This is a genomic window from Rhodanobacter sp. B2A1Ga4, from assembly GCF_018101315.1.
Classification (GTDB): domain Bacteria; phylum Pseudomonadota; class Gammaproteobacteria; order Xanthomonadales; family Rhodanobacteraceae; genus Rhodanobacter; species Rhodanobacter thiooxydans_A.
In genome coordinates this window covers 1,812,372-1,858,420 of record NZ_JADBJR010000001.1, presented here as the reverse complement: position 1 = coordinate 1,858,420, position 46,049 = coordinate 1,812,372, and the positions used below count along the sequence as shown (strand labels likewise).

Below are 46,049 nucleotides of genomic sequence, written 5' to 3'. Positions count from 1 at the left end.
CGCACGAGCTGGAGGCCAGGCTGGCGAAGGCCGAGGCGTCTTCCATCGCCGCACAAGCAGGGTTGGCCGAGCAGCTGGAGACGCAGCATCAGGATCTGCTGAAGCTGGATGCAGCGCTGCAGGAAGCGCAGGCCAGCCAGTCCGTGGTGATGGCGGATCGTGACGAGGTGACGCGCTGGGCGCACGAGCTGGAGGCGAGACTGGCGAAGGCCGAGGCGTCTTCCATGCCCACGCAGGCTGGGTTGGCCGAGCAGTTGGAGGCGCGGCAACAGGATCTGCTGATGCTGGATGCAGCGCTGCAGGAAGCGCAGGCCAGCCAATCGGTGGTGATGGCGGATCGTGACGAGCTGACGCGCTGGGCGCATGAGTTGGAGGCGAAGCTGGCACAGGCCGAGGCCTCCATGTACCGGAGCAATCTGCAGCTGGCAGATGCGTTCGAGCAACTTGGACAGATGAAGGACGAGCGTCGAGTGGTGGATACAGAACTTCTTGGATTGCATGCGCAAGTGGGTGATCTGTTGGCGCAGCTGGGTGATGCCAGTCATGCCAGTGCACAGGATGCAAAGACCATCGCCAGCTTGAACGACGAGATTGTTCGATGGAAGGAACAACAGACAGGTTTGCGGAAACAGTCGAAGAATCTGCAGTCAAGCTACGAGCAGGCCATGAGCGACAATGATCATTTGCGTCGCGCCAGACAGGATCTCACGGAAGAAGTCAGCCGGAAGGCGCAGGAAATAGCGCTGGCGGAGCGAGACGCTGCCGTTGTCGCGCAGTTACTTGCGGCTAGGATTGCGGAGGTCGAGCGGTTGCACCGGAGCAGAAGTTGGCGCCTGACAAGCCCGTTGCGGTGGGTGTCTGGTCTGCTGGGCGCATTTCGGCGTCGCGGTGTTTCGGGTACGATCAAGAGGATTGCGTTGCGTCATTCGAGCAGTGCAGGCCGTGAAAAGATGGATTCCTGCGCAGATGGCAAGAGCTCGCTTCCGAAGACCGCTCCAACGATCCAGGACGTGCTGTTGAGCAAGCATATCGAGGCACTGGATGGGGTGCGCCGGAAAATCCGGCAGCGCCTTGATGACGAAGATAAAGGACGCTAGTCGCAGGGGCGGCCAATCATGGAAAGTGGGGCAAAGGTGAAGCGAGTTGCAGTACTTGGTGTACAGGTTCCGTTCGTGCGTGGCGGAGCCGAATATTTGAACGAGGAACTCGTTCGGCAAATAAATCTGTGGGGGAGCAAGAAAGGGGTGCAGGCTGAATTGATCCAGCTGCCCTACAAGTGGTACCCCGAAACCCAGATTCTGCAGGATCAGCTGGCCTGGCGTCTGCTGGATATATCCGAATCCAATGGCGTGAAAATTGATCTGGCGATAGCCACCAAATTTCCCAGTTATGCTTCGTCACATCCGAATATGGCCCTGTGGCTGGTTCATCAGCACAGGGTGCTTTATGACCTCCAGGGAACCTCCTACGATTTTCCTGAACTGACTGCCGAGCAGCACTCGGTTCGGGATGCGTTGCGTGGGATCGACCGGAGAATGCTTGCCGACATTGATCCGCGATTTACCATTTCGCATACCGTGTCGGAGCGGCTGGAAAAGTTCTGCGGTCTCACCTCCGAGGTGCTTTACCCGCCGTCACGGCTTGCTCCGCTGATCTACCCGGGTGAGTACGGGGATTACATCCTCTATTTCGGGAGGCTTGAAACCATCAAGCGGCCGGATCTCCTGATCGACGCCATTGCCCGCTGCTCGTCGGGGCGTGCTGTCATCGTGGGTACCGGAGGACAGGCAAACGCGTTACGGGCGAAAGTGACTCAACTTGGGCTGGGTGCCCGGGTTGATCTCAGGGGTTTCGTCAGCGACGACGAGCTGCTTTCGCTGATTGCAGGGGCCAGAGCTGTCTTTTATGCGCCGGTGGATGAAGATTTCGGCTTTGCCACCATCGAGGCATTCCGTGCGCACAAGCCTGTCATCACCTGCCGGGATAGCGGCGAGGTCGAAAGAATCGTGACCATTACCGGCAGCGGTTGGGTAGCCGAACCGGAAGTGCAATCAGTCGCCGATGCGCTGGAGACATGTTTTGGTACCTCCACGGAGCAACTGGAGCACATGGCAGACGCAGGGTGCGAGCTGGAACGCCGGATCACCTGGGACAGCGTGATCGGGAATCTTGTCGAGCCAAGATTGTAATGGGCGTGCGCATTGCCATGGTTGGCCCCTGGCCGCCCGAAACCAGTGGAATTGCCGACTACGCGGCCGATCTTGCGGGCCAGCTCGAAATGCGGGGCGTCAGGGTGACGCGTGTAAACAAAGCCGACGGCATGTCGGCAGACTCCGCGCTGTTGGAGTCGCACGATTTAGTGGTCTACCAGATGGGTAACCACGCGTCCCATCATGCGTGGATGCTGCCGCTGATGGCACAGGTTCCAGGCGTCATACATCTGCACGACATGGTACTGCATCATCTCGTGGCGATTGCATTGGATCGTCAAGGGTGCCTGACGCCAGAGAAATACGCGCAGACCCTGCGCGGGTGGTATCCACCGCGGGCACGGAACCTTGCAGTTGCGGCCCTCGAGAGTGGTTTGCCGGTGTGGGCGCAGGAATCGGTGGTCTCGATGCCGCTGTTCGAGCCGGTCGTGCGCGCGGCTACGGGTGTCATCGTGCATTCCGAGTTCGCGGCCAAGGCACTGCGTGCAAGCTTTCCATATATACCCGTTCATGTCGTGCCTCAGCGCTACACAATAAGCGGCGAGAGACGGCAGCGGAGTCTGCTAGGCACCATCTGCATCATGGGCAGTGGCGAGAAGAACCGGCGGTTCGACTGGATCGCCGATGCACTCGAACAGGTCAATGATGAACTGCAACACCCGTTGACGGTGGAAGTTGCCGGGCAGTTGAACCCGGCCGTCGAGCAGGACATCGAGCGAGTCGCGAAACTCGGAAATATCCGACTCAACCTGCTTGGGCGGGTGGATGACAGATTGTTTGACTCTGTATTTTCACGAGCAGATGTGTTGATCGCGTTCCGGCATCCCACCATGGGAGAAACTTCGGCGATCGTTTCCAAGGCACTGCAGTACGGACTTCCGGCCGTGGTGTCGGATCAAGGCTGGTATGCAGAGCTGCCGTCCTGCGTGCACAAGATCAAGGCCAGTGGCGATGCGCCGATGGCACTGTCGAAATTCCTCCTGGGCCATCTCGATCGTCCCGATGTATTCGCTGCATGGGCTGCCGAGTGTCATGCCATGGCGGAGTATCTGGTGTCAGGTGCCAGGCAGGCGGCCCGGACGTATGCAGGAATTCTTGCGGAAGCAGCGGCTGTTGCCCGGTTACGCTCACGGGTGGCCGATCATCTGGCCGCATGGAAATTCGACCCTGACGGCATCCTAGCGGGATGTGTGGCTGGCATTGACGTGCAGTGCGGCTTTCCAGCACGCACCGAACTGGGATTGGCCATATCTGCGGCGAGTCGCGATGCCCACAAGACCCTGGATGAGGATGAAACCCTTGCTCCGAGTGAGCCACTGCCCGATGGCGGCTTCCGGTGTCGCCTCGAAGTGGATCTGCAGGGTCGGTCGAAAGTGCAAAAGGAAGTGCTGGAACTCCAGGTTCGTATCGATAATCTGTCCGATGTGCCTTACACCAGCCCGAGACCTTCACAGCCGCCGGACTTCGGGATTTTCATCGGTTACCATTGGCATAAAAAGGGCGAAAGTACCGCGCCTGACGAGAATCCACGGACTCGTCTCGTGGAACAGGTCGCACCGCAAGGTTCATCAAGCCAGACGATGCGGGTCAAGGTTCCGAAAGAGGCAGGTGATTACGATCTCATCATCGACCTGGTTCAGGAACAGGTCGCCTGGTTTCGCCACAAGGAAGGCATTCCGGCTGTTCTGGCAGTGAGCGTTGATGCCGACCAGATTTTCATCTGCCCGGCCTGATCACCATCAATGTTCCGGCCAGCAAGACTTTCCGCAAGACAATCGACGATGCAAACAATAAAAGGGTATCGGATACTGTGAAGACTGCACTCATTACGGGAATCACCGGGCAGGATGGCGCCTATCTCGCGCAGCTGCTGCTTGGGAAAGGCTACCGCGTGTACGGCACCTATCGCCGCACCAGCTCAGTCAACTTCTGGCGTATCGAGGAATTGGGTATCGATCAGCATCCCAATCTCTCGCTGGTCGAATACGATCTTACCGATCTGGGTTCGAGCATCCGGCTTCTGGAAGGCACTGAAGTCTCCGAGGTATACAACCTTGCCGCGCAGAGCTTCGTGGGCGTCTCGTTTGATCAGCCGATTACCACGGGCCATATCACCGGTATTGGCGCCGTACACATGCTCGAGGCGATTCGCACGGTGAACCGCAACATCCGCTTTTACCAGGCATCGACATCGGAGATGTTTGGCAAGGTGCAGGCCGTGCCGCAGAGCGAAACCACACCGTTCTACCCGCGCAGCCCCTATGGCGTGGCCAAGCTCTATGCGCACTGGATGACCGTCAATTACCGCGAGTCGTACGACATCTTCGGCAGCAGCGGCATCCTGTTCAATCACGAATCGCCGTTGCGCGGCCGCGAGTTCGTCACCCGCAAGATCACCGACGCCGTGGCCAAGATCAAGCTGGGCAAGCTCAGCGTGCTGGAACTGGGCAACCTCGATGCCAAGCGTGACTGGGGTTTCGCCAAGGAATACGTCGAAGGCATGTGGCGCATGTTGCAGGTGGATGAGCCGGATACCTACGTGTTGGCGACCAACCGGACCGAGACGGTGCGCGATTTCGTCAGCATGGCATTCAAGGCGGCGGGTACCGCGATCGAATGGCGCGGCAGCGGTGAGGATGAGCGCGGTATCGATGCTGGCAACGGCCGCGAGCTGGTACGCATCAATCCGCGCTTCTATCGACCCGCCGAGGTGGAGCTTTTGATCGGCGATGCTTCCAAGGCGCGTGAAAAGCTTGGCTGGGAGGCGAAGACCACACTGGAGGACCTGTGCCGCATGATGGTGGAGGCGGATCTCGTTCGTAACGAGCGTGGCGCCTCGTTCTGACATGACCAGGCCGCGTGCGTTACTGACTGGCCGCAGCGGATTCACGGGTCACTATGTGGCTCGCGAACTGGAACAGGCCGGGTACGAGGTGGTTGGCCTTTCGAACGGCGAGCATGACGAGTCTGGCTCGATCCAGGCCGACCTGCTTGATCGGGAGGCGCTGCACCAGGCTGTGGCCTCCGTGAAACCTGACGTGGTGTTGCATCTGGCAGCCATCGCATTTGTCGCACACGGCGATGTCGACGAAATGTATCGAGTCAACGTGGTGGGCACACGCAACCTGCTGGATGCCCTGGCTGCCGCGGAACACAAGCCTGGCTTGGTGGTACTTGCCAGCAGTGCCAATGTCTACGGCAATGCTGGCGTCGAGCCGATCACCGAAGATACGCCGCCGGCACCGGCCAACGACTACGCGGTCAGCAAGCTCGCCATGGAGTACATGGCACAGCTGTGGATGGACAAGCTCCCCATCGTCATCACCCGCCCTTTCAATTACACCGGCGTCGGGCAGTCCGGGCAATTCCTGATTCCCAAGATCGTTGACCACTTTCGGCGTGGCGCGCGGGTGATCGAACTCGGCAACGTACAGGTGGCACGGGACTTCAGCGATGTGCGTGACGTGGCCAAGGCCTATGCGGCGATCGTGAAAGCCGCGCCGGCGGGCGAAATACTGAATATCTGTTCCGGTGTCGGCCACTCGCTGGGGGACGTGCTCGACATGATGGCCGAGATTGCCGGTTATCGGATCGAGGTGCGCGTCAACCCGGCTTTCGTACGCAGCAACGATGTGGCGCGGCTGGTCGGGTCTCATTCCAGACTGACCGAGCGAACGGGTTGGCGAGGGCAATACGGCTTGCCGCAGACGCTGGCCTGGCAGTACCAGGCGGGGTCTGCGTCAGCACAGTAAGGGGGAAAACATGAGCAATACGCCGTTGAACGATGGCATGCCAGCAGTGTGGCAGGGCCTTGATGCAGATCGTGTGCTTGAGTTGGTCCTGATCGGGACTCTCACGACAGGTGCGCTGGGGCTGCTGGCCGCGTTGTTTGGCATGTTTGCCGCTCCGCAGATCTGGTTGCTGGGGTTGTTGCTCACGGTCGTATACGCTGCACGCACCCGCAACCGACCTTTGCATCAGAACCTCAACATGCGCTGGGCGCATGTGGGGTTGTTGATCATCATTGCGCTCTTTTTCCGTTTGCCGGCATTCAACTATGTGCTTGGCGGGCAGGATGAAGGGGTGTACGTCAACATCGCCAATCACATCGAGCAAACGGGTGGCATTGCGGTATCAGATGACATTGCCGCCAAATTGGCGGGTGGGCCAGCATTGCAGCAGTACCTTGCATCCAACCGTGAGTCCCAGGGTGGCTACGTGGCAGGTGTCTATGCGCCGGATGCGGCATCACCCACTCTGGAATTTCAGTTTTACCACCTGTTTCCGGTATGGATGGCGCTGGTCAGCGGAGTTCTCGGGACTTCGGCAGGGGTCTACGCGCTGACGCTGTTTTCACTGCTGTCCATCCTGTTTGCCTATCGCCTGGTTCTGACTTTGACGGCGCAGCCGCGTGCGGCGTTGATAGCGGGGATGTTGCTTGCGCTGAATCCGCTGCATGTCTTCTTCTCGAAGTTCCCGGTGACCGAGGTTCCAACCCTGGCTCTCTCGTTGGCGGGTTTCAGCTATCTCGCGGGCTATTGGCTGGCTGCACCGGATGCTCGTCGAACGCGCGTGCTTGCCTTGTCTTTCGCTGCATTCGCAACGTTGTTCCTTGTCCGGATCAGCGGCTTCATGTACATCCCATTCTTCATTGCGTTGGCCTGCCTGAGCGCAATATGCGATGGGGACCAGCGTCGTCGCTGGGCAATTCAGGGGTTCGTGCTGGCTGTAACACTGGCTTACGCCTTGTCGGTGGTCTATGGGCTCGTCTGGTCGCACAGCTATGCCAGCGACATCTATGAATTGGCGTTGGGTGGCGTGTTGGGTGACGCATGGGGTCGCAGCGTAGCCATCGCCGGTGTGCTGGCCGCCCTGCTCTGGACGGGGTGCTTGTGGCTTCTCCGTCGACCAGTTTGGCGTGAACGGGTGAACAGCGCGCTGCTTTCCCCGCTTCGCAGTCTGCTCGGGCTGGTCGTGATCGCCGGTGTTGCCATTGCTGTCCTGAAGATTCATTGGCTGGGGTGGACGCAGCACTATTCGACAGATGCGATGCTTAGCGGGTGGGGATTGGCAGGCAGCGGATGGCGTGCCGCAAAGGCTTCCAGCTTTGCTCAACTCGGTGTCTACCTGGGACCGTTGCTGCTGTTCTGTGGCCTGGTTCTGCTATGCGGCAAGCGCCGTGATCCGGCTGTTGAATTCCTCCGCCTGTTCACGGCCGGATTCGTTGTCTATGCCCTGGCCCTGCAATGGGTGGTGCCATATGGGCCTTATTACGCACGCTATCTGCTCAGCGAGGCGCTGCCTTATCTGACGTTGTTCGTCGTTTGTGCCTGGGCAGCCATGAGTGCCGGTCATGTTCGACGCTTGCTCGGCGCAATACTCGCGCTGAGCATCGGATACGCGGGCGTTCTTTCGGCCGGGCAACTGGGCAAGCAGGAGAACGGCGGGCTCTATGCGGCGCTGAGCGAGCTGGTATCGCACGTTGACAAGGGTGATGTGATCCTGCTCGATTCGATGGATGCTGGTGTTCCTGATACGAGCGAACTCAAGACCCCCTTGTTGTATACCTTCGGCAAGCAGGTGATAACGGTCAGCAATGCGGACCTTGCTGACGCGGCCTATCTGGCGGCCCTGGGCCAGCAGTTCGATGACATGTATCTGATCTCGCCAACCTCGCATCCACCGCAAGGGTTCAAGCAGACGGACAGCGTGCGGATGAATGTGTGGTCATTCCGATGGGGACATGGTCCACCCCTCAAGATGGATCTGCGAGAATCCGTGCGACTGCATCTCTTCCAGCGTGGCCGCCCGCAGCTGCCTGTAGGGGTCGTGCAGAACTTCAATTCGGGGGCGACCTGGAACGACTGGCTGCATGCGGGCTGGAGCGATCCGGAGCCATGGGGCGTGTGGGCCGCCGGAAAGGAAGCTACCCTCATCATCAGCATTGACGATCTGCCGAAGAGCGACGGTGGATTGCGTCTGCGGTTCCAGATGCGGGCTTATGTTTTGCCAAAGCACCCCAGTCAGCATGCCGAAATAGATGTCGACGGAATACCTGCATTGAAAGTTGCCGCGAATTACCCGGATCCGCAGTTGGCGTTCGATCTTCCCGTGTCGGAAGATCGGTTGCGAGCCGGCGGCAAGCTCAAAGTGCACTTCGTTCTTCCCGATGCTGTTTCTCCGCAGTCGCTGGGCGCGGGAACCGATGCGAGGCTGTTGTCACTTGCACTTCTCAGTGTGCGGGCCGATCCGCTGCCAATTGCGCCGGTCAGCAAGCCGCCCGCAGCCATTGATCCTGCGATCCAGCGCAGGGGTTCCCGTGATGTGAAGGAACATGCAATCCCATGAAGTGTTTCAAAGCCTACGATATCCGCGGCCGCGTGCCTGACGAATTGAATGAAGACGTCGCTTACCGCATCGGACGCGCGTTTGCGCAAGTCATTCATCCCGGTGAAGTGGTACTTGGGCGCGATGTGCGACGTGACAGTCCGGTCCTGGCAGCCGCGGTGGCCCGAGGTCTGAACGATGCCGGTGTCTCGGTCATCGACATTGGTTTATGTGGCACCGAGGAAGTCTATTTCCAGACCGCACACCGCGGTTCGGGTGGCGGAATCATGGTCACGGCCAGCCACAACCCGATGGATTACAACGGCATGAAGTTGGTGCGCGAAGGTTCGCGGCCCGTCAGTGGCGATACGGGTTTGAAGGACATCGAGTCACTGGTGGAGTCAGCTGCATTTGCGCCGGCGGTCGTTGCCCGAGACGCAATTCATTCCGACGCCGATAAATCAGCCTATGTGGATCACCTGCTGAGCTACGTCGACCGCACCGTGCTCCGCCCGTTGAAGATCGTTGTCAATGCCGGCAATGGTGGCGCAGGCTTGGTCATTGACGAACTGGCTGCACATCTCCCGTTCGAGTTCATACGCATTCACCATGAGCCGGATGGCACATTTCCGCATGGCATACCCAACCCGCTGCTGCCGGAAAACCGCGCTGCTACAGCCGAAGCCGTTCGCACGCATGGTGCCGATTTCGGCATTGCATGGGATGGCGATTTCGACCGCTGTTTCTTTTTCGACGCCGAAGGTCAGTTCATCGAAGGCTATTACCTAGTTGGCCTGCTGGCGGCACAACTGCTGGAGAAAAACCCGGGTGGCAAGATCATTCATGATCCGCGCCTTTCATGGAACACCATCGACATGGTGAAGGCCGCCGGCGGCGTGCCGGTGATGAGCAAGACCGGCCATGCCTTCATCAAGGAACGGATGCGTGCCGAGGACGCCATCTACGGCGGCGAGATGAGCGCGCATCACTACTTCCGCGACTTCGCCTATTGCGATACCGGCATGGTTCCGTGGTTGTTGATCGCCGAACGTATCAGCATTACCGGCGTGCCGCTGGCCCGGATGGTGGAACAGCGCGTTGCGGCTTACCCATGCAGTGGCGAGATCAACTTCAAGGTGGCGGATGCGAGCGCCGTGGTCCAACGCCTGCATGATCGCTATGCTCCGGCGGCGCTGGTGGAGGATCGCACGGACGGCCTCAGTCTGGAGTTTGCCCAGTGGCGCTTCAACGTGAGGTCGTCAAACACCGAGCCGCTGCTGCGGCTGAATATAGAAGCCCGGGGTGACGAGGAGTTGCTGGCGATGAAGACCGCAGAACTCCGAAAGGCGATTATTGCCTGATGTTGCGGTGGTGGGGGTGCTATCCATCCTCACCACCATCGTAATGTCAGTGCGTTGCGGTGAGCGTGTCCAATGGCTTGCCGGTGGCATCGCAGACCTTGCCTGCGGCCGCATCGCTGCAATTGCTGAATGGGCCGACCGTCAGTGGCTTGGTGCCCCAGGCATCAAACCAGGCAATGCCTTCCTGCACCGGCAGGATCTGTGCGCTCTTGTTCAATACCTGGGCGATCGGCAGAAGAATGGTGACGGTCGCCTGGGCTCCGGGAGCAATGTCCGGAATCGATGCGCGCGCCAGGTCCGTGATGACGACCTTTCCGTCCGGGCCCACGCCATGCGCACCGAGATGCACGACATTGGCGCTGCCCTGGGAACTGAGTGTGACCTTGCCGGCGTTGGCCAGGTTCACGTTGACGGCGATGTTCTGTCCATCGGCGGAAACCGCGGGTGCACCTAGCAGCGTGAGCGTCACATTGATCTGGTCAGCTGAAAAACCCTTCGCCGGTACGGCCTGAGTGCCGGCGGCGGCTGTTGGCTGGGTTGAAGACGAGACTTGCTGGTCAGTGGTTCCAGGGTTTGAATTGCAAGCGCCGAGTACGAGGCTCGAGGCGAGCACAAGGGTGCCAAGGGTGTTTTTCAAGTAGGACATGCGGTTCCCCAAGTGTGTTGGTAGTAGCGAGATCGTTGGGCTTGGACGCCGCCAGCAGGTGAATCGGGGCTGGTTTCGAGTCGTGGAAGATCCAGTTCAACAATTAATCTTGTCGTGATAATCATGCCATTCGCATCCTACCCGGGACGCCCTGAATAAGGATGGAAGGGGCCGGCGTCATATTGGGCGAGTCTTGGTGATCCGGCCAGGCTGATATGTGCATGCGCCGGCATTCGATCTGGCGTGCAGGTCGGTTGCGTGTGGCTGAGTCCAGGCCGTTCGGCGAGCCGCAGGGTCCATTCTCATTTGAACTCGATTTTGTGAAAGAAAACCGAAATCAGGCGAGGGTCTCGCGTACTGGCCGGTTGCTCATCAGGGAACTCAAATTCAATCGTCAGCTTTTCACCCTGGGCCTTGGAAATATCCACGCTGATCGGAGATGGCTGGTTTTGTGCGGTGTAGGTAAATGACTGACTCGTACCGCCATCGACCGAAATGAGCATGCGTTGGGGACCTGCCGATACGCGCCCATGCGCGTAGATCAATATCCGATCGGGACGGGTGGCTCCCGGGCTGAAGGTACAGGTAACCGAGCCCTTCGGACCGGCACTCCAGCGACCGGTGGGTTCCGGCCCGCTGAAGCCGGTGGCCATACCGGTGGGGAGGTGCCCATTGGCAGAAAAATCGTATATGCCTTCACACTGTGCAGAACGGAATTTCCCCATGACGCAAGCGCCATCAAGTATGACCAGGTCATTTGCGAGGGTGTGCTTGCGGCATGCAGCAATATCCAGCGGTCGATTGCCAAGACTGGTCAGGATGCTGCCAACCCGTTGCGGATCCTCGTAGCCCTCGCCCGTGATAAATTGCGCGGGAATGAAAACAGCGTGTCGTGGGGTTTTGAGAATGCCTATCGAGAACAGGTAGTTGTCAAACCAAGGGATTCCCGCGATACCCACGACGTAGTTGCTCTTGCCGGCGATAGGCTCCAGTTCCGTCAGGCTCGCCGTTGTAATAGTGCGTTCAAGCGCTACGAGGTGCGCGGCATCTTGTTCGGTGACCCCTGACCGAGGAATGAAGCCCAGCCACAGGCCGACGAGCACCATGAGTACCGGACTCAAGTAGCTGATGGGTGCCAGCAACCTGGTGCCATCCGGGCTTTCCACGGAAATATTCCGGCTTACCAGGAAAGTACTCACGAGCAGGCACAACTCGATCAAGGCAAGAGTCTGCAACGCGAAAGCGTATTTGCGGCACGCGTATTCAGACCCCAGCCCCCATTTGAGCAGTGCGATTTGCAGCAGGCAAAGGGCGCCTACCGAGATGCCGAGACAAGCGAAATATTTGTAGGCGAGAAAGCGCGGATGAAGACCGGTCTTGCGTGTCTTCATCCATTGCCAAGCCAGAACCAGCGACAGCACGATTACCGCGACAGCTAGCACGGCCAATACAAGGGTATTGGGTATCAGTTGCAGAGGAAGCCCGCCGTTGTTCTTGCTGAGTTTTCGCAATGCGCCAAATGCGGGATCGAGGACGATGACGGCACAACCGGCAAGCAACGTGATGCCGCCAGACAAAATCGTCCATAAGCGTCGTTGCCTGGGCGCCTCGACCACGTCCATGGCGATCAGCAGGCCCAGCGCGCCAAACAGTTCAACTGTTGGTAGCAGGTGTGTTCTTACCAGGAAATGGATAGCGATGACGCAGAATGCATAACGGAGTGGTGCCGAAACCCCACGACGTTCCATCAGCAGCATGAGCGTGTACACCCAGGCGCATAACGCCTGGGCGACCAATTCGGCAAAGAAAAAGTTGACGATGACCTCGCTGCCGAAGAGTTCCGCGTGCAGACCAAATCGGTTCAGTGCAAGCAGAACAACAAACGACACGAAGAAAAGCGTTGCAGCACGGGCGGGCAGGGTAGCCAGGGCGATGGCCAGTGCAACCCATAACGCATAGACCGATAACAGGGTGACCAGCTGCATGCCCATCAACGGAGAATGCAGGAAGGTTCCGGCCAGCGCCGCAAGCAGGTGGCTGTAGTAGGGGTAGAAATTCATCTCCCCGAGGTTGGGCGCGTATACCGGCGGGCGCCAAAACTCGGCCAAATACGAGATCAGGGCATAGTGGTGCGCCATGTCGGTATTGGCGACCCACAAATGCTTGAAGCACAGGACGACAAAGACCATGCCTCCGACCAGAAGCAGCGCCTTGACTGTGGCCCTCCACGCCGGATCAATCGAGGGAAGCAGGAAAGAATCGCGTGATTCACTGGTTCGGGACATGGCCTGCCTCAGAGCTTGCTATGGATCAGTGTGGCGATTTCTTCGCCTTCACGAATGGCGTAGTTGGTGCCGCGGTCTTCCGGGTAGATCTGCGCCATGGTCGACACCCAGGCGTTGGCATAAGGCGTTTCCCGGCCAGGTACGTAACGCGAGTAATCGCGCTCGGTGACCGGCTGTGCATAGTCCGCGCGCCAGATCCGGTAGTCGGCAAGCCAGCTGCGGTCAAAGTCGGGAAACATACGCGCCAGGTGCTGCAGTGCGAAGTCCAGGTACTGCTCGTCGGTGTACGCCCAGACAGGATCCTCGACGGCAAGGTAGCGCGACAGGAAAACGATGTGCTTGCCGTTGTAATGCTCCGACTTGTCCAGATTGGTGTGCTCGATGACCCCGACGAATGGAAACCCGGGGTCATTGACGTTCAACCAGTAGGTGCTTGACAGGCTGCGGTTCAATTCCAGTACGAGACAGATATTGCCGAGGTAGCGTACGCGTTGCAGTGCCTCGGTCCATGCAGGATCAGCTTCGGCGAATATTTTTGCGGTTATCGGAAGTGCTGGAGTGAACAGGAATTGGCGGCCATGGACTGTCCCCTCGCTGGTTTCCAGTGCCGCTACCTTGCCGCTGTCCAGACTTGCATGAGTGGCCTTGACTCCATACCGGATTTCCCCGCCAAGTCGCACGATCTCGTCGGCCATGGCTTGTGCCAGGGCGCCGAAGCCGCCACGGAAATACGCCAGTTGCTCGCCACCTTTGGAGTCGCGGGTACTGCCGCGGAGCACGAGTTTCTTCCAGAACCACACGGCATTGACCGAATCGGCATAGACCGAGAATTTTGCGTTGATCAACGGTTCCCATACGGTGCGAAAGACTTCCTCGCCGCAAAGCGGTTCCAGCCATTCGCGAATGGTCAGATGCTCGATGGTTTTCCAGTCCTTGACCTTGCGGACCTGGAACACCAGCCAGCCCAGACGCAGCCGCCCGATCATGGAGAGTGCCGAGAACTTGAGCACGTCCAGCGGGCTGGACAATCGCCAGTGGCGTCCGTTGTAAAACATGCCGGTGCGGGAGGGCAGGGTCAGAATCTTGTCCTGCAGGCCCAGGCTTTCCACGAGTTTCGGCACGTATAGGTCGTTGTTGAACCAGTGGTGATAGAACTTCTCGATCCGCACGCCGTCGCGGAATTCAAAGATTCCAGCCAGGCCACCGGGCACGTGGTCCGCTTCGACGACCAGCACCTTGCGTCCGGCCCTGGAGAGGTGGAGGGCTGCTGCAAGTCCGGTAAATCCGGCGCCGACGATCACAACGTCATGAGGGTTACTGGTGGTCATGGGGTTCCGATACGCTCACTGTTTCCTGAAGCTGATTTTGAGGTGCGCGCGAGATGCCGCGCACATTCTGAAAAAGTCGCCTGCTCACAAGCATGGCAACCACGCCCGCCAGTGTCGTAGGGAGCCAGACACTCAAGTGGGCAAGAATGGAAAGGCTCGCCGCTTGGGCATGCGAGCCCCCAAGCATGTCGACAGCCGCAGCAGCAGCCAGATGAAACGGACCGACATAACCTGGAGAGGACGGCACCAGCGTGGCAAGCGTCGCCATCGACATCAGGATCAGTCCTGCCGAAGCGCTGAGTCCGAAGCCCATGCCACCCAGCAGGCAGACGTAGAGGCCGAGTTCGCCGGACCAGACCAGCATGGAGAGCAAAAACAGCACCAGCAGTGTCCGTAGCCTGGACATGTCACTGATGCGCGCGGCAAGTTCCCCTGCCACGCCGACACCAGGTCCCAGCCGTGCAAGTCGTCCTGCAGCCATGCGCCCGGAAAACGCGTGGAGAAGCCGGGCAAGAATCGGACTGGCAAATATGATCAGCAGCAGCGCGATGCTGCCGGTTATCGACAGCATCGTCGCAATCTCATGCAGCCACCTCGGCATCACCGCGGTGCGGTCTAGCGTCATGCCCAGCGCCAGGCAGATCAGCAGGGTGAGCAGGTCGACCAGACGCTCAAGCAACAGACTGGCCGTTGCGGTAACGCGGCTTATGCCGAGTGCTGCGGGAAACACCAGTGCCCTGACCACATCACCCGCACGCAACGGCAACACGTTGTTGAGTGCGATCGAGCCGAGGAACGGGGCCGCGCAGCCCAGGTTGGAAACCTGCCCACCCGCCGCGCGCAGCATGACCGCCCAGCGAATGATGCGCATGCTGTAACCAAAGCCCAGTGAGGCGACGCCGACGACCAGGTAGACCCAGTCGAAATGCTCCAGGGCGAGCAGGAAATCGTGCAGGCTCACGTTGTGGAAGACGAAGATGAGACAGGCAATGGAAACGGCTATTCCGATCGACTGCCTGATCCAGCGATTGCGTGCTTTTCCGGGTGCTTCCATGGCCTCGTCATTCATCGAGGCAAGAGCGGCTAGCTTCGGTTCCATACACACCACGGTCCTTTTCCGTCCTGCCAGAGTTTCTCCAACAGGCGCTTGTCGCGCAGCGTATCGCACGGTTGCCAGAAACCATGATGGCGGAAAGCCTGGAGCTGACCATTCTTGGCCAGATTTTCCAGTGGCGCCAGCTCCCAGGACGTCTCGTCTCCGGCGATGTAGTCGATGACCTTGGGCTCCAGTATGAAAAAGCCGCCATTTATCCAGCCAATCTCGTTACTGGACTTTTCCACGAAGCTGGTGACGTGGCCGTTCTCTTCCATGTTCAATATGCCGAAGCGCCCTGGCGGCTGAACCGCCGCGACGGTTGCCAATTTCCCGTGGTTGCGATGGAAATTCAGTTCACTGCCGATGTCGATGTCGGCGAGGCCGTCACCGTAGGTAAGGCAAAACGTTTCACCTTCCAGATACGGCCGAACACGTTTCAGCCGACCACCAGTCATGGTTTCCACGCCGGTATCGATCAGGGTGACCTTCCAGTCCTCGGCTTGCGAATTGATGATCTGGGTATCACCCGACTGCAGATCGATGTGCATGTCGGCCGTGTGACGGTAGTAATGGGAGAAGAACTCCTTGATCACGTAGCCCTTGTAACCCAGGCAGATGATGAATTCCTTGATGCCGTGGTGGCTGTAGGTTTTCATGATGTGCCAAAGCAGCGGCCGACCACCAATTTCCACCATCGGTTTTGGCTTCTGATCGGATTCTTCCGCGATGCGGGTGCCAAGCCCTCCGGCGAGTATTACGGCTTTCATGGAATATCCTTCAAAGTCTGAGTTCAGCAGGATCGAAGTTGAGACTCTCTTCGATGATGGCGACAGGTTCATGACGCAAGATCTTGTAGATCCTCAGTAGATATTCCCCGAGGATACCCAACAGCAATGATTGGAAGCCGATACCGAAAAGAATGAGGATGTGCACGCTGGCCAGGCCGCGCGGCAACTCCGGATGAAACAGTTTGAGGAAAAAATAATAGATCGCACCCAGGACGCTCAAGCCGAGGATAAGCATCCCGGTGACCGAGGCAATCCGCAACGGAACCACGGAATGGTTGAATACACCTGTCAACCCCAACCGGATTAATTGCCCCAAGCCGAATTTGCTGGACCCGGCCTGGCGCGCGGCGCGATCGTAGGGAATGCCGCGCTGGTTGAAACCCATGCTGGCGATGATGCCGCGCAGATAAGGTTCGGAAGAGCGGAAGCGGGTCAAGGCGGTGATCACCTTGCGGTCAAGCAGCCGGAAATCTCCGGCTTCCCGGGGAACAGGATGCTCGCTGATTTTGTCGATCACCCAGTAGCCGAGACGCCGGAACCTTCGCAGCAGGAAGCCTTCCGGTCGGCTGTGACGCACCCCATAAATCACGTGAAAGCCTTGCTTCCATAGAGCAAAAAATTGTTCGAGCAGTTCGGGAGGATCCTGGAGATCGGCATCGAGCTGCAATACGGCTGCTCCGCGCGTGTGCATGTAATTGGCGAGAATCGAGCGTTGAAAACCGAAGTTTTTCGAGAATCTGACTGCCCGCACCCGCGGGTCCCGCCGCGCCAGAACGGCAAGCTTCTCCCATGTGGCGTCACTGGAATGATTGTCGGTGAAGACAAACTCCAGGTTGCAGCGATCCGCCATGCGGGTGCCCAACGCCTCGAGGCGCGCGTACAGCGCGTCCAGGTTCAGGGCTTCGTTCAACACCGGAATGGTGATGGAAATCAGGGGCAAGTCGGACATGTTTGTCAGTCAACGTGTATGGAGTGATTGTTCCACTGCATGGCGCAGCCCGCGTTCCAGGCTGAAACTGGAATGCCAGCCGGTCTGTGCATGCAGTGCAGAAGGATCGCCCACCAGATATGGCGTATCGTCTGCCCGCAAAGGCAATGCACCGAATGCGAGAAGTTGTTGGGGTACCTGCATGATATCGGCAACGCCGCGGGCAAACATTTCCACGCTATGCCCTTCGCCAGTGCACAGGTTGAACGAGCCAGTCACCATCCTTCCATCCAGTAATGCAAGCGTGGTTTCCCACAAGCCAGAGCAGACATCATCGATATGGATGAAATCCCTGATCTGCTTGCCGGCGGAAAGTTCGACACGCTGGCCACGCTCCAGTTGACTGACTAGTGAGGGCAGCAGCCGGTGTTTCGCTTCACCTGGGCCATAGGCGTTGAAGATCCGCAAATTGGCGGCAGGCATGTTCAACTGGTTGGCAGTGGCGAGAGCGAGCAACCCACCAGCGGCTTTGCTGGCGCCATAAAGTTTACGGTATTCGAGCGGGGCGATTTCGGAGAGCTTCTCGCCGGCCCGCGTTGGAAAGTATTCGGCGCTGCTGCCTGCGATAATTATGGCGTGAGCGCCATGTCGCTGCGCCAACTGCACCATCTGTGCAGGGAGCATGGTGTTGGTCGAGATCAGACTTCCGATCTCGCGATCGGCAGGGTGTATGCCAGCGGCTGCGAGGTGGATCACGGCATCAAACGAAACTCCATGCAGGACCGATGAGATCGTGGAGGGTTCGAGTTCCGGGATCGTGACGTTTTCGACTCCTGCGACAGTGCATGGTCGCCGTCCAAGAGCAACAACGTTGACTCGCTCGCGATCGACCAGCCATCGAGCCAACCGCCTGCCGATGAATCCTGTGCCACCCGTAATCAGGATACGGAGAATGGTGTCAGACATGGATTTTTGCCAAAGCCTGACGCCACCGTTGAAGCTGTTCGGACGTGAGATCTCTGGCTGACATCGGATTGCTGTAGTAGTCCCGGTACCAGGCCCCAGTCTCACGGACTACCTGTGCCGTATCCCATGGCGTTTTCCAGCCCATCACGTTGCGCGCCAGCGAGCTGTCGAGCATCAGTGTGCCGGCTTCCGGCAAGGGATTTTCCATGTATTCAAGAGCAGGGCGATCCCAGGCATCACAAAGCAGCTCGAGAACTTCTCGTACGGTATACGGGCGTGGGTCATGCGGGCCGAGATTCCAGGCGCGGGCGTAGTGTTTGGGAGCCACCAACAACCCGGAAAGAAGCATGAGATAGCCCTGGACCAGTCCCAGTACATGCTGCCAGGGACGAATTGCATCCGGGTAGCGCAAGGTCAGGGTGCTCTTGTGCGTCAATGCCCGGGCGAAATCGGGAACCAGCCGGTCTTCCGACCAGTCGCCTCCACCAATGATGTTGCCGCCGCGCGCAGTCGCGATGGATAGCTTGCCGTCCGTCGCGTCAGCGAAGGCGTGCGTATAGCTCTGGATGACCATTTCTGCGGCGGCTTTCGATGCGCTGTACGGATCCTTGCCGCCAAGTCGGTCGTTTTCACGATAAGGCCATGGCCATTCCCGATTCTGGTAGACCTTGTCAGTGGTAATGCAGACCACGGCGCGCACGGACGGAGTGAGTCGCGCGGCTTCGAGCACATGTGCCGTCCCCATTACATTGGTGGCGAAGGTGGGCACGGGTTCACGATATGAGCGTCGCACCAGCGGCTGTGCGGCCAGGTGCAGCACGACCTCGGGCTGTGTCGTGGCGAAGACGTCGTGTACACGGGCATAGTCGCAGACATCGCCGATTTCTGACCGGACATATTGATCGAGACCAAGAGCGGCAAAAAGCGACGGGTCGGTCTCCGGTTCCAATGCAAGGCCGCTGACTTCGGCACCAATGGCATGTAGCCACTGGCATGCCCAGCTGCCGGTAAATCCGGTATGGCCTGTCACCAGTACGCGTTTTCCTGCGAGATGTTTCTCGAATTCGAGCAGGCCGATCTCGGAGATTGAGGGTTCTTTCACGGGCATCAGTCCATCAGCGAGTAAGTGAGTTCAATTCTGAACCGTGGAACCTGGTGGCGCGCAATACCTCAGGCGCGTCCGTAAACATCCTCAAGCCGCACGATGTCGTCCTCGCCGAGATAGCTGCCGGACTGCACTTCGATCAGCTCCAGCGGCACTTTACCGAGATTGCGCAGGCGGTGGATGCTGCCCAGCGGCAAATAGGTGCTCTGGTTCTCGCTCAGCAGGAAAACCTCGTCGTCACGAGTCACTTCCGCGGTGCCCGACACCACGATCCAGTGCTCGGCGCGGTGGTGGTGCTTCTGCAGGCTGAGTGCAGCGCCTGGCTTGACCATGATGCGTTTCACCTGGAACCGCTCGCCCATGTCGATGGAGTCGTAGCTTCCCCACGGGCGATATACCTTGCGGTGGAACCTGTGCTCCGGCCGGCCGGCGGACTTCAGCTGGTCGACCAGCTTCTTCACGTCTTGCGCATGGCTGCGGGCGGCGATGAGCACGGCGTCAGACGTGTCGACCACGATCAGGTCCTCCACGCCGAGCAGCGCCACCATGCGGCGCGGCGAACTGCGTACGTAGGAGTTGCTGCTATCCAGCGCCAGCACGTCGCCCTCAAGCCGGTTGCCATCGCCATCGCGTTCGGATGCCGCCCACAGGGCAGCCCAGGAGCCGATATCGCTCCACTCGCAGCTGACCGGCACCACCGCGGCACGCCGGGTTTTTTCCATCACGGCGTAATCGATTGAGTCTTCGGGAATGCTGGCGAACGCATCCTTGTCGATGCGCACAAAATCGAGATCTGCATGCGCGCTTTCGAAGGCGGTTGCGACACTGGCGTGCATCGCGGGTGCCTGCTGCGCGAGCTCTTCCAGCAGACGGCTCGCCCGGAACAGGAACATGCCTGAATTCCAGTCATACCCACCCGTTTTCAGGTAGGACTCGGCGGTGGCGCGGTCGGGTTTCTCCACGAAGGCATCGACTTGATACCCGGCGCCGCTCAGCGACTGGCCACGCCGGATATAGCCGAAGCCGGTTTCCGGGGCATCCGGGCGAATGCCGAAGGTGACCAGCCAGCCATCGGCAGCCAGCGGCAGGGCCTTGCGCACGGCGTCGCCAAAGCTGTCCGTATCGCCGATCAGATGGTCAGCTGGAAGCACCAGCAAGGTCGCGTCAGGATCCCTGCGCAGGGCCTGCAGTGCGGCGAGTGCAATGGCTGGTGCGGTGTTGCGGGCAACCGGTTCCAGCAGGATCGACGCATCGGAGACGCCAAGCACCTGCAACTGCTCGGCGACAAGGAAGCGGTGGTCCTCGCTGCAGACCACGATGGGGCTGGCCGCGCCGGGCAGCGTTTGCGCGCGCGCCACAGTCTGCTGGAACAGTGTCGAGTCGCCCGCGAGCGGCAGGAATTGCTTGGGCAAGTTCTTGCGCGACAGCGGCCAGAGCCGGGTGCCGCTGCCGCCACTTAGGATGACGGGGATCAACATGGGGAAACTCCTTTTCTAGGTTCTGGTGGCGCAGGTTGAGCACGGCACGGGAGTGCCGGCATCCGCGGCAACGGCGAGGATCGTCGGGGGCCTGAATCGGTCAAGTGTAATGCGCTGACCTGCCCGAAGGCTGAGGAAGCCTTGAATGGTGGCGGCGTTGGGGTCATCCCTTGTCTTGAGCCAGCGTCACGAGTGAAACCGGGTGACACCTCGTTGCACGTGGCGGTATCGGGAATCCAGCAGGGTCACCAGCGTGGACGCTGCTGCCGGATGCAGCGCCGCGGGCGTGCAGGCATGGTCAATCCCGATCACGACGGTCGTAGCTCATCTTCTTCAGCCGGGTGTTGATGTTTTCCATCAGCTTGCGATTGGTGGCGATCAGGTCGCCGATCAGCCCCATCATGTACAGCAACATGCCCAGCGTGACACACAGCGAGGCGAGGATCACGGATTGGATATGGCCCTCGCCGGCGTGGTCGAGATAGAAGTAAATGAAGCGTGCACCGGCAGCCAGTCCGATCAGCCAGAACACCGAACCCACGTAGAAGAACAAGGCCAGCGGGCGGTAAATCACGAAGACGCGGAGGATCGTCACCAGCGAACGCTTGACGTAACTGGAGATGCTCTTGACCAGTCGCGACGGGCGCAGGTCGCCATTGGTGCGGATCGGCACGGAGACAATGGTCAAATTGCTCTGGCCCGCCTGGATGATGGTTTCCAGCGTGTAGGTATAGGCATTGAACACGTTGAGGCGCAGGGCTGCTTCGCGTGACATCGCGCGGAAACCGCTGGGGGCATCGGCGACGTCGGTCTTGCTGGCCACGCGCACGGCCCAGCTGCCAAGCCGCTGCAGCTTCTTCTTGACCCAGGAAAAGTGCTCGGTTTCGTCGATCGGCCGGGCGCCGATGACGATATCCGCCTCGCGGGCGAGCACGGGTGCGGTGAGCTTGGGAATGTCGGCGCCGCAATACTGGTTGTCCGCATCGGTGTTGACGATGACGTCGGCGCCCAGGCTCAGGCAGGCGTCCAGGCCGGACATGAAGCCGACGGCGAGGCCGCGATTCACCGAATGGCGCACGACATGATCGACACCGTTCTGACGTGCGATTTCTGCCGTATTGTCAGTCGAGCCATCGTCGATGATCAGCCATTCGACGGTGTCGAAACCCTCGACTTCGTGAGGCAGCTCGGCCAGGGCGATGGCCAGGGTTTCGGACTCGTTGAGGCAGGGAATCTGGATGATGAGCTTCATGGGTCTCCTTGCCCTCCGGTTACGAAATGGCCGCGGCTGATTCAGATGCCGGTCGACGGCGCGGACTTAAAAAAGCTTGGCCGGGTTGTTCTATGTATCTGTAGGTCAGGCTGGACAGCGCAACCAGTATGACGAAATACAGTGCCATAACCACGACATTCTGATAATCCAGCGAAAGCCCACTGTAGCTGCAAATAACTACAAATAATAGCTGCAATGGGAAGTGCACGAGGTATATGGAATAAGATATCTCACCTAAGAAAACAAGTGGTCGTACTTCCAACAATTTCTTGACCCCAATGGATTGATAAACAGCTGCTAGTGTGAACGCGGACAGTACGATGACGGCAAGATACGAAATGATGGTCGCATGCGGGCGTTGCGTATTCATGAATACAATGAAGGTAATGATGATTGCCATAGCCAGAAGGTCACGTGCCCACGCACGCATTCCGGGAGCATGAATCCAACCATGGCGATGGGCTAGCTGCAATAGAACCCCCATACCGAAACCAAGCATGCAACGAACCAGTTGCGCGTCAAGGTGGCCAAGTACTCGATCTCCGTTCACAAGGGTATGCGAAGAGGTAAACAGCAGCAGTGCCGTGGCCAGACCAAAAACAAGATATGTGCCACGCAGAATCAATGAACTTGCAATAAATGCGAGAAACGCAACGTTGACGACGAATTCAGTGGAGATTGACCAGGCGGGGCCATTGAAGGAGTAGCCGTCCTGAAGTCCGATACCATTGATCATTACGAGGTTTAGCAGGAAGTGGTATCCATTATTTAACGTGTAAATAAAGGCGGCGTCTCCATGACTTGTCAACTGCCACTGCAAAATCGCTACAGCCACGAGCGTGAAAAAGTGTAGTGGATAGAGTCGCGCTATGCGCGACCGTATATTTTTGCCAAGCTTGAATCTTCGGCGGTCTGTCCAGTAGGCCCGTGTGATTACATAGCCGGAAAGCACAAAAAAGAAGTCAACGAGAAGGTAGCCTGCGCGATAAAATGGCGTGAAAACTTCTATGAAGGGATGAGCCTTGAAATGTGCGCCGTAATGCCATAGCACCACGCCAAGTGCGGCCAGGCCTCGCAAGCTGTCGAATGCCTTGATGCGCGCGCTTTCTGATTGAACTTCAGTGCTGTCCATCGAACAGAATCCTCTGATGGTTTCCCCACGATGCTTTAACTATCAGACGATAAAAAGCATCTTTCGATATCAGCTTGGGCGTTTCTTGATAGTAATAGGGAATTCCGACCAACGCACTGTATGGAGTCATGATAGCGAGCCGGTGTTGGCAGTGCCTGAGCCTGCTTGCTGCAGTTTGCGCAAAACTAGCCCAAGGACAAGGGCTAATCCATCGCCGAGCGTGGTGATGAGGCGTAAAGCGGCCGCGGCGGCTGTGGCGCCTTCGATGCCGAACAGCGGACTCAGGCCCAGCAGGAGAACGATCTCGCGAACACCTAGTCCGGCCGGGGCGCCGGGTATGAGGAAACCGAGCAGCCATGCGCTAGCGTAAATTCCCGTAACGTCAAGCCAGTACTGAGGATGTGGACTATTCGAAAAAGCAAGGCAAAGCAGGTACAGAATTGTGCCGCCGGTCATGAAGCTTAAGCAGTGTGTTGCCCATGCTGAGCACAGCAGTGGCAGCTTTTGGGTTCGGACAAGTTGGCTCAGGTGCCGAACGTGTTGGACCAGCATTCTTCGTGTCACTGAAAATGCCAGGGCGACGCTCAGAATCGCGGTAAGTATGGCGATCAGTATGGCTGCCATTCGCACATGTGTAGATCCTTTGTCGCTCGCAACTTGGATCAGGAGATGCAGTGAGGGGAGGCTGGATGCAAGTGCAGCCGCTAAGACAATCAATGTATCCAGGAACATGCTGCCCAGGACAGTGTCCGTGGGTAATCCCTTGCGTTTGGCCAGCAATACGCGGCCAACATGATGTCCGACATTGCCTGGCAGATATTTCGCAAATTGCGACAACAATAGAATTTGCAATGTGTCCCGATAGTGCAGCGGGTGATCTAGCGCCTTAAGGGAGAGTCCCCATGCAAACGTCACCAAGGCATAGGTTGAGACGTACATAATCAGCGCGAGGACGAGCGCCGGCCAAACCCACGCCCCCCAACTCATCTGAGTGAACACGTGCCAATGAGCGGCAACGGAGTGAAGGAAAAAATATGCACATGCCAGACTTATCAGCAATCCGGCAGCGGTAAGAAGGCGCTTCATGGCTGCTGAGGTCTGAGCAGAAACACGAACGTGGGAATGATCGGCAGGAATGCCGCAAGCGACCAGTCCGGCAGTAGACCATTGACAAGCCGAGTCACTGGATGTGCTGAGTGTTCAGCCTGCAGCGTGACACGAAGGGCTCTCAATGTTGCATTGTCTGCCAGTAAATGAGCGTCCTGAAACAGAGCCATAGCGTGCCGTGCACTGAGTGGAGCGCAGTCATAATAGCGGCCGCGCTTGAATAAGCGCAGATATGCATCGCAGATGCGCTGGGGGAACCAGCTGAGTAGGGGGAGCCGGTAATGTGGCTCCACGACGCGCCACTTGTTTGGCACTGCAAGATAAATCAAGCCGTTGACTTTCAATACTCTTCTGATTTCCTGCAAGTGACATAGTTGCGCTTTGCGATCGCCGACGTGTTCTATGACGTGATTACTTACTACGATGTCAAAAATTTTATCTGGGTAAGGTAGCGTTGTTCCGTCCACCTGTTGGAAGGTGTAGCCTTTCTTCTCTACCCGATTGTCAGCAACGTCAACGGCACAAACTTTAACCCGATCGCCACCCGCTGTGGCCAGCGCATTCGAAATGATGCCAGAGCCGCACCCGACCTCAAGAATGTCATGGGCTCTACCGAATTGTTCCTCGCCGATCAGCTTGATTATCTTCGCGGATTTTAGCAGTCTGCTGTGCCGATCACTGATGGCATGTGCTTGTCGTTCTTGATTGGGCATAGTGCTTTCCATTGCCACAGAAATACAAAGATGATTCGAATTTATCTTAGGCGGGAAGCTGCGGCTCTGACAGATGAATTTTCTCGAGAGATAGCAAGCTATCGCAAAGTGAGCGCCAGTCGTTGATGGTCTTGAAATTGCGTACTCCGTCGGAGAACCGCTGTGCCTGCGCGCGATCCAGCTGACGCACTGTATCAGCTAGTTCTTTCGGGTTATTCGGAGCCACCAGTTTTCCAGTCACACCGTCAATGACCACATCGGGGAGCCCTCCTGTACGCGAGGCAATGATGGGCTTGTTGTAATGGAAGGCAACTGAGGCGACGGCGCTACCTGTTGCCGTGCGATAAGGAAGGACCACGAAGTCCGTCCTCTCGAAATAGTCGGCGGCTTCCCCATCGCTCATATATCTTAGATGAGCCTCGACGTTGGGGAAGGTGGAAAGTTGTTCTAGTAACGCGGAAGGATCGCCCCAGTGCTCACCTATTACCGTTAGATGAATAGCGGTGTCATCCAACTGGTGCATCGCCTCCAAAAGTATATCCAAACCCTTATAAGGACGAATAAAGCCGAAGAAGAGCAACTCCAGACGCCCACGTTTGGCTAGCATTTGCCCCGCTTGAGGGTAATGGCCGTATACCGGGATGGGATGCTGCGCAACCGAAATTCCTGGCCTTGCCATGAGCAGCATATTTTTGTGTTCACTGGAGTGGACAAGATATGCATCAGCCATATCAAGTACCCAGCGTGAAATCGTTGCTTTTAAAACGCCTGAATCGTGGTCGACCAAGTTGTGACAAATGATTGCTATACGGATGTCGTGGCGTTTGAGTAGAGATGCCATGAAAGCAAAACATGGTGCCCAGAACACGGTCCACCAGTGAAATACGACCATGTCAGGTCGTTCGCGGATAATGCTGCGGGCAGTCTTCCACCACGTGAATGGGTTGATCGAGTCGATGGTGTACTGCGCACCTGGCTCTCGGTAGCCCTTCAACGAGGGGTCACGATCGTTGGCGCCGGGATACAGCAGCTTGGGGTATTGCCGCGAAAACGAAAACAAACTGACTTGGACGTCACTCTCTTTCAGCGCGCGAAACAGCATGCTGTTGTAGTGCGATATTCCCCCGCGGAAGGGAAGTACTGGCCCGACCACGCAAATACGACGTGGCCGGGTAGCGTCATTGCTGGCAGTCATGAATCAGCCCCTGAGATCACGCGCTCAGTGCCGCTTCCAGCTCCGGAATGATCTTGAACAGATCTCCCACCAAGCCGAAGTCGGCCACCTCGAAGATCGGCGCCTCGCCATCCTTGTTGATCGCCACGATGGTGCCGGCGTCCTTGATGCCGGTGAGGTGCTGGATGGCGCCGGAGATGCCGATGGCCATGTACAGCTCGGGGGCGATGATCTTGCCGGTCTGGCCGACCTGCAGGTCGCTGGGCACGTAGCCGGCGTCCACCGCGGCGCGCGAGGCGCCGACGGCGGCGCCGATCTTGTCCGCGAACTTGAAGATGATGTCGAAGTTTTCCTTCGAGCCGACGCCGCGGCCGCCGGAGACGACCTTGCTGGCGCTCTGCAGGTCGGGGCGATCGCTGCTGCCTTGCTTCAGCTCGACGAAGTGGGTGTGTACGGGCAGGGTCGCGTTGATTGCCTGCGCCTCGACTGGCGCGCTGCCGGTGCCGGTGGCGGCGGCCGGCCACGAAGCCGAGCGGATCGTGGCGACCACGGTATGGGCCGGGTCGGCTTCGACCGTGATGATCGCGTTGCCGGCGTAGATCGGGCGTTTGAAGGTGTGCGCGGCTTCCACGCTCATCACGTCGCTGACCTGGGCCACGCCGAGCAGGGCGGCCACGCGCGGGGCGACGTCCTTGCCGAAGGTGGTGGAGGGCACGAATACGTGGCTGTAGCCGGCGGCGGCCTTGGCGATTTGCGGCGCCAGCATGGCGGCCAGCGGGTGTGCGTTCTCGGGACGGGCGACAGTAAGTACGCGGCTCACGCCATCGATCTTCGCCGCCTCGGCGGCGATCGCGTCGACGCTGTCGGCCAGCACCAGCACGTCGATCGCTTCGCCCTTCACCGCGATGGCGGCGCTCACCGCGCGCGCGGTGGAGGAGTTGAGTTTGCCGCCGAGGTGTTCGGCGATGACCAGGATCTTGCTCATGTGTGTCTCCGAAGCTTTTGTTGTAGGAGCCCGCTCGCGGGCGATGCTTCTGCTCTGAATTTCGGGGAAAGAGCATCGCCCGCGAGCGGGCTCCTACATCTGGAATGGGGTTACAGCAGGCCTTTCTGCTTCAGCGCCGCGACCAGTTCGGCCGCGTCCTTAACCATCACGCCCTTGCTACGCTTGGCCGGCGCGGCGTAGTGCGTGGTCTTCAGGTGGTCGTGCGCCTCGACGCCGAGCGAGCCGAACTCGATGGTATCGATCGGCTTGGACTTCGCCTTCATGATGTCCGGCAACTTGATGAAGCGCGGCTCGTTGAGGCGCAGGTCGGTGGTGATCACCGCCGGCAACTCGGCCTCGATCACTTCCAGGCCGGCGTCGACCTCACGCGTTATGGTGGCCTTGCCGTCGGCGATCTCGACCTTGCTGGCGAACGTGGCCTGCGGGCGATCCCACAGCGCGGCGAGCATCTGGCCGGTCTGGTTGGCGTCGTCGTCGATCGCCTGCTTGCCCAGGATCACCAGGCCCGGCTGCTCCTTCTCGACCAGTTTGAGGAACACGCGGGCGGCGGTCAGCGGCTGCACGGCATCGGCGGTAACCACATGGATGGCGCGGTTCGCACCCATCGCCAGGCCGTTGCGCAGGTGCGCGGTGAGGTCGGCTGGGCCGATGCCGACTACGATCACTTCCTCGGCTATGCCTTTCTCGCGCAGGCGCAATGCCTCTTCCAGCGCGATGTCGTCGAACGGGTTAGCGGACAGCTTGACGCCGTCGGTGACCACGCCGCTGCCGTCGGGCTTGACCTGGATGCGCACGTTGTAGTCCACGACGCGCTTGTAGCCGACCAGAATTTTCATCGGGGATTCCTGTCTCGTTGGCTGCCCCGGCAAGGGGTGCGAAACTGACATTCTACCCGGCATCGAACAATCGTACGAAATGGGCGGCGGTGCGGCGTTGCGACGCGGTGGAGGCGATCAGCCGCTGCGCCTCGCGTACGGGTACGGCGCGGGTGCCGCTTCGGCGAGGCCGAGCAGGCCGGCCACGCTGGCCGTACTGAAACCTCCGGCGCTGGCGGCCAGGCTGAACACGCGTTCGACGGCGTGGGCCAGGGTGCCGTCGAGCTGGCCCGCTTCGGCCTCGAATTCCGCCACGTCCAGGTGGATGTCCAGCAACGGGCGCAATGCTGCCGGGCGCAGCCAGAACATGCTGCCGGCGATGAAACGATTGTTTTCCGTCGATGGCGTTGTGATGCCAAGGCGGCGGATGAGGTAGTCGACATTGCCCTGGTTGGCACCCCAATAGTTGGCCTGCGGCTGCAGGTGACCTTCGGCGTGCACCAGGCCCAGCGTGGCGTCGTCGCGGAAGGCTGCCGCGATACGGCCGGCGCGTTCGGGTGCGAGCAGCTTGTCGAGCAGTTCGCGGCGCCAGGTTTCGCCATCCTGGCGATGGGTTGAGCGCTTGCCGTGCAGCTTGAGTACGGTGGTGACGCCTTCGTCGAGCAGGCGGTTGGCCACGTGCAGGAACGGCAGGATGTCGCGGCCGCGGTTCTCGAATACCTCGATCCTGGCGTCGAGGTTGAGCTGCGCCACGCGTTCGCGCACGGCCTGTTCGCGCTCGTGGGCGGTGGTAATGATGATGCGCCAGTCGATGCCGCTGGCACGCAACGCTGCCACCAGTTCATCCAGCAGTTCGGGATACCAGACGTGGATCACCGCGCAGGGGCGCGTATCGGCGGCCGGCGCGGGCTGCAGCGCGGCACGGGTGGCCTGCAGCCAGGCATGGCCGAGCCGGCTGTCCGGTTCCAGCACGGCGCCTTCGGCCCATTCGTTCCAGGCGTTGACGAACACCAGCGGCTGCGCCGGAAAGCGCCGCTGCGCGGCACCGACGGCATGGCGCAGCCAGTCGCGGTAGCCGCGCGGCGAGGCATGCGCGAACACGCGGCCGCTGCCGCTGCGCCGCGGCTCGTTGTCCCAGCCCGGATTGACGCCGGGGTAGCGCGGATAGGCGGGTTCGGGCTGCGCCATCGACTGCCGCGCCAACTCGCGCCAGTCGTGCACGTCGCCGCGGTAGTCCGGGTTGAGCAGGTGCTGCCGCGCCGTGATCGGCGCGGGCGTGGTGTTGTTCGGCGGGAATTCCACCGCGGCGTCGAAGCCGATCGTGCGCGGGTCGACCCGGTCGAAACTCTGCACGTAGGCCAGATGGATCTCGCCGATGCCGTTGGCGCGGCACCACTCGCGCCAGCGTTGCGCGGTCGCCTTCGGGTCCGGCAGCAGGCCAGGGCGGTAGACCAGCAGCAGCGGCTTGCCGTCGACGCGCAGGTAGCGCGGGTCGGCGAGATAGCGCGCGACATGCTCGATGAAGGCGAGGTCGTCGCCGTCGCTGTGCCGCTGGCCGATCAGGATGTCGTCGGCGCGGCCGTCCCAGCGCCGCGACCAGTTTTCGTTGCCCCAGCACAGGCACAGTGGCAGGTCCAGCGTGGGGTCGGCCAGCCATTGCTGCAGCGGCGTTTCCAGCAGGGTCTTGCCGGCAAACCAGTAGAAGTAGCTGCAGAACGCACCGACGCCGTACTCGCGCGCCAGCTGCATCTGCCGGCGCATCGTGTCCGCCAGGCGCAGGTCGTAGAAACCCAGCTCGCCGGGCAGGCGCGGCTGCGCGTGCCCTTCGAACTGCGGCAGCGCGCGCGTCACGTTGTGCCATTCGGTGAAGCCCTCGCCCCACCACGCGTCGTTCTCTGGAATTGGGTGGAACTGCGGCAGGTAGAACGCCACCACGGTGGCGGGCAGCGGCGTCGGCAACGTGCCGCTGCGTCTGGGGACGAAACCGATCGCGCGTCCGGCGGCCTGGCTGCGCGGCCGGTGTTCGGCTTGCGACGCTTCGGCCAGATGGCCGCGCGGTCCCCGCGGCAGCAGGTCCGCGTGCGTGTCCAGGAAACGCTGGCGCAGCCGGTCGCGCGTGGCGCCCGGCATCGGGGTCAGCCGGAAGCCGGTGCGCAGCACGGTGAACAGACAGCGTTTGGCGAAGTCGCGGGCGGGCATGGTGATCTATCGGTGGTGATGCGGAAGCATCGGCGCTGGCGCGCGCATGGTCAATCCAGCACGCGATGCAGCGCGGCGGCTGCGGCGGCGGCGGAGAAATGCTGCTGCACGTTGTTAAGGCCGCGCGTGGAGAGCTGCTGCCAGAGCGTTTCGTCGTGCTGCAGCCGCCGCACCGCCTCGACGATGGCGGGCGCATCGTCGGCCACCAGCACGTTCACGCCGTCGGCGAGCTGCATGCCTTCTACCGCGAGGGTGGTGGCGATCACCGGCACGCCGTGGCTCATCGACATGTTGATCTTGCCCTTCACGCCGGCGCCGAAACGCAGCGGCGCCAGCGTGGCGAGGCAGCGGTCCAGCCACGGTGCCAGTTCGGCCACGCGGCCGTGGAATTCGAGGCCCGGCGTGGCCAGCTCGTGCCGCGCTGCGTCCGGCATGTCGCCGAGTACGTGCACATGGATGTCGGGTAGCGCCTCGCGCAGCTGTGGCAGGATCTCGCCGGCGATCCAGCGGACCGCGTCGCTGTTTGGTGGGTGACCGTAGCCGCCGATGAAGACCAGATCGCGCCGCCCCGCGTGAGGCTGCCGGCAGCCGTGCACCTGATGGATGTTGGACAGCAATTCCACCCGCGCCTGCGGCAGCAGCCGCGCCAGCAAGGTCCGCTCGTGCGGGCTGACCACGAAGCTGACGTCGGCCTGTTCGATCAGGGCCAGCTCGCTGCGGCGCGCGGCTTCGGCCTGGCGCGCCATGATGGCGCTGCCGCCGAGTTCGGCGGCGCGCCGTTCGCGCAGGAAGTGCAGGTCCACCGTGTCGAACAGCAGCTTTGCCTGCGGCGCATGCCGGCGTACCAGCGCGGCATACTGGCCGGCGACGGTGTGCCGGCACAGGATCACCGCGTGCAGTTCGCCGCCGTGCTCGCGCAGCCAGCGTGGCAGGTCGGCCACCCACGGCTTGCACAGCACTTCGCAGCCCAGGGCGCCGAGCGCGTCGATCTCCGCCGGGCTGGCGCGGCCGTCGTCGGGCAGGAAGGCGGTGCTCCAGCCCTGCTCGTCGAGCAGGCCCAGGATCGCGCACAGGCGCAGCGAGCCGGAGTCGCGCGAAGGCTCCGGCGTCATCGCGTCCACCACCAGCACGCGGCCGCGCCGGCGCCAGCGGATCGCGCGCTCGAGCGGCGTGCCGGCGGGTGGCTGGGCGGCGAGTTCGGCCGTCCATTTGTCGGTGAACTTCGCCTGGTTGGGCCGCTGGTGGCGCTTCATGCCGCGGTCGAGGTCGGTGCCGGCGCTGATGCCCTCGCAGTGGATCGCCGTGCTGGCCGGCTCGTAGTACACGCGCAGGCCGAGCCGGCGCACCGCGAACGCCAGGTCGGCGTCCTCGTAATAGGCTGGCGCATAGCGCGCGTCGAAGCCGCCGACGCGTCGGAACAGTTCGCGGCGAATCAGCAACGAGGCACCGGAGACGTAGTCGACCTCGCGGCGGCAGCGGAACAGCGGCACGTCGCGCGGCTCGAAGCGGCCGGCGGTCCAGCAGCTGCCGTCGGCGAACACCAGGCCGCCGGCTTCCTGCAGTCGTCCGTCCGGATAGACCAGCCGGCTGCCGGCGATGCCGCAGTCGGCACGCTCGGCGAAGCAGCGTAGCAGCGCGTCCAGCCAGCCGGAGGTGACCTGGGTGTCGTTGTTGAGGAACAGCAGGAATTCGCCACGTGCCGCCTCGGCACCGGCGTTGCAGCTGCCGATGAAGCCGAGATTGGCGGTGTTGCACAGCAGGCGCAGACCGCCCACCTGCGCCAGCGTGGCGGCGCTGGCGTCCGGCGACGCGTCGTCCACCACGATTACCTCGAACGGCGCCTGCGCGCCGTGCCGCGCCAGCGAGCGCAGGCAGGCGAGGGTATAGGCGAGCTTGCCGTGAACCGGGATGATCACCGACACCCGCGGCTGCTCGCTGACCGGCAGCGCGAAGGGCGCGAACGGTTCGTCCAGCGGCAGCAGCGCCAGTGCCTCATCGAGTTCGGGACGTGACTGGAACTCCTGCCGCATGCGCGCCAGCGTGCCGCGCCAGCCGCGCAGCGCAAGGCTGCCGCGCGTGCGCTGCCACAGGTAGCCCAGGCGCTTGAGTCGCCAGTGCAGATTGCCGATCAGCGGACTGCCCTCGGTACCGAAGTCAGGCTGTTGCCAAGCGAAGCTTGGCCACGCGTTTCAGATCCACGTGCTGGCGCGCAACCCAGAGATCATGGTTGTCCTGCAGCAGCAACCAGCTCTCGGGGGTGCGGCCGATCGCCTTGGAAAGACGCAGTGCCATCTCCGGGGTGACGCGGCTCGTGCCGTTCAGGATGCGACTGAGGGTGGAGGCGGCCACGTCGAGCTTGGCCGCCAGCTCACGGCCACTGATGCCGTTGGGCTCAAGGTAGATGTTCGTGATGAACTCGCCGGGGTGGGGAGGGTTGTACATGGGCATCAGTGGTAGTCCTCGTAGTCCAGGACGTAGGCGTTGCCGTCCTGGAACTCGAACGTCAGTCGCCAGTTGCCATTGACCGAGACGGCCCAGCGGCCCTGCATCCCGCCTTTGAGCGGATGCAGCGCGAAGCCTGGCAAATCCATGTCGTCAATGGACTGTGCGGTATCCAGGGCGGCCAGTTGCATTCGCAGCCTCTTGGCGTGGCTGGCCTGGATACCGGCCGTGCTTCCGGTTTCGAAGAGCTTGCGCAAGCTCTTGTGCCGAAACGACTTGATCATGTGTCGATGCTAGCATGTTGCGCATCACGCAACAAGCGCCCAATACGTGATTTGGGCGGTGATGCCGTCGTCCAGATGGCGATTGCCGCGTCTGTACGCCATTTCAGAGGTTCTGGTAATTCGGCCCCGACCCGCCCTCGGGCGTGACCCAGGTGATGATCTCGTACGGATCCTTGATGTCGCAGGTCTTGCAGTGCACGCAGTTGGCGGCGTTGACCTGCAGGCGCTTGCCGTGCGGCATGCTGGCGTCTTCGACCATCTCGTAGACTGCGGCCGGGCAGAAGCGGGTGCAGGGGTTGTCGTATTCCTCGACGCACTTGGTGGCGCAGATGTCGGTGTCGGCCACCTTGAGGTGTACGGGCTGGTCTTCGTCGTACTCGGTGGCGGCGAAGTAGACGCCGGCCAGGCGGTCGCGCGGGGGCAGCGTGCGCTGCACGTAGTCGCGTTTCGGCTCCTCGTATTCGCCCAGCTTGTGCAGGCTGGACCAGTCGGCCTTGTTCTTCAGCGTCCACGGTGACAGCCCGCCGGTGACGGTTTCCCAGGCGGCGTTGAGCATGCCGAACCACAGGCCCTTCTTGAACGCGGGCTTGATGTTGCGCACCTTCTTCAGCTCGACCATCACGTCCGAGCCGCGCAGTTTCGCGTCGAAGCCGATCGGGTTCAGCGCGTTCGCCAGCAGGTGCTCGGCGGCGAGCATGCCGCTCTTGATCGCCTGATGGGTGCCTTTCACCTTCGGCACGTTGAGCAGGCCGGCGGTGTCGCCGATCAGCAGCGCGCCGGGCATCTCGCACTTCGGCAGCGACTGGTAACCACCGGTGACGATCACGCGCGCGCCGGCGGAAAGGATGCTGCCGCCTTCCAGCAGCGGCAGGTTCATCGGGTGGTTCTTCCACTGCTGGAACGCTTCCCATGGCTGGTATGCCGGGTCGCTGTAGTCGAGCCCGCTGACGTAGCCGAGCGCGATGCGGTCGTTGTCCAGGTGGTACATGAAGCTGCCGCCGTAGGTGTGCGTGTCGGCGGGCCAGCCGAAGCTGTGCACGATCTTGCCCGGGGTGACGCGGCCGGGCGGCAGCTGCCACAGTTCCTTGATGCCGATGGAGTAGCCCTGCGGGTCGCTGTGCTTGTCCAACGCGTAGCGCTTGATCAGCTGCTTGGTCAGGCTGCCGCGCGCGCCCTCGGCCAGCACGGTGACCTTCGCCTTGATGTCGATGCCCTGGGTGTAGCCGGCCTTGTGCGTGCCGTCCTTGGCCACGCCCATGTCGCCGATGCGCACGCCGGCGACCGCGCCGTTCTCGTCGTAGATGTTGTCGGCGGCGGCGAATCCGGGGAACACGTCCACGCCCAGTGCTTCGGCCTGCGGCGCCAGCCACGCGCACATCGCGCCCAGCGAGACGATGAAGTTGCCGTGGTTCTTCATGCCCGGCGGCACCATCATCTTGTGCCCGCCGGTTTTCGACAGCAGCCAGAACTCGTCCTCGCCGGCGGGCACGCAGATCGGCGGCGGGTTGTTGCGCCAGTTCGGCAGCAGCGCGTCCAGCGGCTGCGGCTCGATCACCGCGCCGGACAGGATCTGCGCGCCGATGGTCGATGATTTCTCGATCACGCACACGCTCGTGTCCGGCTTCAGCTGCTTCAGGCGAATCGCGAACGACAGGCCAGCCGGACCGGCACCGACCACGACGACGTCGTATTCCATGGTTTCGCGTTCGCTCATGGCGGACTCCCTGAGGCTGGGTGGTGGCGCCGGCGGTTGCCGTGCGCGCGGGTATGGGTCAGGCCGCCATTGTCCGTTTTCGGGCGTCGTGCGGCAACGCGTGCTGCGCCACCACTTGCAATAGCTTCACCGGACGCGGCGATAATCGGGCCAAACCAAGGGAGCGTTCATGAATTCGATGCCGCCGATCGCCGATCTCGACCTGCGCCGCGCCTCGCTGTGCCAGTTGCTGCATTGGCTGGCGGTGGGCCGCGTGCAGCCGCAGGCGCTGGCCGACGTCTACCAGCAGGCGATCGAGCGGATCGATCCGCAACTCCATGCTTATGTCGACCAGCGTTCGGGCCTGGTGCAGGACCAGTCGCAGCTGGCCGACCGCCGCCGCCGCGAGGGCGTGATCGGGCGGCTGGACGGTATTCCGCTGGCCCTGAAGGACAACTTCGACATCGCCGGCTGGCCCACGCGGGTCGGCCTGCCCGGTCGCGACAAGCCGGTGCAGGAGGATGCGCACGTGGTGGCGCGGCTGCGCGCGTCCGGCGCGGTGCTGCTGGGCAAGACCAACATGGACGAGGGCGCGCTGGGCGCGGTCACCGACAACCCGCACTTCGGCGCCACCCACAACCCGCACCGGCACGGCTATACAGCCGGTGGCTCCTCCGGCGGTGCGGCGGCGGCCGTGGCGGCAGGCCTGGCGGTGGCGGCGGTGGGTTCGGACAGCCTGGGTTCGATCCGTATCCCGGCCAGCTATTGCGGCGTGTATGCGCTGAAGCCGACCCACGGCGAGATCTCCGCGCGCGGCCTGGTGCCGGCGGCGCGCCGGCTCGACGCAGTCGGCCTGCTGGCGCGCAGCGCCGATGACCTCACCGTCTTGCTGCAGGTGCTGGCTGGCTACGACGCCGACGATGCCCGTTCGCGCCGCCGGCGCGTCGCGTTCGCACTGCCGGACTGGGAGCCGGGCAACCTGCGCGCGGGCCTGCTGCCGGACCTGGCCGCGGTCGGCGTGCAGCCGGAAGTGATCGAGCTGTTCGAGGCCGCCATGGCGAAATTGCCGCATGCGCTGGGCGATCGCCGCACGGTCGACTTCGCCGACTGGGATTTCGCGCGCACCCGCCGCGCCGGCCTGCTGTTGATGGAGGCGGAGATGCTCGGCACCTTCGCCGCGGACCTGGCCAACACCGAACACCCGGTGTCGGAACATTTCCGCCGCCTGCTCGGCTACGCGGCCGGCAAGAGCGCGGCCGACTACGCGATGGCCGACCGCGTGCTCGACGCGGCCACGCTGAAGATGCGCCGGCTGTTCGCCCAGGTCGACGTGCTGGTGCTGCCGACCACGCCGCAGGGCGCGTTCCCGCTGGACGGCCCGGTGCCCGATTCGCAGGGTGATCTCACCAGCTTCGCCAGCCTGGCCGGTTGCCCCGCGGTGAGCCTGCCGATGGGCACGCTGCCGAACGGCATGCCGGTGGGCCTGCAGTTGGTCGGCGCGCGCGGCTCGGACCTGCGCCTGCTGGAGCTGGCCTCGGTGTGTGCGGCCACGCTGGATGTCGAGCCGACGTATCCGGTAATCGCCTGAGGTGCATCGCGCACCCTCCCCTGCGCGCAGGGGAGGGTTGGGGTGGGGTGCTTTTTGCATGCAGGGGGAGGGGAAATCCGCTGCGCATATGCCCCGCGTGGCTGCGCGCGCCGGGCAAGGTTATTTCGGAACCCCGCCGGCGATCGCGTAACATGCCCGGATGACCGGCGCGCGATGGCGCGCCGCGCAAGACCGGCCTGGGTTCCACGCATGAGCAAAGACAACGCGTCGACGCGCTCGCACCTCGACGATCTCGAGGCGGAAAGCATCCACATCTTCCGCGAGGTGGCGGCCAGCTTCCGCCACCCGGTGATGCTGTATTCGATCGGCAAGGATTCCTCGGTGCTGCTGCACCTGCTGCGCAAGGCGTTCCATCCGGCGAAGCCGCCGCTGCCGCTGCTGCACGTGGACACCACCTGGAAGTTCCGCGAGATGATCGCGTTCCGCGATCAGGTGGCCGCAGCCGGCGACGTGCAGGTGCTGGTGCACATCAACCAGGAAGGCGTGCGCCAGGGCATCTCGCCGCTGACCCACGGCGCGACCGTGCACACCGACGTGATGAAGACCCAGGCGCTGAAGCAGGCGCTGGACCAGTACGGTTTCGACGCGGCGATCGGCGGCGCCCGCCGCGACGAGGAGAAGTCGCGCGCGAAGGAGCGCGTGTTCTCGTTCCGCAACGCGCAGCATCGCTGGGACCCGAAGCGCCAGCGCCCGGAGTTCTGGCATACCTACAACACGCAGATCCGCAAGGGCGAGAGCGTGCGGGTGTTCCCGCTGTCCAACTGGACCGAGATGGATGTGTGGCTGTACATCCGCCGCGAGAGCATCCCGGTGGTGCCGCTGTACTTCGCCAAACCGCGCCCGGTGGTGGCGCGCGACGGCGCGCTGATCATGGTCGACGACGAGCGCTTCACTTTGCGCGAGGGCGAGGCGGTGGAAATGCGCGAGGTGCGCTTCCGCACGCTGGGCTGCTACCCGCTCACCGGCGCGGTGGAATCGTCCGCCGACACGCTGGACAAGATCATCCAGGAGATGGCCGACTCGCGCAGCTCCGAGCGGCAGGGCCGGGTGATCGACCACGACCCCGACGCCTCGATGGAACGCAAGAAGCAGGAGGGTTACTTCTGATGGCCGCCTCGACTGCTTCCGCCATCACGGCTGCCGACGCCGACAAGAGTCTGCTGCGCTTCATCACCTGCGGCAGCGTGGACGACGGCAAGAGCACCCTGCTCGGCCGCCTGCTGTACGACGCCGGCACGGTGCCGGACGATCAGCTCGCTGCGCTGGCGCGCGACAGCCGCCAGCTGCATGCCGACGCGGGCGACACGCTGGACTTCGCCCTGCTCACCGACGGACTGGACGCGGAGCGCGAGCAGGGCATCACCATCGACGTCGCCTACCGCTACTTCCACACCGCGCGACGCAGCTTCATCGTGGCCGACTGCCCGGGCCACGAGCAGTACACCCGCAACATGGCCACCGGCGCCTCCAATGCCGAGCTGGCGGTGGTGCTGGTGGACGCGCGCAAGGGGCTGCTGCCGCAGACCCGCCGGCATACATATATATGTGCGTTGCTGGGCATCCGCCGGGTGCTGCTGGCAGTGAACAAGATGGACCTGGTCGATTGCGACCAGGCGCGCTTCGAGGCGATCGCCGCGGAATACCGCGAACTGGCCCGCAGCCTCGGTATCGTCGAGGTGCAGTGCCTGCCGGTGGTTGCGCCGACGGGCGACAACGTGGGCTCGCGTTCGTCGCGGATGCCCTGGTACACCGGCGCCAGCCTGCTCGAACTGCTGGAGTCGGCCGACGTCACCCCGCTGCGTGCCGGCGATTTCCGCATGCCGGTGCAGTGGGTGAACCGGCCCGACCAGTCGTTCCGCGGCTACGCCGGCACGATCTGCGGCGGTCGCGTGGCGAAGGGCGATGAGGTGATCGTGCAGCCCGGCGTGCAGCACGCACGCATCGAGCGCATCATCACCGCCGACGGCGAGCTGGACAGCGCCGGCGACGGCCAGGCGGTGACGCTGTGCCTGGACCGCGAAATCGACGCGAGCCGCGGCGACGTGATTGCCGACGCGCAGCGCCCGGCGCCGGTGGCCGACCAGTTCGCCTGCCACCTGCTGTGGCTGGGCGACAATGCGCTGCTGCCGAACCGCGCCTACTGGCTGAAGCTCGGCACGCGGACCGTCAACGCGCGGGTGATGTCGATCAAGCACAAGGTGGACGTCAACAGCCAGGCCAAGCTCGCCGCACGGCAGCTGGTGCTCAACGAGGTGGGCTACTGCACGCTGGGCCTGGACGACGAGGTCGCGTTCGAGGCGTACGCGGACAACCGCACGTTGGGCGGCTTCATCCTGATCGACCGCCAGAGCAACGCCACGGTGGCCTGCGGCATGCTGGACTTCGCGCTGGGCCGCTCGGCCAACGTACACTGGCAGCACGTCGACATCGACAAGGGCGTGCGCGCTTCCAGCAAGGGTCAGCAGCCGTTGTGCCTGTGGTTCACCGGCCTGTCCGGCGCCGGCAAGTCCACCGTCGCCAACCTGGTCGAGCGCCGCCTGCATGCGCTGGGCTGCCACACCTACCTGCTCGACGGCGACAACGTGCGCCACGGCATCAACCGGGACCTGGGTTTCACCCCGCAGGATCGCGTGGAGAACATCCGCCGCATCGCCGAGGTGGCGCACCTGATGGTGGACGCCGGGCTGATCGTGCTGGTCAGCGCGATCTCGCCGTACCGCAGCGAACGGCGCTCCGCGCGCGAGCTGTTCGCTGCGTCGGAATTCATGGAAGTGTTCGTGGACGCGCCGCTGGCGGAGTGCGAACGGCGCGACCCGAAGGGCCTGTACCGCAAGGCGCGTGCCGGCGCGATCCGCAATTTCACCGGTATCGACGCGCCGTACGAGCGGCCCGAGGCGCCGGACATCCACCTGCTGAGCGGCGGGCAGCGCGCCGAGCAGCTGGCCGAACAGGTCGTGGCGCGGGTGCTGGCCACGCTGGATGGCGGCGCGGACGACTGACGCACCGCGGCCAACGGCCGCGCACCGCTTGGATTGCCCGCTGCCGGCGGCGATAATGCGGGACTTTCCCCGCAAGGCACCGTCGCGATGACCGAGAAGACCGTACTCAACGCCACCCACCGTGCGCTCGGCGCGCGCATGGTCGACTTCGGCGGCTGGGACATGCCGATCAACTACGGTTCGCAGATCGAAGAGCACCATGCGGTGCGTCGCGACGCCGGCATGTTCGACGTCTCGCACATGACCGTGGTCGACCTGCACGGCGCGCGCACCCGGGAATTCCTGCGCCATCTGCTGGCCAACAACATCGACAAGCTGAAGGTGCACGGCAAGGCGCTGTACTCGTGCATGCTGGACGAGCGCGGCGGGGTGATCGACGACCTGATCGTGTACTACCTCGGCGAGGAGTTCTTCCGGCTGGTCGTCAACGCCGGCACCCGCGCCAAGGACCTGGCCTGGATCGAACGCCAGGCGCAGGCGTTCGACGTGCAGGTGAAGGAGCGCCCCGAGTTCGCGATGATCGCGGTGCAGGGTCCGCATGCGCGCGCGAAGGTGCTTGGCCTGCTGCACGAGGTCGACCGTCCGCGCATCGAGAAGCTCGGCAAGTTCAGCGCCGCCGCCGCGCAGGGTCCGCACGGCATGCCGCTGTTCGTGGCGCGCACCGGCTACACCGGCGAGGACGGCTTCGAGATCATCGTGCCGGCCGAACACGCCATCGCGCTGTGGGAGGCGCTGGCCGCCGCGGGCGTGGTGCCGGCCGGCCTCGGCGCGCGCGACACGCTGCGCCTGGAAGCGGGCATGAACCTGTACGGCCAGGACATGGACGAGAGCGCCACGCCGTGGGAGGCCAACCTCGGCTGGACCATCGCGCTGGACGAGGGCCGCGATTTCATTGGCCGCGCCGCGCTGGAGCAGCAGAAGGCAGCCGGCGTGCCGCGCGTGATGGTCGGCCTGGTGCTGGACGACAAAGGCGTGCTGCGCCACGGCCAGAAGGTGCTGACCGCGAACGGCGAGGGCGAGATCCTCTCCGGCAGTTTTGCGCCGACCCTCAACAAGGCGGTGGCGTTCGCGCGCATTCCGGTCGGCGAGCCGGGCGACGTGCGCGTCGACATCCGCGGTCGCGAGGTGCCGGTGCGCCTGGTGAAATACCCGTTCGTACGCGACGGCAAGCCTTGCGAAGGGATCTGAGCGGCATCGCGCCGCGGTACATTCTTCCCCCCGGCGGATGTGGCTAGAATCACCGCCTGTAACCCAACCCAACGACTGGACCCCGATCATGAGCGAGATTCCCGGCGATCTGAAATTTCTCAAGTCCCACGAGTGGGCCCGCGCCGAAGACGACGGCCTGGTCCGGGTGGGCATTTCCGACCATGCGCAGGGGCAGCTCGGCGACCTGGTCTACGTGGAACTGCCGGAAGTCGGCTCCGCCGTGAAGGCGGGCGCCGGTGCCGCCGTGGTGGAATCGGTGAAGGCGGCCTCCGACATCTACTCGCCGGTTTCCGGCGAGGTCGTCGCGGTCAACGAGCTGCTCAACGACAAGCCCGAGACCATCAACGAGGATGCCTTCGGCGAAGGCTGGATCTTCCTGGTGCGGCCCAGCGACCGCGCCGAGCTCGACGAACTGCTCGACGCGAACGACTACGAAGAGCTGGTCGAGAACGAAGACCACTGAAGTCACCCGCGAGCATGCTCGACCCTGCCGGCCGCCCAGTGCGGCCGGCACTGTTTCCGGGGTGGACGTGTCATGACGTCATGCATGCGACCGCTTCATTCTCTGTGCGTGCCATTGATGAAACCGTGGGTCCGCAGGCGAGCTCCTCTCCTCCGATGAAATCATCCCGATGGTCGCGCCGCGCATGCATGTCATCGACGATGCCATCGCCCGCGAATCGACCTCGCGGCGTCGCCATCAGCGAGCAGCGCCGGAGTGCCGCACATCCCGTTCGCGTCGTTCCCGGGGTGCGCCTGGGGCAGGGTGCCGGATATTTTTTGCCTGTGCCGGGATACCGGTTTGACGGGTTTCAGTCGTGTTCTGTTCATCTGCCGGGAGTCGCCCGGTGGCCAGGAATGTGTCGCGCGCGAGTGATGCCATGCGTTGACCATTTTACGCGTCTTTGTTTGGCTCACGCCTTGAAACCGTTGTGTACCAAGGGCTATGGGCGTTCATTACATTTTTTTGTAAAAAGTCTTTGGATGTCTGGACGTCCATTTGATAAATATGACCATTGCCCCGAAAGCCTTGTCGAGGCAGGCTGCGGGCCGGTTTGGGAGGGGGTGAGGCGGGTTGATTTGATGATTGAAATCAATTGACAGCAGAAATCTTCGGGGATAGCTTTCGCAACAGATCACGGGGAATGCGTTTTATGGCGACAACGAAATTCATCAAGCCGTATGTCGAGCACGGTGAAAAGGCCAATGCAGTACGCAAGATCACTGTCTCGATTCCGCTGCATGTGCTGCGGCGGCTTTCTGATTTGCGCACCCACCGTCAAGTGAACAATCTTCGGCACGCTACCAACAGCGACTTGTTGGTCGAGGCGTTCCTGCACGCTTTTACTGGGCAACCACTGCCAACTGATGAGGAGCTGAGACGAACCATGGCCACTGCCAAGAAATCCGCTGCAAAGAAACCGGCCGCCAAGAAGGCCGCCGCCAAGAAACCCGCCGTGAAGAAGGCCGCCGCCAAGAAGCCGGTTGCCAAGAAGCCGGCCGCCAAGAAGGCTGCCGCCAAGAAGCCGGCCGCCAAGAAAGCTGCCAAGAAGCCGGCAGCCGCCAAGAAAGCTGCTGTAAAGAAGGTTGCGAAGAAGGCTGCGCCGAAGAAGGCCGCCGCCAAGAAAGCTGCACCGGCCAAGGTGGTGAAGGCCACCAAGACCGCGAAGACCAAAGCGAAGAAGTAAGGCGACACGCGACACCCTACAATAAGACAAGCAATCGACTTCTCTCCCCGCGGTGCCCAGCGCGGGGAGAGCACTTCGAGAAGCCTTCGTCCCGGCCTGGCCGGGACGCTTCGTTTCCGGGGCTGGCAAATTCCTTCCACGGTGGCTGCATGCCACTCCGCTGCCCGCCTCGACCGCGCCGCTTTCCGGCGATTGCAGCGACGGCCTGCGTCGACGGATGTCCGCCAGGCGTCACGGGTCTACGGGTCATTTGCCGTGCTGCGCCATTGGAGTTACCTTCTGCACATCCGCGCCGCGGCAAATCAGGGGATTCGCCGCTCCTGGATGGACAGGGGGAAAAAGCGCGGGTATCTGTCGACACTCAGTGAGAGACCATGGATACCCGATACATACTTGATACGCGCCGGCATGCGCGCGGGGCCGTTCGGCCCCTGATCATTGCCATCATCGCCATCTTCGCCCTGCTCGCCGTGGGTGCGTGGTTCCTGATCATCAAGCCGCACCAGGACTTGATCATGGCCGACTCGGGCGGTCATCCGTCCACGCCGGTTTCCGCGGCGACGCGGGCGGCGCCGCCGCCGGCCAACGTGGCGGCGATGGGCCTCGACCAGCTGCTGACCGAGGCGCGCAGCGCCATGAACGAGCAGCGCTACCTGGCGCCGGCCGGCAACAATGCCTTCGAGTTCTACCTGCGCGTGCTGGAAAAGGATCCCGGCAACAAGGTGGCTTCCGATGCGTTGCGCGAGACGTTCCCGTTCGCGGCCACTTCGGCCGAGCAGGCGATCAACTCGCGTGACCTCGGCGAAGCGCAGCGCCAGATCGACCTGCTGGCGAAAGCCGACCCGGCCAACTTCACCCTGACCATTCTCCGTTCCAAGCTGGATGCCCAGCGCAAGACGCAGGACAAGCAGCAGGCCGTCGATCAGCAAAAAGCCGCGCAGCTGGCCGCCCAGAAGGCCGCGGCGGAAAAGCAGGCGGCAGATCAGCTGGCTGCGCAACAAAAGGCCCAGTTGGCCGAACAGCAGAAGACAGAGCAGGCGCGCACCGCGCAACAGCCGCGCCAGCAGGCCGCGGCGAGTGCGGCGGCTGATGGCGGCGCCGCAAGTGCGGACGGTGCTACTGCGGCTGGCGGGGACACGGCAGCAGTGCTGGTGAAGGGTATGGCGGCACGCTACCCCACGGCCGCCATGCGGGCACGCCAGGAGGGCTGGGTGGTGGTGTCGTTCACGGTCGATCCCGACGGCACGACCAGCAACGTGAAGGTGGTTGATTCGCAGCCGCGCCACGTCTTCGATCGCGCCGCCATCGACGCGGTGGAACGTTATCGCTTCAATCCGGCGATGAAAGACGGCACGGCCGTTTCCAGCGTCAAGCAACAGCGGATCGAGTTCAAGCTCTGACCCTGACGTGAGGAAAGCAAAAAGGGCGGCGCATGTTTCGCATGCGCCGCCCTTTTTTTGGGATGTTGCAGCCCGGCGCCGGTGCGGGCCCTCAGCGGTGACGCGGTGCGCGACGATGCGTGCGCGCTTTCGATTTTGCCTTCGGCTTCGCCGCGGGTCTGGCGGCACTGTCAAGGTTGGCCCAGTCGACGTGCGGCAGGCCCAGCAGGTCGTCGAACACCATCGGCATCAGCCCGCTCGGCGTGGGGCCGGTGGAGTTCCACAGGGTCACCACGCCGGCACGGTACTTCGGGAAGAAGCCGATCATGGTGCGATAACCCGCCACGGCGCCGGCGTGATAGATCAGGGTCTCGCCGCCGTATTTGTAGACCCGCCAGCCGAGTGCGTAGTACGCGTCGGTCAGTCGCGCGCGGCGCCACGGGGTGGCGTGCAGTTCGCTGGGTGTGGCGACGCCGGGAGCGTGCAGCATGTCCAGCAGCGAGGTGGGCAACACGTCCTGGCGGCCGCCCATCTGCGCGATCAGCCATTTTTCCATGTCGCGCAGGCTGGCGTTGACGCCGGCCGCCGGCGCGACCCGGTAATAGGTCTCGCTCGGCTCGAATGGCACCCAGCCCCGGCTGGTGGCGCGATGCGGGCGCGCCCAGCTCTTGCTGGATTCCAGTGCGGCGCGGCCGTAGCTGGCGGTGGTCATGCCCAGCGGATAGAAGATGCGCTTGTCGACCTGGTGATAGAAGAAGTCGCCGGTGCGCGCGAGCACCACGTCGCCGATCATGCTGAAGGCGACGTTCTGGTAGCCGTAGCACTGGCCCACGCCGCAGATCATGTCGACTTCGTCCAGCTTGCGCACCAGTTCTTCGTACGAAGTGTCGCCCTCGAGCATATTGTCGTAGGTGTTGCGTGGCAGGCCCAGCCGTTGGCCCAGGATGTCGCCGACGGTGGCCTGCGAGGCGGCCTGCATGTCCTTCAGCTTGAAGTACGGCAGCACGTCGATCAGCTTGGTGTCCCAGCCCAGCTTGCCGTCGTCGACCAGCAGGCCGGCGATGGCGGTGGCGAACGCCTTCGACAGCGAGGCGAGACGGAACACGGTGTTCGGCGTGATCGGCTGCCTGGTGGCAGCGTCGGCATAGCCGACGGTGCCCTCGTAGACCACCTTGCCGTCGACCACCACGGCGGTGGCCAGGCCGGCCACCGCATCGCGCTGGGCGAGGAGGTTCAGCCAACGCTGGTAGTCCGCGAGCGTCTGCTTGACGCGCAGTGGCGGGAGTTTCTGCGGCGTGTTGCCGACACTGACCGACAGCGTGGCGGGCGCCGGGGAAGCGGGTGACGCGGCGGCGCGGAGCGGCGTGCAGGTCAGCCCCAGTGCGCCCGCGATCAGCAGGAAGATCTTATGAAACTGCATGGTATTCTGACGTGGTTCCGGCGTGGGGATGCGCCTCAGGGTGGAGAGCTCGACGATGGGTCTGATCGTTTTTCTGATTGTTGTTGTCCTGATTGTCTTGTACTTCGTGGCGATCTACAACGGACTGGTCACCTCGCGCAACGGCTACAAGAACGCGTTTGCGCAGATCGACGTGCAGCTCACCCGGCGCCACGACCTGATTCCGAACCTGGTCGAGACCGCCAAGGGCTATCTCGCGCACGAACGCGGCACGCTCGAGGCGGTGGTGCAGGCGCGCAACGCGGCGGTCAGCGGGCTGGCCGGTGCGAAGGCCAACCCGGGCGATCCGGCCGCGATGCAGCAGCTGGCCAGCAGCGAGAATGCCTTGACCCAGACGTTGGGCCATTTGTTCGCGCTGCAGGAGGCCTATCCCGACCTGAAGGCGAACCAGACCATGATGCAGCTCTCCGAAGAGCTGACATCCACGGAGAACCGCGTGGCATTCGCGCGCCAGGCGTACAACGACTCGGTGCTGACCTACAACAACAAGCGCGAGGTCTTTCCCGCCTCGTTCGTGGCGAACAGCTTCGGCTTCGCCGCGGCCGAACCGCTGAAGATCGAGGACCCGGCCGTACGCGACGTGCCGAAGGTTTCCTTCAGCTGATCGCCGTCGCGTCGCGGCGCATGCCGCGGCGCCACCCGGGAGCTTCCATGGATTTCTTTGCGCAACAGGCGCGCGTGCGCGGCAGCAGCCGGCGTCTGGTGCTGCTGTTCGTGCTGGCGGTGGTGGCGATCGTGGCGACGATCGACGCGGTGGTATGGCTGACCATGGGCCATCACGCGGCCGCCGGCGAACCGGCTGCATCGAACCTGCCGCTGTTGTTCGCCAGCAGCGGCGCGGTCATCGCCGGGATCGGGCTCAGTTCGCTGTTCCGCATCATGAGCCTGTCCAGTGGTGGCAAGGCGGTGGCCGAAAGCATGGGCGCGGTGCCGGTACCGCCGGATACCCGCGACCCGCAGCTGCGACGGCTGCGCAACGTGATCGAGGAAGTCGCCATCGCTGCGGGCGTGCCGGTGCCGGACATCTATCTGATGGCCGACGAAGCGGGCATCAACGCCTTCGCTGCCGGCTACTCGGCCTCCGACGCGGCGGTGTGCGTGACCCGGGGCTGCCTCGACCAGCTCAGCCGCGACGAGCTGCAGGGCGTGATCGCGCACGAGTTCAGCCACGTGTTGAACGGCGACATGCGGCTCAACATCCGCCTGATGGGCCTGCTGTTCGGCATCCTGGTGCTGGCGATCGTGGGACGCCGGGTGATCTGGTTCGGCGGCAGCGGCAACCGTCGGGGTGGCGGCCAGGTGTGGCTGATCGGGCTGGCGCTGATGGCGGTCGGCTACATCGGTTATTTC

The 46,049-nt window shown here is 62.3% G+C and carries 37 protein-coding genes and 2 pseudogenes (1 of these 39 only partly in view); 17 read left to right on the top strand and 22 right to left on the bottom strand.

Annotated elements, in window-relative coordinates:
- From IMW82_RS08615 to IMW82_RS08585, 7 genes are all read left to right on the top strand, one after another.
- On the top strand, positions 1–1,097 hold a 1,097-nt coding region (locus IMW82_RS08615; protein WP_211004274.1), incomplete at its 5' end, for a hypothetical protein.
- A gap of 96 nt (positions 1,098–1,193) precedes the next feature.
- Entirely contained in the window at positions 1,194–2,189 is a 996-nt protein-coding gene (locus tag IMW82_RS08610; protein WP_345777123.1) for a glycosyltransferase family 4 protein, read from the top strand.
- Positions 2,189–3,943 (top strand): glycosyltransferase, encoded by a 1,755-nt coding sequence (locus IMW82_RS08605; protein WP_211004272.1) that lies wholly within the window; start codon positions 2,189–2,191, stop codon positions 3,941–3,943. The genes IMW82_RS08610 and IMW82_RS08605 overlap by 1 nt, the downstream gene beginning before the upstream one ends.
- Positions 3,944–4,020: 77 nt before the next feature.
- Positions 4,021–5,055 (top strand): GDP-mannose 4,6-dehydratase, encoded by a 1,035-nt coding sequence (gene gmd, locus IMW82_RS08600; RefSeq protein ID WP_211004271.1) that lies wholly within the window; start codon positions 4,021–4,023, stop codon positions 5,053–5,055.
- Position 5,056: 1 nt separating this feature from the next.
- Positions 5,057–5,962: an NAD-dependent epimerase/dehydratase family protein gene (locus IMW82_RS08595; protein WP_211004270.1), complete on the top strand. Its 906-nt coding sequence runs from the start codon at positions 5,057–5,059 to the stop codon at positions 5,960–5,962.
- Positions 5,963–5,972: 10 nt separating this feature from the next.
- Positions 5,973–8,558 carry a hypothetical protein gene (locus IMW82_RS08590; RefSeq protein ID WP_211004269.1) on the top strand — a complete coding sequence of 862 codons (2,586 nt, stop codon included), beginning with the start codon at positions 5,973–5,975 and terminating at the stop codon, positions 8,556–8,558.
- Positions 8,555–9,898 carry a phosphomannomutase gene (locus IMW82_RS08585; RefSeq protein ID WP_211004268.1) on the top strand — a complete coding sequence of 448 codons (1,344 nt, stop codon included), beginning with the start codon at positions 8,555–8,557 and terminating at the stop codon, positions 9,896–9,898. The genes IMW82_RS08590 and IMW82_RS08585 overlap by 4 nt, the downstream gene beginning before the upstream one ends.
- 46 nt (positions 9,899–9,944) lie before the next feature.
- Here the strand turns inward: IMW82_RS08585 and IMW82_RS08580 are convergent, their stop codons facing one another.
- The 21 genes from IMW82_RS08580 to IMW82_RS08480 all read right to left on the bottom strand — a co-directional run bounded on the left by IMW82_RS08580 (position 9,945) and on the right by IMW82_RS08480 (position 34,377).
- A complete protein-coding gene (locus IMW82_RS08580; RefSeq protein ID WP_211004267.1) occupies positions 9,945–10,544 on the bottom strand; it encodes a hypothetical protein in 600 nt (199 codons plus the stop codon).
- 302 nt (positions 10,545–10,846) lie between these two features.
- Positions 10,847–12,829, bottom strand: a complete 1,983-nt coding sequence (locus IMW82_RS08575; protein ID WP_211004266.1) for a hypothetical protein — start codon at positions 12,827–12,829, stop codon at positions 10,847–10,849.
- Between the two features lie 8 nt (positions 12,830–12,837).
- On the bottom strand, positions 12,838–14,157 hold the full coding sequence (locus IMW82_RS08570; protein WP_211004265.1) for an NAD(P)/FAD-dependent oxidoreductase: 1,320 nt from the start codon (positions 14,155–14,157) through the stop codon (positions 12,838–12,840).
- The gene (locus IMW82_RS08565) at positions 14,144–15,256 is read right to left on the bottom strand and encodes a lysylphosphatidylglycerol synthase transmembrane domain-containing protein (RefSeq protein ID WP_211004264.1); all 1,113 of its coding nucleotides are present in this window, start codon (positions 15,254–15,256) and stop codon (positions 14,144–14,146) included. Before IMW82_RS08565 ends, IMW82_RS08570 begins: the two co-directional genes overlap by 14 nt.
- Positions 15,241–16,020, bottom strand: a complete 780-nt coding sequence (gene rfbF, locus IMW82_RS08560; protein ID WP_211004263.1) for a glucose-1-phosphate cytidylyltransferase — start codon at positions 16,018–16,020, stop codon at positions 15,241–15,243. The genes IMW82_RS08565 and rfbF overlap by 16 nt, the downstream gene beginning before the upstream one ends.
- 10 nt (positions 16,021–16,030) lie before the next feature.
- Entirely contained in the window at positions 16,031–16,990 is a 960-nt protein-coding gene (locus IMW82_RS08555) for a glycosyltransferase family 2 protein (protein ID WP_211004262.1), read from the bottom strand.
- Between the two features lie 9 nt (positions 16,991–16,999).
- Positions 17,000–17,935: an NAD(P)-dependent oxidoreductase gene (locus tag IMW82_RS08550; protein ID WP_211004261.1), complete on the bottom strand. Its 936-nt coding sequence runs from the start codon at positions 17,933–17,935 to the stop codon at positions 17,000–17,002.
- A complete protein-coding gene (rfbG, locus tag IMW82_RS08545) occupies positions 17,928–19,043 on the bottom strand; it encodes a CDP-glucose 4,6-dehydratase (RefSeq protein ID WP_211004260.1) in 1,116 nt (371 codons plus the stop codon). Before rfbG ends, IMW82_RS08550 begins: the two co-directional genes overlap by 8 nt.
- Before the next feature lie 62 nt (positions 19,044–19,105).
- Positions 19,106–20,518: a mannose-1-phosphate guanylyltransferase/mannose-6-phosphate isomerase gene (locus IMW82_RS08540; RefSeq protein WP_211004259.1), complete on the bottom strand. Its 1,413-nt coding sequence runs from the start codon at positions 20,516–20,518 to the stop codon at positions 19,106–19,108.
- Positions 20,519–20,816: 298 nt separating this feature from the next.
- Positions 20,817–21,770 (bottom strand): glycosyltransferase family 2 protein, encoded by a 954-nt coding sequence (locus IMW82_RS08535; RefSeq protein ID WP_211004258.1) that lies wholly within the window; start codon positions 21,768–21,770, stop codon positions 20,817–20,819.
- 19 nt (positions 21,771–21,789) lie between these two features.
- Complete coding sequence (locus tag IMW82_RS08530) at positions 21,790–22,923, bottom strand: acyltransferase (RefSeq protein WP_211004257.1); 1,134 nt, start codon at positions 22,921–22,923, stop codon at positions 21,790–21,792.
- Positions 22,924–23,049: 126 nt separating this feature from the next.
- Positions 23,050–24,009: a lysylphosphatidylglycerol synthase transmembrane domain-containing protein gene (locus IMW82_RS08525; RefSeq protein ID WP_211004256.1), complete on the bottom strand. Its 960-nt coding sequence runs from the start codon at positions 24,007–24,009 to the stop codon at positions 23,050–23,052.
- On the bottom strand, positions 24,006–24,743 hold the full coding sequence (locus IMW82_RS08520) for a class I SAM-dependent methyltransferase (protein WP_211004255.1): 738 nt from the start codon (positions 24,741–24,743) through the stop codon (positions 24,006–24,008). Before IMW82_RS08520 ends, IMW82_RS08525 begins: the two co-directional genes overlap by 4 nt.
- 46 nt (positions 24,744–24,789) lie before the next feature.
- A complete protein-coding gene (locus tag IMW82_RS08515; protein WP_211004254.1) occupies positions 24,790–25,938 on the bottom strand; it encodes a glycosyltransferase family 4 protein in 1,149 nt (382 codons plus the stop codon).
- A 16-nt stretch (positions 25,939–25,954) separates the two neighbouring features.
- Entirely contained in the window at positions 25,955–26,902 is a 948-nt protein-coding gene (locus IMW82_RS08510) for an FAD-binding protein (RefSeq protein ID WP_211004253.1), read from the bottom strand.
- A 110-nt stretch (positions 26,903–27,012) separates the two neighbouring features.
- On the bottom strand, positions 27,013–27,759 hold the full coding sequence (locus IMW82_RS08505; protein WP_211004252.1) for an electron transfer flavoprotein subunit beta/FixA family protein: 747 nt from the start codon (positions 27,757–27,759) through the stop codon (positions 27,013–27,015).
- A gap of 117 nt (positions 27,760–27,876) precedes the next feature.
- Positions 27,877–29,937: a glycoside hydrolase family 99-like domain-containing protein gene (locus IMW82_RS08500; protein WP_211004251.1), complete on the bottom strand. Its 2,061-nt coding sequence runs from the start codon at positions 29,935–29,937 to the stop codon at positions 27,877–27,879.
- A 50-nt stretch (positions 29,938–29,987) separates the two neighbouring features.
- Complete coding sequence (locus tag IMW82_RS08495) at positions 29,988–31,967, bottom strand: glycosyltransferase (RefSeq protein ID WP_211004250.1); 1,980 nt, start codon at positions 31,965–31,967, stop codon at positions 29,988–29,990.
- A 124-nt stretch (positions 31,968–32,091) separates the two neighbouring features.
- Complete coding sequence (locus IMW82_RS08490; RefSeq protein ID WP_114340680.1) at positions 32,092–32,385, bottom strand: HigA family addiction module antitoxin; 294 nt, start codon at positions 32,383–32,385, stop codon at positions 32,092–32,094.
- Positions 32,385–32,663 carry a type II toxin-antitoxin system RelE/ParE family toxin gene (locus IMW82_RS08485; protein WP_211004249.1) on the bottom strand — a complete coding sequence of 93 codons (279 nt, stop codon included), beginning with the start codon at positions 32,661–32,663 and terminating at the stop codon, positions 32,385–32,387. The genes IMW82_RS08490 and IMW82_RS08485 overlap by 1 nt, the downstream gene beginning before the upstream one ends.
- A gap of 103 nt (positions 32,664–32,766) precedes the next feature.
- A complete protein-coding gene (locus tag IMW82_RS08480; RefSeq protein WP_211004248.1) occupies positions 32,767–34,377 on the bottom strand; it encodes an electron transfer flavoprotein-ubiquinone oxidoreductase in 1,611 nt (536 codons plus the stop codon).
- A gap of 169 nt (positions 34,378–34,546) precedes the next feature.
- On the opposite strand from IMW82_RS08480, the gene IMW82_RS08475 reads away from it, so the two are divergent.
- From IMW82_RS08475 to IMW82_RS08445, 8 genes and pseudogenes are all read left to right on the top strand, one after another.
- Entirely contained in the window at positions 34,547–35,944 is a 1,398-nt protein-coding gene (locus IMW82_RS08475) for an amidase (protein ID WP_211004247.1), read from the top strand.
- Positions 35,945–36,154: 210 nt separating this feature from the next.
- The gene (gene cysD / locus IMW82_RS08470) at positions 36,155–37,072 is read left to right on the top strand and encodes a sulfate adenylyltransferase subunit CysD (protein ID WP_211004246.1); all 918 of its coding nucleotides are present in this window, start codon (positions 36,155–36,157) and stop codon (positions 37,070–37,072) included.
- The gene (cysC, locus tag IMW82_RS08465) at positions 37,072–38,964 is read left to right on the top strand and encodes an adenylyl-sulfate kinase (protein ID WP_211004245.1); all 1,893 of its coding nucleotides are present in this window, start codon (positions 37,072–37,074) and stop codon (positions 38,962–38,964) included. The genes cysD and cysC overlap by 1 nt, the downstream gene beginning before the upstream one ends.
- Before the next feature lie 87 nt (positions 38,965–39,051).
- A complete protein-coding gene (gcvT, locus tag IMW82_RS08460; RefSeq protein WP_211004244.1) occupies positions 39,052–40,152 on the top strand; it encodes a glycine cleavage system aminomethyltransferase GcvT in 1,101 nt (366 codons plus the stop codon).
- 88 nt (positions 40,153–40,240) lie between these two features.
- Positions 40,241–40,636 (top strand): glycine cleavage system protein GcvH, encoded by a 396-nt coding sequence (gene gcvH / locus IMW82_RS08455; RefSeq protein WP_211004243.1) that lies wholly within the window; start codon positions 40,241–40,243, stop codon positions 40,634–40,636.
- Positions 40,637–41,318: 682 nt separating this feature from the next.
- Positions 41,319–41,582: pseudogene (gene metJ / locus IMW82_RS17970) on the top strand (met regulon transcriptional regulator MetJ); the annotation flags it as partial.
- A 108-nt stretch (positions 41,583–41,690) separates the two neighbouring features.
- Positions 41,691–41,771 (top strand): annotated as a pseudogene (locus IMW82_RS17965) (histone-like protein 2); the annotation flags it as partial.
- 464 nt (positions 41,772–42,235) lie between these two features.
- Positions 42,236–43,261 carry an energy transducer TonB gene (locus IMW82_RS08445; RefSeq protein WP_211004241.1) on the top strand — a complete coding sequence of 342 codons (1,026 nt, stop codon included), beginning with the start codon at positions 42,236–42,238 and terminating at the stop codon, positions 43,259–43,261.
- Between the two features lie 91 nt (positions 43,262–43,352).
- On the opposite strand, the gene IMW82_RS08440 is transcribed toward IMW82_RS08445, so the two are convergent.
- The gene (locus IMW82_RS08440; protein WP_211004240.1) at positions 43,353–44,660 is read right to left on the bottom strand and encodes a serine hydrolase domain-containing protein; all 1,308 of its coding nucleotides are present in this window, start codon (positions 44,658–44,660) and stop codon (positions 43,353–43,355) included.
- A gap of 55 nt (positions 44,661–44,715) precedes the next feature.
- Between IMW82_RS08440 and IMW82_RS08435 the strand changes: the two genes are divergently transcribed.
- A complete protein-coding gene (locus IMW82_RS08435; RefSeq protein WP_108470456.1) occupies positions 44,716–45,303 on the top strand; it encodes a LemA family protein in 588 nt (195 codons plus the stop codon).
- A 47-nt stretch (positions 45,304–45,350) separates the two neighbouring features.
- Positions 45,351–46,049: the 5' end (the start) of a M48 family metallopeptidase gene (locus tag IMW82_RS08430; protein ID WP_211004239.1), read on the top strand. It continues 1,188 nt past the right edge of the window; only the first 699 of its 1,887 coding nucleotides appear in the window; its start codon is at positions 45,351–45,353; its stop codon lies beyond the right edge, outside the window.

What these genes read in the sequence shown, in the direction of transcription:
- IMW82_RS08605 (WP_211004272.1), top strand. Translation starts at nt 2,189, where the DNA reads ATGGGCGTGCGCATTGCCATGGTTGGCCCCTGGCCGCCCGAAACCAGT.
- IMW82_RS08595 (WP_211004270.1), top strand. Translation starts at nt 5,057, where the DNA reads ATGACCAGGCCGCGTGCGTTACTGACTGGCCGCAGCGGATTCACGGGT.
- IMW82_RS08590 (WP_211004269.1), top strand. Translation starts at nt 5,973, where the DNA reads ATGAGCAATACGCCGTTGAACGATGGCATGCCAGCAGTGTGGCAGGGC.
- IMW82_RS08585 (WP_211004268.1), top strand. Translation starts at nt 8,555, where the DNA reads ATGAAGTGTTTCAAAGCCTACGATATCCGCGGCCGCGTGCCTGACGAA.
- IMW82_RS08580 (WP_211004267.1), bottom strand. Translation starts at nt 10,544, where the DNA reads ATGTCCTACTTGAAAAACACCCTTGGCACCCTTGTGCTCGCCTCGAGC.
- IMW82_RS08575 (WP_211004266.1), bottom strand. Translation starts at nt 12,829, where the DNA reads ATGTCCCGAACCAGTGAATCACGCGATTCTTTCCTGCTTCCCTCGATT.
- IMW82_RS08570 (WP_211004265.1), bottom strand. Translation starts at nt 14,157, where the DNA reads ATGACCACCAGTAACCCTCATGACGTTGTGATCGTCGGCGCCGGATTT.
- IMW82_RS08565 (WP_211004264.1), bottom strand. Translation starts at nt 15,256, where the DNA reads ATGGAACCGAAGCTAGCCGCTCTTGCCTCGATGAATGACGAGGCCATG.
- rfbF (WP_211004263.1), bottom strand. Translation starts at nt 16,020, where the DNA reads ATGAAAGCCGTAATACTCGCCGGAGGGCTTGGCACCCGCATCGCGGAA.
- IMW82_RS08555 (WP_211004262.1), bottom strand. Translation starts at nt 16,990, where the DNA reads ATGTCCGACTTGCCCCTGATTTCCATCACCATTCCGGTGTTGAACGAA.
- IMW82_RS08550 (WP_211004261.1), bottom strand. Translation starts at nt 17,935, where the DNA reads ATGTCTGACACCATTCTCCGTATCCTGATTACGGGTGGCACAGGATTC.
- rfbG (WP_211004260.1), bottom strand. Translation starts at nt 19,043, where the DNA reads ATGCCCGTGAAAGAACCCTCAATCTCCGAGATCGGCCTGCTCGAATTC.
- IMW82_RS08540 (WP_211004259.1), bottom strand. Translation starts at nt 20,518, where the DNA reads ATGTTGATCCCCGTCATCCTAAGTGGCGGCAGCGGCACCCGGCTCTGG.
- IMW82_RS08535 (WP_211004258.1), bottom strand. Translation starts at nt 21,770, where the DNA reads ATGAAGCTCATCATCCAGATTCCCTGCCTCAACGAGTCCGAAACCCTG.
- IMW82_RS08530 (WP_211004257.1), bottom strand. Translation starts at nt 22,923, where the DNA reads ATGGACAGCACTGAAGTTCAATCAGAAAGCGCGCGCATCAAGGCATTC.
- IMW82_RS08525 (WP_211004256.1), bottom strand. Translation starts at nt 24,009, where the DNA reads ATGAAGCGCCTTCTTACCGCTGCCGGATTGCTGATAAGTCTGGCATGT.
- IMW82_RS08520 (WP_211004255.1), bottom strand. Translation starts at nt 24,743, where the DNA reads ATGCCCAATCAAGAACGACAAGCACATGCCATCAGTGATCGGCACAGC.
- IMW82_RS08515 (WP_211004254.1), bottom strand. Translation starts at nt 25,938, where the DNA reads ATGACTGCCAGCAATGACGCTACCCGGCCACGTCGTATTTGCGTGGTC.
- IMW82_RS08510 (WP_211004253.1), bottom strand. Translation starts at nt 26,902, where the DNA reads ATGAGCAAGATCCTGGTCATCGCCGAACACCTCGGCGGCAAACTCAAC.
- IMW82_RS08505 (WP_211004252.1), bottom strand. Translation starts at nt 27,759, where the DNA reads ATGAAAATTCTGGTCGGCTACAAGCGCGTCGTGGACTACAACGTGCGC.
- IMW82_RS08500 (WP_211004251.1), bottom strand. Translation starts at nt 29,937, where the DNA reads ATGCCCGCCCGCGACTTCGCCAAACGCTGTCTGTTCACCGTGCTGCGC.
- IMW82_RS08495 (WP_211004250.1), bottom strand. Translation starts at nt 31,967, where the DNA reads ATGCGGCAGGAGTTCCAGTCACGTCCCGAACTCGATGAGGCACTGGCG.
- IMW82_RS08490 (WP_114340680.1), bottom strand. Translation starts at nt 32,385, where the DNA reads ATGCCCATGTACAACCCTCCCCACCCCGGCGAGTTCATCACGAACATC.
- IMW82_RS08485 (WP_211004249.1), bottom strand. Translation starts at nt 32,663, where the DNA reads ATGATCAAGTCGTTTCGGCACAAGAGCTTGCGCAAGCTCTTCGAAACC.
- IMW82_RS08480 (WP_211004248.1), bottom strand. Translation starts at nt 34,377, where the DNA reads ATGAGCGAACGCGAAACCATGGAATACGACGTCGTCGTGGTCGGTGCC.
- IMW82_RS08475 (WP_211004247.1), top strand. Translation starts at nt 34,547, where the DNA reads ATGAATTCGATGCCGCCGATCGCCGATCTCGACCTGCGCCGCGCCTCG.
- cysD (WP_211004246.1), top strand. Translation starts at nt 36,155, where the DNA reads ATGAGCAAAGACAACGCGTCGACGCGCTCGCACCTCGACGATCTCGAG.
- cysC (WP_211004245.1), top strand. Translation starts at nt 37,072, where the DNA reads ATGGCCGCCTCGACTGCTTCCGCCATCACGGCTGCCGACGCCGACAAG.
- gcvT (WP_211004244.1), top strand. Translation starts at nt 39,052, where the DNA reads ATGACCGAGAAGACCGTACTCAACGCCACCCACCGTGCGCTCGGCGCG.
- gcvH (WP_211004243.1), top strand. Translation starts at nt 40,241, where the DNA reads ATGAGCGAGATTCCCGGCGATCTGAAATTTCTCAAGTCCCACGAGTGG.
- IMW82_RS08445 (WP_211004241.1), top strand. Translation starts at nt 42,236, where the DNA reads ATGGATACCCGATACATACTTGATACGCGCCGGCATGCGCGCGGGGCC.
- IMW82_RS08440 (WP_211004240.1), bottom strand. Translation starts at nt 44,660, where the DNA reads ATGCAGTTTCATAAGATCTTCCTGCTGATCGCGGGCGCACTGGGGCTG.
- IMW82_RS08435 (WP_108470456.1), top strand. Translation starts at nt 44,716, where the DNA reads ATGGGTCTGATCGTTTTTCTGATTGTTGTTGTCCTGATTGTCTTGTAC.